The following is a 56,441-nucleotide window of genomic DNA, read 5'->3' on the forward strand; positions in this document are numbered from 1 at the left end:
CCGCACGCGCGTGGCCCTCTGGGCCCTGGTCGCGATGCCGGACGCGGACCCCGCCCACGCCTCCGCGCTGGCGGACGGCCTGCGCGAGGACGCGGAGTGGGAAGGCCTGCTGGAGCTGGCAGCCCTGTCCCACGAGCGCGACGCCGCCTTCGCCGTGGCGCTGCGCGACGAGGTCCTGCGCGCCCGTCCGGCCCCGGTGCTCGCGCGCCTGCGCGCATTGGAAGAACTGGGCGGCGAGCCCGGCCTCGGCGCGCGCCTGATGCTCCTGTTGCCGGAGCTGGGCCTGGAGCCGGAGGCCCTGGCCGAAGCGGTGCTCACCCGGGTGCGTCAGCTGCCGGAGCCCGCGCGGCTGGAGTCGCTGGCCTTCGCCGCGGACGGCTGGCCCGCGCGCCGCGAGGAGCTGTTGCGCGAGCGCTACGCCCTGGAGCGCCAGCTGGGCAACCTGGAGTCCGCGGAGCGCACGCTGTCGCTCATCGCGGAGGACACGAAGGACGCCAAGGCGCGCGCGCTGCTGCACCTGGAGCGCGGTGAGCTGCTCCAGGGCCCGCTGGCCCAGCCCGCCGAGGCGCGCGAGGCCTTCGAGGCCGCGCTCACCGACGACGCGGACAACCTCGCCGCCGTGCAGTCGCTGCTCGCGCTGGTGGACGAGGCGCGCGAGTCCACGGTGTTCCTCGCGCTGGCGGACACCCTCGCGAAGCTCGCGGGCGCCGACGCGTGGACGCCGTACCGCGAGCGCCTGGCGGACGCCTACGAAGCCCAGCAGCGCTGGGCCGAGGCGGCCACGCAGCTGGAGCAGCTCCCGGACACCGACGAGCGGCTGGCCCGCCGCGTGAAGTTCGCCGACGCGCGCGGCCTGGTGGGCGAAGCGCTGCGGCTGCGCGAGCGCCTCACGCAGGACCCTGTGGAGCTGGAGGTCATCCTGCGCGGCTACCTGGACGCGCAGCTCGTGGGCCCGGCGGTGCGCCTGGCGGAGCGGCTCGCGGACGCGCAACAGCTCACGCCCGCGCTGACGCGGTGGGTGACCGAGCGCTTCTCTCCGTCCCCGGACGGCGCGGTGCTCGCGGTGCGCTTCTGGCCCGCGCTCCTGCGTGAGAAGTGGCCGGACGTGGATGGCTGGACGCTGTACGCGGAAGCGCTGCGCGCCCTGGGCCGTCCGGAGGCGGAGCGCACGGACGGCATCGGCGCCGCGCTCGTCGGCAGCGACGCCCCCGCGCCTCGCGCGCCCGTGTCGCGGCTGGAGCCTCGCGCGCGGGACTTCCAGCACCCGGAGCCGGAGGGCCTGGTGCCGGTGACGGACGCGAGCCTCGCGCGGCTGCACGTCGCGCTGAAGCCGGTGCTCGTGTCGCTGGGCGCGGAGAACGTGCGCCTGTCCGTGGATCCGCGCGGCGGCGTGGAGGCGTACCTCACGTCGCCGGACGCGCTGGTGCTGGGCGCGGGCGCGCTCGGCTGCTTCGGCGCGGTGGAGCTGGGCTGGCTGTGCGCGCTGGCGCTGGCGCTGGGCTCCGAGGGCGTGGAGCTCACCCGTCCCGGCGCGGTGCTGGCGTGGGAGGACGCGGCGGTGGTGGCCTGGCGCGCGATGCCCGCGTCGCTGGCGGCGGGGCGCGTGCTGGCGCGGCTGGACCCGGACGTGCGCGGCGGTGACCCGGCGGGCGTGGATGTGGGCGCGGTGCTGTCCCGCAGCGAGGCCTTCCGGCAATTGGCCCTGGCCTCGCTGGACGTCTAACCTGGAGCGCCTCATGCACCTGAAGCGACTGGCACTGGCGCTCTTCCCCGCGGCGGCCCTGGCCGTGGCGGTGGGTTGTTTCTCCGACCCCGTGTACCCGGGCAACCAGGTGATGGGGACGTTCCGCTTCCAGGCGAAGCTGGACGCGGCGCGCACCACGTGCGACGCGGGCTCGCGCGACTTCGCGCAGCTGGACGACGCGGGCACCTTCACCTTCGAGGGCACCTTCTCCCGCGACACCGACGCGGGCACGGGCTTCTTCACCGTGCAGGGCTTCTCGCGCGACGCGGGCTACACCGGCCAGAGCGTGTCCTCCACCCACCGCGCCACCGCGCGCCGCGACTCGTGCGGCACTGGCTGCGAGGACTCCGAGATTGAGGAAGCGCTGAACGTCATGCTCCTGAGCGACAGCCAGTCGCGCAACGTGGCGCGCGACTGCAAGCGCCTGGACGGCGGCGTGCCGGAGGGCGACATCCCGGCCCCCACGGAGAACGGCTACGACGTGTCGCTCGCGTGCGGCACGCTCACGGACGTCTTCCTGCCGGGCAAGGGCGCGGCCTGCAAATGCAACCCGTCCACCTGCACGACCGTGTACACGGTGAGCGGCGACCGCATCGACTGAAGCACCCCGGGCCTGTCCCCGTCGTGTAACGTGCGCCGCCCCGAAGTGGAGGATGGAATGGCGAAGCGTGCGGTGGTGCTGCTGTCCGGCGGCCTGGACTCGACGACGTGCCTGGCGATGGCGAAGGCGGACGGCTTCGAGCCGGTGTGCCTGTCCATCGCCTACGGCCAGCGCCACGCGGTGGAGCTGGAGCGCGCGAAGAAGGTCGCCTCCGCCATGGGCGTGCGCGACGTGCGCGTGGTGACGGTGGACCTGCGGCAGGTGGGCGGCTCGGCCCTCACGGACGACATCCCGGTGCCCAAGGACCGCTCGGAGGACGCCATGTCCCACGACGTCCCCGTCACCTACGTGCCCGCGCGCAACGCGCTGTTCCTCTCGCTGGCGCTGGGGCTGGCGGAGGTGGTGGGCGCTACGGACCTCTACATCGGCGTCAACGCGGTGGACTACAGCGGCTACCCGGACTGCCGCCCGGAGTTCATCCGCTCCTTCGAGGCCATGGCCCAGCTGGCCACCAAGGCGGGCGTGGAGGGCGCGACCTTCAAGGTGCACGCGCCGCTGTCCGGCCTCACCAAGGCGCAGATCATCCAGGCCGGCGTGAAGCTGGGCGTGGACTACGGGATGACGCACTCCTGCTACGACCCGGACGCCCAGGGCCGCGCGTGTGGCCGCTGCGACAGCTGCCTGCTGCGCGCCAAGGGCTTCCAGGAGGCCGGTGTGCCGGACCCCACGGTGTATACGGACGGGGTGCGCTGATGCTCACGGCGACGGGACTCACGCTGACCCTGGCGTTGCTCGGAAGCGCACCGAAGGCCGCCGCACCGAAGGCGGAGCTGGTGGACGCGACCACCGTCATCCCGGACCTGGTGCTGGACCTGCGCTACGCGACGAAGGACAACTTCCTCAAGAAGCAGGTGTACCCGGACGGCGCGCGGTGTCTGTTGTTGCCGGACTCGGCGAAGCGCCTGTCGCGGGCCGCGGACGCGCTGCGCCCCCAGGGCTACCGGCTGAAGGTGTACGACTGCTACCGGCCGCGCGCGGTGCAGTACGAGATGTGGAAGATCCTCCCGAAGCCCGGCTACGTGGCGGACCCGCGCAAGGGCTCCAACCACAACCGGGGCGGGGCGGTGGACCTGACCCTGGTGACGAAGGATGGGGCGGAGGTGGAGATGCCCACCCCCTTCGACGACTTCACCCCCGCGGCGCACCACGGCTACTCCGGCGGCACCCCCGCCTCGCGCGAACACCGCGAGGTGCTGCGCAAGGCCATGGAGGGCGCCGGCTTCCAGCGCAACAAGATGGAGTGGTGGCATTACGACCTGCCCGGCGCTACGAAATTGCCGGTGCTGGACGTGCCCTTCACCCCGGCGGGGTGACGCCTGGCTGCTCGCCAGCCCAGTGGTTTCGCGCGGTTGCGTCAGGGACTGCGCGTTAGTGGGCGCGCGCACGGAGTGCCTGCTATTCCTGGCCGCGTATGAGTCAAACGCTCGCGGCCGGCCTGGAAAACACGCTCATCTCTCCGTCCTCGGGGGCGCAGCTCGCGCCCACGCTCACCCCGGGGGCATCCACGACCCAGCGCCGCAACACGGTGCTGCCGCGCGTGGAGTGGCAGGGTCAGCAACCCAGCGTGGTGCCGCTGCAGCGCGAGCGCTTCGAGGAGGTGCGCCCGCTGGGGCAGGGCGGCATGGGCGAGGTGGTGCTGATCCGCGACCACGACATCGAGCGGGAGGTCGCGCTCAAGCGGCTGCCCCCGGGCGCGGACCTGGACCGCGTGCTGCGCTTCGTGGAGGAGATCCGCACGGTGGGCATGCTGGACCACCCGAACATCGCGCCCGTGCACGACGTGGGCGTGGATGAGCAGGGCCGGTACTACTTCCTGATGAAGCACCTGAAGGGCGAGACGCTGGAGTCCATCATCGCCCGGCTGCGCAAGTCGGAGCTGGACGCGCTGGTGCGCTATCCGTTCCAGGTGCGCGTGCAGATCTTCCTGGGCGTGCTGCACGCGGTGGCGTACGCGCACGGCAAGGGCTTCATCCACCGCGACCTCAAGCCCGCGAACATCATGGTGGGCCCCTTCGGCGAGGTGACGGTGCTGGACTGGGGCCTCGCGCGCCGCGTGGGCGCGTCCGCCGCCCGGGCCATCGCGGCCGGTGAGCCGACGGACCTGCACTCGGCCCGGCCGCTGCAGACGGAGCTGGGCTCCGTGGTGGGCACGCCGCTCTACATGTCCCCGGAGCAGGCGCGCGGCGAGCACGACACGATGGACGCGCGCAGCGACGTCTACAGCCTGTCGGTGCTCTTCCACGAGCTGCTGTCGCTGTCGCACTACCTGGACGGCCTCCAGTCAGTGCCGGACATCATGACGGCGGTGCAGACGCGCACGCTGGACATGGCGTCCATGCACCTGAACAGCGCGCAGGGCCCGGTGCCCGCGGAGCTGATGTGGTTCGTGAAGAAGGGGATGAGCAAGGACCCCAAGGACCGCTTCGAGTCCGTGGACGACATGGTGGCGCAGCTGCAGGCCGCGCTGGAGGGCCGCATCCACGTGCACTGCCAGCGCACGATGCTGAAGAAGACCCTGCACAAGGGCCTGCGCCTCGCGGACCGCAACCCCATGGCCCTCACGGCGGCGGGCCTGGTGGGCGCGGGCCTGGTGGTCGCGTCCGCGGTGCACCTGGGCCTGTCGCTCTTCGGCGCGATGCTGCACTGAGGTTCTTCCAGGCGGGCGCGTAACCTTCCGGCGCGTCCGGGGTTGAAGGCATCAACATGCGCGCCCTCCCTGTCTGGCCCCTGGTGGCCGTGTGCCTGTCGTGTGCGTCCCGGTCGCAGGTCACGGCACCTGAAGCACCTGCGCCCTTCGACGAGGCGCGCGCGGTGCACGTGCTGCAACGGCTGGCGTACGGCCCGTCGGAGAAGGACCTGGCGGAGGTGAAGCGGCTGGGCGTGGACGGCTGGGTGGACGCCCAGCTCCAGCCCGCGTCCGGTGACGCGCTGCCCCCCGGGTTGGAGGCGAAGCTCCAGGCGTTCCCCACGCTGCGGATGTCGATGGAGCAGCTGGTGGAGGACTACCCCCGGCCGCCCCCGGAGATGCCGCCCGAGGAGAAGCGCGAGCGGGGCCCGGCGCGCGTCGTCTTCGAGCGTTCCTCCGCGCGGGTGCTGCGCGCGGTGGAGAGTCCGCGCCAGCTGGAGGAGGTGCTGGTGGACTTCTGGTTCAACCACTTCAACGTCTCCGAGGACAAGGGCGCGGTGAAGTGGCTGGCCACGTCCTACGAGCGCGACGCCATCCGGCCGCACGTCTTCGGCACCTTCCGGGAGCTGCTGGGCGCGACGGCGCACCACCCGGCGATGCTCTTCTACCTCGACAACTGGCGCAGCACGCGGGAGGGGCTGAGCCAGGAAGAGCTGCGCCACCCGCGCCGCTTCCGGCGCCAGGCCGCGATGATGGAGGACGCGGACGACGAGGAAGAGGCGAAGCCGAAGCTGGGCCTCAACGAGAACTACGCGCGCGAGCTGCTGGAACTGCACACGCTGGGCGTGGACGGCGGCTACACGCAGGATGACGTGCGCGAGGTGGCGCGCTGCTTCACGGGCTGGAGCATCCGCAAGCCGCGCAAGGACCCCGGCTTCGTCTTCCGCGAGGTGGCGCACGACGCGGATGCGAAGCGGGTGCTGGGGAAGGCGATTCCCGCGGGAGGAGGGGAGAAGGACGGGGAGCGGGTGTTGGATCTGCTGGCCAGCCATCCCGCGACGGCGCGCCGCGTGGCGCTGAAGCTCGCGCAACGCTTCGTCGCGGATGAACCACCGCCGGAGTTGGTGGACCGCGTGGCGAAGGTGTTCCTCGACTCGAAGGGGGACCTGCGCGCGGTGTATCGCGCGCTGTTCCAGTCGCCGGAGTTCCAGTCGCCTCGGGCGCGGGCCGCGAAGGTGAAGACGCCCTTCGAATACGTGGTGTCCGCGCTCAGGGCGACGAACGCTCAGGTGGAGGTGACGCCCCGGCTGCTGCGGCATCTGGCCTTGATGGGCGAGCCGCTCTACCGGGCCCCCGCGCCCACGGGCTTCCCGGAAGTGGCCGGGCCCTGGGTGAACAGCGGAGCGCTGGTGGCGAGGCTCAACTTCGGCCTGGACCTGGTGGGAGGCCGGATGCCCGGAGCGCGTGTGTCCTTGGATGCGTTCGCGCCGAAGCAGGCTCCGAGCGCGGTGGAGTGGGTGGACGGCCTGGGGCAGGCGCTGCTGGGCGCGAAGCCGTCGGAGGAGACGCGGGCCACCATCCTCGCGGCGCTGGCGGAGAAGCGCGAGGCCGCGAGCGCCGTGGACGAAGCGCCTCCGGTGGATGTGCCTCTCATCGCGGGGCTGCTGCTCGGCTCGCCGGAGTTCCAGAAACAATGACCGCACGTCTCTCCCGCAGGCAGCTCCTCCAGGCACTGGGCGTCACGGGCGCGGGCCTCGTGCTGGCACCGTCCTTCCTTTCCCGCGCCTGGGCCGCGACACCCGCCAGTACGCCCGCCCGTCGCGCGCTGGTGACGGTCTTCCTGCGCGGCGGCGCGGATGGTCTCTCGCTGGTGCCACCCGTGGAGGATGACGCCTACCAGCGCGCACGGCCCACACTGGCGCTCAGGCTCCAGGGCGAGCACGCGGCGCTGAAGCTCACGGGCCCCTTCGGGCTGCACCCGTCGCTCGGCGCCTTGATGCCGTTGTGGTCGGAGGGGAAGCTCGCGGTGCTCCCCGGCGTGGGGCTGCCCGTCGCGCCGCGCTCGCACTTCGACGCGCAGGACTTCCTGGAGTCCGGCACGCCCGGCCGGAAGTCGACCGCGGACGGCTGGCTCAACCGCGCGCTCGCGGACGCGAAGGGCGACGCACCCCTGCGCGCCGTGGCCCTGCAACCCACGCTGCCCCGAGCGCTCTACGGCGACGCGGGGGCTCTCGCGATGGGGCGCCTGGAGGACTTCCGGCTGCGCACCGGACGCCAGCAGGGCGACGCACGCCAGGGCTTCTCCGCGCTCTACTCCGGCGCGGTGGACCAGGCCCTGAAGGGCGCGGGCGCGGATGCCTTCGAGGCCATGTCCAGGCTGGACGGAGCGCGCCTCGCGAAGCTGCCCGTATCGCCCGGCGTGACGTACCCGACGACCCCGCTCTCCCGCCGCCTCCAGGACATCGCGCGCCTCATCAAGGGGGACGTGGGGCTCGAAGTCGCCGCGACGGAGATGGGCGGCTGGGACACCCACGTCGCGCAAGGTGTCACCCAGGGCGCGTTCGCGAAGCGCTGCGACGAGCTGGGCAAGGCACTGGCCTCGTTCGCGGCGGACCTGGGCCCGAAGCTCGACACCGTGACGGTGCTGGTGATGACGGAGTTCGGCCGCACCGTGAAGGAGAACGGCAACCAGGGCACCGACCACGGCGTGGGCGGCGTTATGCTCGCGCTGGGCGGCGGCGTGAAGGGCGGCGTGCACGGCCGCTTCGAAGCCCTCACGGTGGAGCACCTCCAGGACGGGCGGGACGTGCCCTCCTGGACCGACGTCCGCGCTCCGCTGGCCGAAGCCCTGCGTGCCTGCCGGCCCGGGGTGGACCTGTCAAAGGTCTTCCCCGGCTACCGGGAGGACCGCGCCCTGGGGATGTTCACCTGAGCTCCACTCCCGCCCCACGCGGTCCAAACTGGTCCGACAGTCGGACCAGTTCGTGCCGCGCTCGGGCTCGGAGGCCCCTCTTCTTCATCGCCCGGGTGTCGCCCCGGGAGCGCGCGGTGTGATGGACTGGCGGCGTGCAACGCCTCCGCCGCCCCCTCATGGCCTTCGTCCTCATCACCGGCATGCTGTACCTCGCGCTGTGCGCGCTCGCCTTCGCCGCGCAGCGCTCGCTCATCTACCCCGCGCCCCATGCTGAGCCCACGATGCTGCGCGACCAGCCCGGCTTCGGCGTGGTGCCGCTGGCCAGCGGCCTCGACGTGGACCGCTTCTACGTGCCCGCGCCGCCGGGGGCCCCCACGGTGGTGCACTTCCACGGCAACGGCGAGCAGCTCCTGGATCAGCGGGGCTTCGGCCAGGCGCTCGGGGACGCGGGGCTGGGCTTCCTCGCGGTGGAGTACCCGGGCTACGGCGCGTCGCCGGGCAGTGCGACGGAGGCGGGCCTGTACTCGTCCGCGGAGGCCGCGCTCCAGTTCCTGCGCGAGCAGGGCGTCAAGCCGGAGGACATCGTGCTCAGCGGGCGCAGCCTGGGCACCGGCGTCGCGGTGGAGATGGCGCGGCGCGGGTACGGCGCACGCATGGTGCTGGTGTCCCCGTACACGTCCATGGTCGCCATGGGCCAGCGCACGCTCCCCTTCCTGCCCGCGTCGCTGCTGATGCGCGACCGCTACCTGTCGTTCGACAAGGCCCCCCACATCCCCATCCCCGTCCTCATCATCCACGGCGAAGAAGACGAGGTGATCCCCGTGGACATGGGCCGCACGCTGGGACCGCGCTTCCCCCAGGCCCGGGTGGTGACCGTGCCGGGCGCCCACCACAACGACGTGCTGGAGCGGGGCGGCCAGGAGGAGTTCGCGCGGCTGGCCACGTTCGCGCTCGACGGGACCTGAGCGGGCCGGGCGGACGCATGACGTCCTGCGTCGCGTTCCCTTGCGCCTACCGGCGACCCCCGGACTATGCTCCCTGTCATCAACGCGATGTTTCATCGCGTCCTCAAGCTCCCCCGAGGGATGGATGAGCATCGACCCGGCCCCTGCCGCGACCCTGTCCGAAGCGGCCCGTGAAATCGTCGAAGTGGGCCGCTTCCTCAGCGTGCGCAACTTCGTGCCCGCCACCAGCGGCAACTTCTCCCGCAGGCTGGATGCCCGCACCGCCGCCGTCACGCGCTCCGGCGTGGACAAGGGCGAGCTGGTGGAGGCGGACATCCTGGTGGCGGACATCCACGCGCCGCCGCCCAAGGGCTCGTCCGCGGAGACGCCCCTGCACCTGCAGCTTTATAGAGACCGGCCGGAGGCGCAGGCCGTGCTGCACACGCACTCCGTGGTGGCCGCGCTCCTGTCGAACCTGCGGCTGCCGGAGGGCGAGCTGGTGCTCCAGGACTTCGAGCTGCTCAAGGCCCTGGGCGACACGCGCACGCACGAGGCGGCGGTGTCCATCCCCATCTTCCCCAACGACCAGGACATCCCCCGGCTCGCGGACAAGGTGACCGCGATGCTCACGAAGCGCACGGACCTGGTCGCGTATCTCATTGCCGGCCACGGGCTCTATACCTGGGGCCGGAGCATGGCCGAGGCGCGCCGCCACGTGGTGGCGCTGGAACACCTGCTGACGTACGAACTCGAGAAGATGAAGGTGCGGCGATGAGCAAGCTGATTGTCTACAACGACCACCAGCCGGAGGCGCCGCTGGGCGTCTACACCGAGCCCGAGGACATCCGTCGCGAGCTGAAGCCCGCGGGCGTGCGCTTCGAGCGCGTGAACGCGTCCGTGGACCTGCCGGACGGCGCGGGCCAGGAAGAGGTCCTCGCGGCCTACAAGCACATCGTGGACGCGGAGATGAAGGCCCACGGCTACAACACCGTGGACGTGGCGCGCATCAAGCCGGACGCCCCCAACGTGGAGGCCGCCCGCGCGAAGTTCCTCTCCGAGCACGCCCACACGGAGGACGAGTCGCGCATCATGGTGGAGGGCAGCGGCTGCTTCTACCTGCACGCGGGCGACAAGGTGTTCCAGGTGGAGTGCACGCGCGGCGACCTCATCAGCGTGCCGGAGGGCATGAAGCACTGGTTCGACATGGGCGCCGCGCCCCGCTTCGCCGCCATCCGCTTCTTCATCCGCCCGGACGGCTGGGTGGGCCACTTCACCGGCGAGACCATCGCCGAGCGCTTCCCGAAGTACGCACCGTGAGCGCGCCCAAGGCCATCGTCACGGACATCGAAGGCACCACCAGCTCCATCGCCTTCGTGAAGGACGTCCTCTTCCCCTTCGCCCGGAAGCACCTGGCGGAGTACGTCGCCACGCACGGGCAGTCAGCCACCGTGCGCCAGTGCCTCTCCGACGCCCGCACGCTCGCGGGTGAGCCCGGGCTGGACGAGACAGGTACCGTGGCGCTGCTCCAGCGCTGGCTCAACGTGGACCGCAAGGCCACGCCGCTCAAGACGCTCCAGGGGCTCATCTGGGAGCAAGGCTACGCGCGCGGCGAAATCAAGGGCCACGTCCACGCGGACGCGGCCCGGGCCCTGCGTGAGTGGCACGCCAGGGGCCTGCGCCTGTATGTCTATTCCTCCGGCAGCATCGCCGCGCAGAAGCTCATCTTCGGCTACAGCGTGGAGGGGGATTTGACGCCGGTGTTCTCCGGCTACTTCGACACCACCACCGGCCCCAAGGTGGAGGCCGCGTCGTATACGAAGATTGCCCAGGCGCTGGAGCTGCCGCCGGGGGACATCCTGTTCCTCTCCGACAACGTGGCGGAGCTGGACGCGGCGAAGCAGGCGGGCCTGCGCACCGCGGCCCTGGACCGGGGCGAGGTGGCCCTGCCGCCGGACCACGGGCACCCGGTGTTCCACGACTTCACGTCGCTCGATCCGTTCGCGCGCGTGTCTTGAATTGATTCTCCATCCCGGAGCGGAGTCTCCCCCATGTCGAGTTCCAACAAGCCCGTGCTGGGCATCATCGGCGGCAGCGGCCTGTACCAGATTGACGGCCTGACGGACGTCTCGTGGCGCCGGGTGTCGTCGCCCTTCGGCGAGACGTCGGACGAGTTCTGCTTCGGCCGCATCGGCGACCAGCCGGTGGTGTTCCTGCCGCGCCACGGTCGCGGTCACAGGATTCCCCCGTCGGAGCTGAACTTCCGCGCGAACATCGACGCGCTCAAGCGCAGCGGCGTCACGGACATCCTCTCCGTCTCCGCGGTGGGAAGCCTGCGGGAGGACCTGCCGCCCGGCACCTTCGTGGTGGTGGATCAGTTCGTGGACCGCACCTTCGCGCGCGTGAAGAGCTTCTTCTCGCAGGGCCTGGTGGCGCACGTGTCCATGGCGAAGCCGGTGTGCTCGCGCCTGGGCGACGCGGTGATGGCCGCGTGCGAGGGCCTGGACATCAAGATCGTCCGCGGCGGCACGTACCTGGTGATGGAGGGCCCGCAGTTCTCCACGCTGGCGGAGAGCAAGCTCTACCGGCAGTGGGGCTGCGACGTCATCGGCATGACCAACATGCCGGAGGCCAAGCTCGCCCGGGAAGCGGAGATTTGCTACGCGAGCGTGTCGATGGTCACGGACTACGACTGCTGGCATCCGGACCACGACGCGGTGACGGTGGACCAGGTGGTCGCGGTGCTGCTGGGCAACGCGGGCAAGGCGCGCGGGCTGGTGAAGAACATCGCGCCGCTCGTGAGCCAGCACACGGCCCTGTGCCGCGCCGGCTGCCAGACGGCCCTGGAGCACGCCATCATGACGTCGCCCGACGCGCGCGACCCGGCCATGGTGGAGAAGCTCTCCGCGGTGGCGGGCCGCGTCCTCAAGCGCTGAACGCGGGAACAAGGAAGACACGGCGATGAAAGTCCAAGGCGTTCCGATGCGCTCCATCTGGGTCGAGTCCGACGGCTGGAGCGTCGGCGTCATCGACCAGACGCGCCTGCCGCACGCGTTCGTGAAGGTGAAGCTGTCCACGGCGGATGAAGCCGGTCACGCCATCCGCAGCATGCTCGTGCGGGGCGCGCCGCTCATCGGCGCCACGGCCGCGTATGGCGTGTGTCTGGCCATGCGGCAGGACGCGTCCGACGGCGCGCTGGAGCAGGCGCTGACGATGCTGCGGGCCACGCGGCCCACGGCGGTGAACCTGCACTGGGCGCTGGACGGGATGCGCGCGGCGCTGACGCCCCTGAAGCCTTCCGAGCGCGTGGCGGCGGCGTACCGGCAGGCGGCGGCGCTGTGCGACGAGGACGTGGCCATCAACCGCGCCATCGGCGAGCACGCGCTCAAGCTGTTCCAGGCGGCGTGGGACAAGAAGGGCCGCAAGGGCCGGCTCAACGTGCTCACGCACTGCAACGCCGGCTGGCTGGCCACGGTGGACTGGGGCACGGCGCTGGCGCCCATGTACCTGGCGCACGACGCGGGCCTGCCCCTGCACGTCTGGGTGGATGAGACGCGCCCGCGCAACCAGGGCGCGGTGCTGACGGCGTGGGAGCTGGGACAGCACGGCGTCCCGCATACGGTCATCGCGGACAACGTCGGCGGCCACCTGATGCAGCACGGGGAAGTGGACCTGTGCATCGTCGGCACGGACCGCACGACGGCCCACGGCGACGTGGCGAACAAGATCGGCACGTACCTCAAGGCGCTGGCCGCGAAGGACAACGGCGTGCCGTTCTACGTGGCGCTGCCGTCGCCCACCATCGACTGGACCATCCACGACGGCGTGAAGGAGATCCCCATCGAGCAGCGCGACGGCGCGGAGCTCAGCGACGTGACGGGCCGGCTGCCGTCGGGGGACATCGCCACGGTGCGGATCACGCCTCCGGGCAGCCCCGCCGCGAACTACGCGTTCGACGTGACGCCCGCGCGGCTGGTGACGGCGCTCGTCACGGAGCGCGGCGTGTGCCCGGCGACGGAGGAGGGGATGCTGTCGCTCTTCCCGGAGCGGCGCGCGCAGCGGAGCGCGGCGAAGTGAGCGGGGTGGGGGGCCACCTGGCGCTGCGCGAGGCGATGGTGGCCACCGCGCGGCGGATGAACACGTCCGGGCTGAACCAGGGTACGTCCGGCAACCTGAGCCAGCGGGTGGAGGGCGGCTTCCTCCTCACGCCGTCCGGGATGAACTACGAGACGATGACGCCGGAGGACCTGGTCCTCATGCGCTTCGACGGCTCGCACGAGGGCCACCGCAAGCCGTCCACCGAGTGGCAGCTGCACCGGGACCTCCTCCAGGCGCGGCCGGAGGTGGGCGCGGTGCTGCACTCGCACAGCATGTTCAGCACCACGCTGGCGTGCCTGCGCCGGGGCATCCCCGCGTTCCACTACATGGTGTCCGCGGCGGGCGGCACGGACGTGCGGTGCGCGGAGTACGCCACCTTCGGCACCCCGGAGCTGGCGCGCAACATGATGGTGGCCCTGGAGGGCCGCAAGGCGTGCCTGCTGGCCAACCACGGGCTGGTGGCGGTGGGCGCGGATTTGCCCGGGGCCTTCAAGCTGGCGGTGGAGGTGGAGACGCTGGCGGCCATGTACTGGCGCGCTCTCCAGCTGGGCGAACCGGTGCTGCTGGACGACGCCGAGATGGAGCGCGTGTTCCAGCAATTCCGGGGGTATGGGCAGTAGGAAGTGCCTCGCGCACACGTTCCTGCATGATTCTCCGGGTCCCTGCCTCTAAGTCGGGAGGGGCGGGCCCGGGTGGGTCATCTCCGGTTCCCTGGAGGCGTCGGCATGCGGTGGGTTCTCGGGTGCATGGTGGTGATGGCACTGGGGTGTGCCTCGATCATGCCGGGGGGGCGGGAGCCCCTGGATGCGCGGCTGGCGGACGCGCTCCAGGCCTATGACCAGGCCGTGACGCTCTACGACGAGGGCCGGTACGCCGAGGCCATGGCGCCCGGAGCCAGGGCCCTGGCGCTGCGGGAGACCGTGCTCGGGGAGTCGCATCCGGACGTGGCCTACGCCCTGAACCTGCTGGGGGAGCTGTACCGGCTGCAGGGGGACTTCGCCCGGGCGGGCGTCCTCCACGAGCGCGCGCTGGCCATCCGGGAAGCGGTGGTGAACGACGACGCCGCGAGGTCCGTCACCGCGGCCGCGCTGCTCAGCTTCGCCGCCTCCCCCGCGATGGAGACGGACCGTCAGGCGGGGGGCTTCTACGACCACGGGCACGCCTTCGCCCGGCGGACGAACAACCTGTACAGCCTGGACAAGCGCCGCCGCATGGGCGCGTTCGCCAGCCAGGAAGCGACCCTCAACGAGAACCAGTCCGCCTACGCCGAGTCCCTCAACAACCTGGCCAACCTCTACCAGCAGCAGGGGCTCTACAGCCGGGCGGAGCCGCTCTACTCGCGCGCGTTGGATTTGCGGGAGAACGTGCTCGGCAAGCAGCACCTCACCGTCGCGGACTCGCTCAACAACCTGGCGCTGCTCTACCGGGAGCAGGGCCTCTACAGCCGGGCGGAGCCGCTGTACGTGCGGGCGCTCTCCCTGCGCGAGTCGGCGCTGGGCAAGAAGCATCCCCTGGTCGCGGACTCGCTGGACACCCTGGCCACGCTCTACCAGGACCAGGGCCTCTACAGCCGCGCGGAGCCGCTGGGCCTGCGCGCGCTCGCCATCCGGGAGTCGGCGCTGGGCAAGAAGGATCCCCTGGTGGCGGACTCGCTCAACAACCTGGCCAATCTCTATCAGGACCAGGGGCTGTATGACCGGGCCGAGCCGCTCTACGCGCGCGCGCTCGCCATCCGGGAGGCGGCTCCCGACAGCAGCGCTTCGGACCTGGCCGCCGCGCTCAACAACCTGGCCACGCTCTATCAAGCGCAGGGGAAGTACGCCCGGGCCGAGCCGCTCTATGCGCGCGCGCTCGGGCTCTGGGAGGCGGCGCTCGGCAGGAATCACCCGCACGTCGCCGCGTCGCTCAACAACCTGGCCACGCTCTACCGCAAGCAGGGGAAGCTCACCCAGGCGGAGCCGCTCTACGCGCGCGCGCTGGCCATCTGGGAGGAGGTGCTCGGCAAGAACCACCCGGACGTCGCCGGCTCGCTCAACAACCTGGCCAATCTCTACCGGGACCAGGGGATGTACAGCCAGGCGGAGCCGCTCTACGCGCGCGCGCTGGCCATCCGTGAGGCGGTGCTGGGCAAGAACCACCCGGACCTGGCGGCCTCGCTCAACAACCTGGCCCTCCTGCGTCTGGCGCAGCGCCGCCTGGAGGACGCCGTGCCGCTGTTCACGCGCGCCTTCGCCGTCTCCGAGCAGCGCCTGCGCCGCGAGGCCCTGGAGTTCTCCGAGGCGCGGCTGGCCAGCTTCCTCCAGCACCTGCGCGCGGACGAGGAGCAGCTCTATGCGCTCGTGCGCGCGCACCCGGACTCCGCTGGCGTCCGGCGCCTGGCCCTGAGCGCGGCGCTGCTGCTCAAGGGCCGCTCCGTCGAGGAGACGGCCGACATCTCCCGCGCGGTCTACCGGAGCCTGGGCCCGGAGGAGCGCGGCACCTTCGAGCAGCTGCGCAAGCTGCGCACCCAGCTGGCCAGCCTCTCGCTCCACGGGCCCGGCGCGCTCGCGCCGTCCGTCTACCAGGGGCAGCTCACGGCGCTGACCGCGCAGGGCGACGCGCTGGAGGCGACCCTCGCCAGCCGTTCCGCTCCGCTGCGCGCGCTGGCCGCGCTGCCGTCTCCCGAGGACATCGTCGACCGGGTCGCCGAGTCCCTGCCGAAGGATGGCGCCCTCGTGGAGTTCATCACCTACGAGGACCGGCCCCTGGTCCAGGGGACCGGCACGCCGCAGCTGCGCTGTCTGGCATTGGTGCTCCTTCCGGACGCGGACATTCACGCGCTCGACCTGGGCCCCGCGGGGCCCATCGAAGCGGCGGCCTCCAGCCTGCGGGACGCGCTGGCGCGCCGGGACGCCGCCTTCGAGGACTCCGCGCACGCGCTCTACCAGCTCGCCTTCCAGCCGCTGCTGCCGCTGCTGGGTAAGGCCCGCCGCCTCTTCCTGTCACCGGATGGCGAACTGGCCCTGGTGCCCTTCGCGGCGCTGCACGACGGCCAGCGGTACCTCGTGGACGGCTACGACTTCACCTATGTCACCTCCGGCAAGGACCTGCTGCCGCGTGCCCAGCAGCCCCAGCCCGCGTCCTCCGTGGTGGTGCTGGCGGATCCAGCGTTCAACACGGGACCCCGGACCGCCGAGCTCCCCACGGGAGGCGCGTCCCTGGTGGCGGAGCGCTCTCCCTCGACGCGGCGCGAGGACCTGGTGGCGCGGGACTGGGCCCCGGTCCCGCTGCCGGGCTCGCGCGAGGAGGCGGAGGCCATCCAGCGCCTGTTCCCGCAGGCGCAGCTGTTCCTGGGGGCGAAGGCGACGAAGGAGCGGCTGCTGCAACTGCGCACGCCCGGCATCCTCCACCTGGCCACGCACGGCTTCTTCCTGGAGGACGCCACCGCGCAGGAGAGCTCGCGGGCCGTCGCGACCTTCGGCGCGCTGGGCGAGGATCCGCAGCCCGTGCGTCCGCCGGATCCGCTGCTGCGCTCCGGCCTGCTGCTCGCGGGGGAGACAGAGCAGAAGAGCACGTCCGACAGCGCGCTGGTGACGGCGCTGGAGCTGGCGGGGCTGGATTTGTGGGGCACGCAGCTGGTGGTGCTGTCCGCCTGTGACACCGGCCGCGGCGCGGTCCGGCGCGGGCAGGGCGTCTACGGCCTGCGCCGGGCCTTCCTGGTGGCGGGCGCGGAGACGGTGGTGATGAGCCTCTGGAAGGTGGACGACGCGACGACGCGCACGTTGATGGAGACCTACTACCGCCACCTGCTGGGCGGGGAAGGGCTGGCCACGGCGCTGCGTGAGGCGATGCGGGAGCTGCGGAAGGCTCAGCCCCATCCGCACTACTGGGCGCCCTTCATCGCCATGGGGCGGGACACGCCGCTGCGGTTGCTGGACGCGGGCGGGATGGCTCAGGCCGGCGGCGGGTAGAGGTCCTCGAGGATTTCGGAGCGCTCGGGATACATCTGCTCGAACCGGGCGAGGGCCTTGGGGCCGCCATCGAGCGCCCGCATGTACTCGGACCAGGCCTCCGCGAAGTCCTCCGTGTAGACGCCGGACTTCTCGAAGCTCTCCTCCGTGTAGTCGTTGAGGTGGTTGCCGTCCGAGGCCGCGGCTTCCGCCCAGCCATCGGGGATGGGCGGGGGCTCGCCCGAGAGCCTCTCGAAGATGCCGGACAGGATGCTGTCGTTCGCGTCCTCCACCTGCCGGCCGATGAGGTGGCCGATTTCGTGGTGGAAGATGTCGGCCGTCACGTTGGCCTGGCCGTCATAGAAGGTGATGGTGCCGTCGCCCGCGCGCGCGGCGGCCCCATCCGGATCCGGGTCCTTCTTGACGACGACGTGCTCGAGCGAGCCGCGAAGGTCCTCCGGCGTCTCGCTGTACGAATCGATGACCTGGGTGAGGACGTCCGCCGCGTCCGCGTCGCTGCCCTCCTCGATGGACACGGTGAACGTGTCGTCGCCGACGCGGACGACGTAGAGGTCGCTATTGCCGAAGGGCAGGGACACGGGCGTGATGGAGACCTGCTCCGTCTTCCCGTCGGTGTTGGTGAAGGGCACCGTGTTGCCCGTCGCCAGGGCCTCTTCCACCGCGGCATGGCGGGGGTTGATGAGCTTCCCCAGGTCGCCGGGCAGCAGGGGCGGGAGCGGCGGGAGGAGGGGCTTCGTGAGCCGGGCCGGCTCGAAGCCGCTGGTGCCCTGGAACGCGCGCACCGCCGTGTTCTGGAGGCGGGGCGGGGCGGTCAGGGTGGCCGGAGTGGGGGCCTTGGGCGTCTGGAGCGCGGGGGCCGGCGAGAGGGGGCGGGACAGAAGCTTCGTGAGCATGAGGGGCTCTCCTTGCCCCCTGTACGGAATGCGTCCGCACCCGGTTACACCCGGACTCACGTGGGCCCCGGTTCACCCACTGAGGACTCAGGCGCTGCGCAGCGTGAGGAGCGTCACCTCGGGCGGGATGCCGATGCGGAAGGGGAGCCAGTGCCCCGTGCCGCCGGAGACGTAGAGGTGGCTGTCGCGGAAGCGATAGCGGCCCAGCATGTGCTTGAAGGCGAAGCCGAACAGCGGGACCCCGAGGAAGGCCACCTGTCCGCCGTGGGTGTGGCCCGCGAGCGTGAGGCGCGCGCCGCGCTCGGCGGCGTAGGGGAAGAAGTCCGGGTGGTGGGAGAGGCAGAGGACCACGTCGTCCGGGTGGCCCTCCTTGAACGCCGTCTCCGCGGAGTGCTGCCAGCGCTGGTCACGCACCGTGCGGCTGCGGCCGGACATGGGGAAGTCCACGCCCACCACGCGCAAGCGCTGGCCGCCATGCTCCAGCACGTGGGCTTCATCCACGAGCAGCCGGACCGGAGCGCCGCGCTGGGCCAGCTGCGCGTAGCCGCCCAGGACTTCGTCCAGCCCGCGCCAGTGCTCGTGGTTGCCCAGGATGGCGAGCATGCCGTGACGGGCCGTCGTGGAGGCGAGGGCGGCCATCGTCTCGTCGAGCTGGTTCACGTCGTCGATGAGGTCCCCGGTCATCACCTGGAGGTCCACGCCCGCGGTGTTCATCACCTCCACGGCGCCGCGCAGGTACTCGGGGGAGATGAAGGGGCCCACGTGGACGTCGGTGATCTGCCCGATGCGGAAGCCGTCGAGCGCGGAGGGGAGGCCGCGCAGCTTCACCTCCACCTCGCGAACGGTGAAGCCCAGGCTGCCGCCCACGACGCCCACGGCGCTGGCGCCCATGGCGAAGACGGGCATGGCCTGACCGGCCTTCACCAGGAGGTTGCGGCGCTCCAGGTCCACGCCGGGGGGCGCGGCCCGCTGGCGGCGCTCGGCGCGCAGCTTGAGGACGAGGAACGGCAGGCCCATGAGCATCACCAGCAGCGCGGTGATGCTCCACACGACGGCGAACAGCTTCACCGGCACGAGGAACGGAGGCGTGTGGTGGAGCCCGTAGCCGGTGACGGCGGGCACGGTCCAGGCCGCGAACGCGAAGCCCATGAGCCCCAGCAACACGCCATGGCGCCAGCCGCGAGTGACCGCGGGCCACAGCCTGCGCAGCACGAGGTACGCGCCCAGGTAGACGAACAGCAGGACCAGCAGCCTTCCCATGGTGTGCGCGCTCTCGGTGTCGTGAGGAGGCCCGAGGATAACGGACCCCCTGACGCCGCGCTGTCCTCCGTCACCGGGCTGCTCGCCTGGGCTCCACGGGCCTGAACGTGTAAATCGCGCGGATGAACCGCCCGAAATCAGGGATTTGGCGGCGCCTGCGACGTTCAAGTCGCTCGCACCACGGGCCCGGCGGCGTGTCACCCACGTTGCCAAGGCTAGCTGGGCCAGCCCTCGCAGACTTGCGGAGAGCGTCAGCGCAACCGCACTTGGCTCGCCGCTATCGCATACTCCAATTGATGTGCCAGCCGTAAGCGTTGGCTTGACCAGGAGTGATGCCTGGGAGGTAGACGTAGATGCGGAATCCCGTGGGCGTTGGCGCGTAAATAGATGTGGCACTGGAGCTGATCCAGTGGGTGCTGAGTCCTCCAATGGAAGTGAAGTACAGAGGTGTCTCGCTGAAAGCGCAGCTCGCCGTGTTCACATCCACGTAGATGCCCTCGTGGGTATACTGCTGCCAGGCCGTCGCGTTTTGCTGTGTCTGGCCGGTGCAGAGCGTCGGCTGGCGTAGATTGTTAGGTGTGGCCTGCCAGTTGATGTGCCAGCCGTAAGCGTTGGCTTGACCAGGAGTGATGCCTGGGAGGTAGACGTAGATGCGGAATCCCGTGGGCGTTGGCGTGTAAATGGACGTGGCACCGGAGCTGACCCAGTGGGTGCTGAGTCCTCCAATGGAAGTGAAGTACAGAGGCGTCTCGCTGAAAGCGCAGCTCGCCGTGTTCACATCCACGTAGATGCCCTCGTGGGTATACTGCTGCCAGGCCGTCGCGTTTTGCTGCGTCTGGCCGGTGCAGAGCGTCGGCTGACGTAGATTGTTGGGTGTGGCCTGCCAGTTGATGTGCCAGCCGTAAGCGTTGGCTTGGCCAGGAGTGATGCCTGGGAGGTGGACGTAGATGCGGAATCCCGTGGGCGTTGGCGTGTAAATGGACGTGGCGCCGGAGCTGACCCAGTGGGTGCTGAGTCCTCCAATGGAAGTGAAGTACAGCGGCGTCTCGCTGAAACCGCAGCTCGCCGTGTTCACATCCACGTAGATGCCCTCGTGGGTATACTGCTGCCAGGCCGTCGCGTTTTGCTGCGTCTGGCCCCGGCACACGCCATTCTGGGCCTGGGTATTCAATGCCTTTGATTCGGCGATGTCGCCTGCTTTTAAAGGCTGCAGCTGTGTTAAGACGGTCTGGGCGCTGCCCTCCTGCACTTCTGGGGTGCTGCCACAGCCTGCCAGGGCCAGCACTAGGCCCAGGGCCAGCAGTGCCAGACCGCTTCTCTTCTCACTTCTCATGGACGACTCCAGCGCGTGGGACGGGGCCTTCCGCCAGCGAGTAGGCCTGTCCGGCCGCGCATCCCGGGAGCTCCCGGCGGAGAGAGCGCGGGACTTTATGGGTAGTCTCGCCTTCCGCGCTCCTGAGTCACCCCCGCGCCGGGGAAGTCGCTAGAGACTCCCCAGTCGCGCCGCTCTTTTGGCTATCCGAAGGGGTGGAGTCGCAGTCCCTTCATGCATCTTCCCCGCGTGGACCGGGCGCCCAGCCCGCGACTGCCGGAAGCACTGCCTCTGCCCTCCGTGACTGCCACAGGCCAGGCCCAGCCCCTCTCTTCCCCTGCTCCCTTCATCCAAACATCGGCGGAAGGATTGGCCGGTTGAATGGGATAACAGGAAAATCGGAGGCTGAATGCGCGAGGGGTTGCTGTGGCTGGTGGTGTTGATGGGGTGCGCGTCCGCACCCGTGCACTCACCGGCGAAGGACTGGGAGCAGGCGGAGGCGTCGCGGGAGTGCGAGGACCGTGATGAGGACCAGTGCCTCACGCACGTCTGCGAGGACGACGTCTGCGCGCTGTTCCGGTGCGAGGACCTGGCCCCGAACCGCATCGTGCGGACGCGAGGGGCCATGCCGGTGGCGCCCATCTTCGTGGCGCCCGGCAGTGGGCCGCAGCGGACGTGGGGAAGCGCGCAGGGACTTCCGGGCGACGCGGTGCCCGTCATGGTGTTCCGCTGGCACCGGCGCGAGAAGCTGCCCAGCGAGGTGCGCCGGGAGAAGGCGCTACAGGAGTGGGCGAAGCGACCGAAGGAGCGGCACCACATCTTCCCGCAGGCGTTCAAGAAGCATTTTCAGGACAAGGGCATCGATATCCACCAGTACGTCCTGGCCATCGATGCGGAGGTGCACGCACGCATCCATCGTGGTGCGTGGGGCGGACCTTGGAATCGAGATTGGGATACCTTCATCGGGCTGCAGGGGGCCGAGGCCGACATTCCGGATCACTTCGAGCACGCCGCATGGATGATTCGAAAGTATGAGCTCTTGGGTCTGCCGATGACGTATTGGCAGCAAGTGGACCTGACGCCCGTGCCCTTCGAGGACTGATCAATGCGCTACTTCGAGGTTCGTGGCCCGCCTGACGGCGTAGAACCGCAATGGAGTGGTGATTACCGCGCCGAGCATCGATGGCACCTGTCCGGCGTTGACTGTCCCAGGTTCGGCCCCTGGGCGTGGATGGATGCCTTCCCATCCGTGGACCTTTCCGCGGTGGCGGAGCCGGTGCTGGCCGAGCCCAAGGGACCCATGTCCGTCGCGGAATACAACCGGCTGGTGGCCCTCATTCGCCCCTTTGTTCCTCCCGAGCTTCCTGTGAGAGCAGGGGGCTCGTTCGGGCCCATGATCGGAACGGTGCGAGGCAGGTTTGGCCCGATCACCTGTTGGCCCTCATGGCGGGTGCTCCTCCGCGAGGACGCGGTGGAACTGCTCAAGGCCGAGGGACTGAAAGGTGTCATCGCGGTCCGGATGGAGCTCAGGTCCCGCCGGAGCACCATGCCCGCGCTCTACGAATTGGAGGCCCGGCCTCTGGCCCGCCTGCATCCGGACTGCATCGGCGAATGGAAGACGCCTGCGTGCGACCTCTGCGGCAAGCCGGAGTCGTTCTCCCTGCCGCCGAAGCGCTGGCTGCTGCGCTCCTCCATCCCGGAAGGGCTCGACGTCTTCGGCATTGATGGGGCCAACCCGCGCGTCGTCAGCGAACGCTTCGTGGAAACCGTGCAGCGCCTGGGCCCCAGCGATGTGCACTACCAGGAGATCGACGCGCGGTAGTTCGCGTCACATCCCCCCGCCCGGGCTCGCGAGCCGCAGGTGCGAGTGCAGCGTCTCCGCTCGCAGGTACAGGAACTGCGCATCCCCGAAGGCCAGCGCGTCCCCGTCCGTGAGCAGCCGCACCTCGCCCTCGCCCAGCTCCGCGGCGTTCAGCCAGGTGCCGTTCATGGACCCCAGGTCCTTCACGGAGCACGTCCCCTGCGCCGCGTGCCAGCGCAGCACCGCGTGCTGCTTCGACACCGACGGGTCGTGCACCATCAGCGTGCACCCCTCCAGCCGCCCCACCTTCATCTCCTGCCCGTCCTGCTCCGGCCCCAGGAAGTGGACCTCCAGCGAGTCGAACGCCTGGAGCATCACCAGCAGCCGGTCCACCAGGCGCGAGCGGTGCGCCATCCCCACCGTGCGCGCCTCCGCCAGCCGCAACGCCACCTGCTGGAACACCGGCTCTGGCGGCTGCTGGATGAGCACCACCGGCCCGGAGGCTTGCAGGAACGCCTGCACGGGCGCGTAGGCGAACGGGCGGAGCTGTTGGACGGAAGGCATCACGCCCCCACGTTACCCCCAGCCCCGCCCCGGCGCGAGCCGCCGGCCCCCAGTGTCAGGTGCCCGGCGGTCCTTCCACCCACTTCAGGACGCCGCGGACGCCTTCATCAGGTGGTCCCCGTAGTCCTCCCGCAGCTTCATCTTCAGGAACTTCCCCGTCGACGTGCGCGGAATCTGGGTCACGAAGAGGATGTCATCCGGCAGCCACCACTTCGCGAACTGCTTCTCCAGGTGCGCCGTCAGCTCCGCCTTCGTCGCCTGCTGTCCCGGCTTGAACACCACCGCCGCCAGCGGCCGCTCGTCCCACTTCGGATGCCGCCCCGCGAACACCGCCGCCTCCAGCACGGACGGGTGCGCCATCAGCGCGTTCTCCAGCGCCACGGAGCTGATCCACTCGCCGCCGGACTTGATGACGTCCTTGCTGCGGTCGGTGATGTGCAGGTAGCCCGCCGGGTCGATGGTCACCACGTCGCCCGTCTTGAACCACCCGTCCTGCGTGAACCGGTCCTTGCCCTCGTCGCCGTAGTACGACGCCGCCACCATGGGCCCGCGCACCTCCAATTCGCCCATGGCCTTGCCGTCCCAGGGCAAGATCTCCCCCCTGTCGCTCACGTGCCGCGTCTCCACGAACGGCACCGAGTAGCCCTGCGACGCGTACGCCTCGAGCTGCGCCTCCGGCGACGCCGTGCGCAGGTCCCCCTTGAGCCGCGCGAGCGTGCCCACCGGGTTCATCTCCGTCATGCCCCACGCGTGCAGCACGTTCTGCCCGTGGCGCTTGCGGAACCCGTCAATCAGCGCCGGCGGCGCCGCGGAGCCGCCAATCACCATGTGCCGCATGGCGCTCAGGTCCCACTTGCCCGGCTCGCGGTCCAGCTGCGCCAGGATGCCCAGCCAGATGGTGGGCACGCCGCCGGCCACCGTGACCTTCTCGTTCTGCATCAGCTCCAGCAGCGACTGGGGGTCGAGGTGCGGCCCGGGCAGCACCTGCTTCGCGCCCGTGAGCAGCGCGTCGAACGGCAGGCCCCACGCCGCCGCGTGGAACATGGGCACCACCGCCAGCACCGTGTCGGACTCCTTCAGCCCCAGCACCTCCGGCAGGCAGCACACCAGCGTGTGCAGCACGATGGAGCGGTGGCTGAAGAGCACGCCCTTCGGGTTGCCCGTCGTGCCGGACGTGTAGCAGAGCATCGCCGCGCTGTTCTCATCCAGGCGCGGAAAGTCGAACGTGGGCGCCTCCGCCGCGAGCAGCTGCTCGTAGTCCAGCCGCCCCTCGGGCACCGGGCCGTCGTCCGGGATGACGATGACGTGCTTGATGTGGCCGGCGGCCTTCTCGAACTTCTCCACCAGCGGCAACAGCGAGCGGTCCACCACCACCACCGTGTCCTCCGCGTGGCGCGCGATGTAGCCCAGGTCGTTGGGGTGCAGCCGCAGGTTGAGCGTGTGCATCACCGCGCCCATCGCCGGCACGCCGAAATACACTTCCAGGTGCTGGTGGTGGTTCCAGCTCAGCGACGCCACGCGGTCCCCGGGCTTCACCCCCAGCCGGGTGAGCGCGTTCGCCAATTGGCAGACACGCTGGTGGAAGTCCCCGTACGTGTAGCGGTGCAGGGACTTGTCCGGCCTGCGGCTGACGATCTCCTGCGCGGCGTAATAGGAGCGCGCCCGCTCCAGGAAGTGCGTCAGGGTGAGCGGGAAGTCCATCATGCGACCGGTGAGCATCGACACCATCCCTTCGGGAGAGGGGGAAGGGCCGGATGCTACCGGATGCGCGGCGCCATGCCCGCCACTCCCCGTGGGAGCAGGCATGGCGCAACACGTCAATGTCAGCCGAAGAAAACCTGCGCGACCTCGAAGAACTCCTTGGGCACGCGCTTGAGCTCCCGGGTGGCCTCCGCCAGGTTCTCACTGACGATGTCGTTGCCGCGCAGGGCGGCCATCCTGCCGAACTCGCCGCGGGCCACCATGTCGCACGCATGCACGCCGAACCGGGTGGCGAGCACCCGGTCGTGCGCCGTGGGGGCGCCGCCGCGCTGGATGTGGCCCAGCACGGAGACGCGCGTCTCGAAGCCGGTGCGCCGCTCAATCTCCGCGGCGACGATGTTGCCCACGCCGCCCAGGCGCGGCCGGCCCGCTTCGTCCAGGGCGCCCGTGGTGACCAGTTGCTCGTTCTGCTCCGCGGACAGCTTGATGCGCGTGCCCTCCGCCACCACGACGATGGAGAAGGTGCGCCCGCCCGCGTTGCGGCGCACCAGGTGCTGCGCGACGGCCTCCAGGTCCGCGGGGATCTCCGGGACGAGGATGACGTCCGCGCCGCCGGCGATGCCCGCGTAGGTGGCAATCCAGCCGACGTGCCGGCCCATCACCTCGCAGACGATGACGCGCTTGTGGGACTCCGCGGTGGAGTGCAGCCGGTCCACCGCCTCCGTGGCGATGGAGACCGCGGTGTCGAAGCCGAAGGTGAAGTCGGTGCCGTTGAGGTCGTTGTCGATGGTCTTCGGCACGCCGACGATGCGCAGGCCCTCCTGCGACATGCGCGTGGCGGCGGACAGCGTGCCCTCGCCGCCGATGGCGATGACGGCGTGGATGCCGTTGCGCTCGATGGCGCGCTTCACGCGCTCCAGGCCGTTCTCCACCTTGAACGGGTTGACGCGCGAGGTCCCCAGGATGGTGCCACCCCGGTGGAGGATGCCGGAGGTGGTCTCCCGCGTGAGGCGGAAGTGGTTGTCGTCCAGCAGGCCCTTCCATCCATCCCGCAGGCCCATCATCTCGAAGCCGTGCTCGCTGGCACGGCGGACGATGGCTCGGATGACCGCATTGAGGCCGGGGCAATCACCCCCGCCGGTGAGCACGGCGACTTTCATGTGGCAGGTTCTAGCGCGACCCGGCCTCCGCGCGTGAGGACGGATTGCACGGGGCGCCCGTGGGCAACGCTTCCCGGTTCCCCGGGCGTGCGGGGGACCTGGCCTTGTTAATCGCCAGCGGAGTTCCTCTGTCATTCCCGGAGGCGTGGGGCCTTGCCGCGCGGCGCCACGCACCGGGCGGCTGGGGGGCCAGGGGAGGACGGCGTATGCTGGCCGGCTCATGAACCCAAGGGTGTTCCAGACGGAGCAGGAGGCGGCCAGCGCCTGCGCGGCGCGCATCGCCGAGGCGGTGCGGCACACGCCGGAGCTGGTGCTGGGGCTCGTCACGGGGCGCTCGCCGCTCAACGTGTACCGGAACCTGGTGGACCTGGCGGCCCGGGGGGCGCTGGACCTGTCGCGGGCCACGACGTTCAACGTGGACGAGTTCCTGGGCCTGCCGCCGGAGGACGCGGGCAGCTTCCGCGCGTACATGGACCGGCACCTGTTCCGGCATGTGAATCTGTCAACGGAGCGGATCCACTTCCTCGACGGGTGCGCGCCGGACGCGGAGGCGGAGTGCGCGCGCTATGACGCGGCGCTCGCGGCGGCCGGGGGGCTGGACCTGCTGCTGCTGGGCGTGGGGCCCAACGGGCACATCGCGTTCAACGAACCCGGCGAGGTGCTGACGGCGAGGAGCCACCGCGCGCGCCTGTCGCGGGAGACGCGGCTGTCGCACGTGATGGCCTTCGGGGATGATCCGTCCAAGGTGCCCATGGCGGCGCTGACGCTGGGCATGGCGGCGGTGCTCCAGGCGCGCAAGGTGGTGGTGCTGGCGTTCGGCGTGAACAAGGCCGCGGCGGTGACGGCGATGGTGCACGGGCCGCTCACGCCCCGGTGGCCCGCGTCGTTCCTCCAGCTCCACCGCGACGTGGAGCTGTGGCTGGACGCCGGCGCGGCCAGCGGCCTGCACGGGCAAGGGATGCAGGACGCCCGGCCCCGCGACGGCGGCGCCTGACGGCGGCTCAGCGCGACGCGGCGGGCTTGCGCGCGGAGGCGAGCACGGGCTTCTTCCCCGGCGCGGCGACCTTGGGAGCCACGGGAGGCTTCACGTTCAGGGCGGGCGCGGGGGCCTTGCGCGCGACGGGGGCCTTCGCGGCGGTCGCCTTCGCCGGAGCCTCGGAGGCGGCCGGGCGCTTCGCCAGGACCGGCGCCTTCACCGGGGCCTCGGAGGCGGCCGGGCGCTTCGCCAGGACCGGCGCCTTCGGCCGGGTGTGCTCATAGGCCGCGAGCACCTTGGCCACGTAGAACTCCGTCTCCCCGTTGTGTGGCACGTGTCCGTTCACCGACCCCGGGCCCGCGTTGTACGCGGCCACCGCCAGCCGCACGTCGCGGAACCTGCGCAGCTGCTCGGCCAGGTAGCGCCCGCTCGCGTCGACGGACGGCGCCGGGTCGAAGGGGTCCTCCACCCGCATCTGCGCCGCCGTGTCCGGCATCAGCTGCCCGGGCCCCATGGCCCCCGCGGGAGAGATGCGGTGCACCCGCGTCTCCGACTCCACCTGGATGAGCGCCCTCAGGAGCCCCGGCGGAATCCCGTGGCGGCGCTCCGCGTCCGCGATGAGCGGCTCCAGCGGCGGGTGGTCATCCAGCACGCACGCGGGCCGGTGCGCCACGTAGGCCCCCAGGGCGCGCGCCTTCGTCTGGAGGAAGGAGAGGGACAGCGGCGACACCTGCGTCCCGCCCAGCCAGGCCACGCCCACGTTGAGCAGCACCACGGGCACCAGCGCGCACGGCACCAGCCACGCCCATCCCGGAATCTCGATGCCGCCCACGGCCCGCTTGCGTCCCACCCTCCCCACTTAAGGGCCCCGCGCGTCCCCGTCCAACTTCCGGCCCGCGCCAGTGGACACCGGGCCCGGCCGCCCCGGCGCGCGTGGCCGGGGCGGGGGCTCCTGCGCGCCTAGAACAGCAGGCCGAAGTAGTTGGCGCTCGCCTTGGCGCCGACGCAGACCTCGACGTCCGCGGTCCACGACTGCGTGGGGGGCGACCCCGTGGCCTGGAAGAGGAACTCCAGCTGCTCCTGCTTCGCCAGGTCCAGCACGTCCACCGGGCCGCTGCTGGTGAGCTGGAGCGTGTTGGTGGCGCCGGTGGTGCCCGTGCGCCGGAACTCGCCCAGCAGCACGTACTCCGCGGAGCCCGGCTTGCGCACGGAGAGGCTCGCGCGCTCGATGCCGCTGATGTCCGTGCTGGCGGTGGCGTCGAAGAGCTTCAGCCGCAGCTCCGTCTCCACGTCGGCGTCCTCGGGCAGCGCGCTGGCGAAGTCGCCCAGCGGAATCTCGAAGGACTGCTCCACGGAGCCGCTGATGGGCGGGGCGGCGGGGAAGGACAGGTCGTTCTCGGTCTTGCAGATGCGCTCGGCCTCCACCTCGAGGGTGAAGAGCGAATCACAGCCCGTGCCCAGCAGGGTCACGGCGCTGGCGAGCAGGAGGGTGCGGAAGGATGGCGTTCGCATGGTGGGAGGTCTCCTGGCTCAGAAGAAGTAGACGATGAAGCCCAGCTTCACCGACGGGATGGTGGCGCGCACGTGCAGCGGCCCGGACGTGACGCTGTCGTCGTTCGCCGCGTCCTGGATGAGCGGCGTGGGGTCCGGCACGGTGAGCGCCACGTAGCTCAGGCCCACGTTGAGGAAGAAGTTGAAGCGGCTCTTCGTGCCCACCTCCAGGCCCAGGCTGCCCGTCACGTAGTTGTACGTGACGTCGCGGATGGCCTGCGACGTGGCGCTCGGCTCACGGCCCAGCCAGTCCAGCACCTCGCTGTACTCCGAACCGAAGTAGTGCCCGACCTCCGCGTTGATGGACGGCGCGATGAAGGTGTCCATCGGAAGGATGCTCACCCCGCCGCGCACGCCGATGCTGAGCGTGTTGGTGGTGGGGCCCGCCTGCAGCCGCAGCCAGTTCGTGGGGCGCACCACCGCGGACAGGCCGATGCCGTGCGGGGCGCCCGCGTCCAGCAGCAGGCCCACCCTGCGGGGCGAGTCGTCGTCCTGTGCCAGCGCGGGCGTGGCGGTGCCCAACACCGCCAGGCACCCCAGGGCGATGCCGGAGGAGAGAAGGGAAGGGTGTCGTCGTCTCAAGGAAGAGGAGTCCATCGTCATGACGAAAGTTCCACGGTGAATGCCGGCCCAGCGGCCATTCTTCGCGGAAGGCGAGCGGGAAATGAAGCGGGACGCGTGAATCCCGTACGGGCTTTCCGGGATGGCAGGACACGCGGTGGGTGGACTGCCCGGTTCCCGACACGCGGAGTCGTCCGAAGAGACCCGGAAATGCGTGCAATGCCTGTCAAATCACCGACGTCCTGTTCAATCCCACGGGTGATGTCCAGACATGCCGCGCGATGCGAGCGTATGATGAAAGGACACGGTGGCGTGACGTTCAGGGCCGGGAACCGGGGGGCCAAGGATGATCGACGAAGTCGATCTGCGCATGAAGGCGTGGGTGGGACGCATTGCCACGGAAGCGCCTGTCTATCTGGGCGTGCCCGACCGTGAGTCCCTGGACCGGGGTGTCTGTCTTTACCTCCTGGAGCTGGGGCCGGCGCCCCTGACGCGGGCGGGGAAGCGGGGCGGCCTGCAGTTCACCGTCTGTTATCTGGTGACGGTGGGCGCGGAGACGCCCGAGCGCGCGCACCGGCTGCTGGGCGACCTGGTCTTCGCGGCCATGAGCGACAAGGAGCTGGAGGTGGACCTGAGCCCGGTGCCGGCGGCGCTGTGGGCGGGCCTGCGCTCCGTGCCGCGTCCCGCCTTCCGCCTGCGGGTGCAGGTGCGCAAGGAGCGACCCCTGGCGGAGGTGCGATGTCTGTCATTGGTGGACGGGGCGTCCACGCCGGCCCCCCTGCTGGGTCGGGTGGTGGGGCCCGGTGACGTGCCCATCCGCGGCGCGTGGGTGGCGCTGCCGGAGCTGCAGCTGAGCACGCGCACGGACGCGCAGGGACAGTTCCACTTCCCCCGCCTGCCGCCGGTGGAGTCGCTGGGCCGGCTGGAGGTGCGCGCGGAGGGCGAGATGCTGGCGGTGGAGTCGGAGGTGCTCGCCACGGGGACTGCGCCGTTGATCATCCGGATGCTGGTGAAGGAGGAGTGACGATGGCCGCGGGACCGCCAGCCGAGGCCGTGGGGACGCTGCCCCGCGCGCGGCGGCACCTGGCATGGGTGCTGGTCCTGGCGCGGTGGTTGAAGGCCTGGGCGGAGCGGGTGCTGGCGGAGCACGCCGCCGCGCTGGCGAAGGCGGCGGCGGGGCTGGGAGGCGCGCGGGTGCGCTCGCTGCCCCTGCGCGAGCCGGCGGTGGCGCTGCCGGCGCCCGTGCCGCTGTGGCCTCCCCGGATGGAGCCGCTGCCTCCAGGGCTCCTGGATGCGGCGTCCCCGGTGACGTACCCGGAAGCGCCCACGCCGCGCCTGAACTCGCTGCGGTGCATCCCGATGGAGGCGGGGGACGCGCCGGAGGAGGTGGAGCGCGAGGACGTGCCCCTGGGCGTGGCGCCCCGGGTGCCCTTCGGGTTCGACCCGGATGATCTGCTGCCCGCGGAGCCCGTGGCGGTGGTGGCGCCTTCGCCCGCGCTGCTGCTCCAGGCCGCCGCGCTGGAGGAGACGCCGGAGCTCCCGCCCGCCGCGCCGCTGTCCTCGCGGGCGGTGGGCTCGTTTCCCCGGGACCCCGCGAGGGACCTCATCCTGCTGCTGAAGGAGTCGCTGGGAACGCCGGCCCCGCCGTCCGTGCCCTGGTCCGAGGCGGCGCCCTCCGCGCCGGGCGAACCCGCCGACGCGGCGGAGATGCTGCGCCAGTGTGAGCGCCTGGAGCTGGAGCCCCCGGTCGAGTAGCCCCGGTCCGCTGCCGCTATGATGCGCGGCGCGATGTCCGAGCGGTCACGTCCCAGCGCCAGCGTTCCGGGCCTCACCGTGGCCGACGTCGAGCGTCAGCTGGAGGGCCGCGCGGAGGTCCTCGCGGCGGCGCGGCGTCCGCACGCGGAGCTGGAGAAGGTGCTGTCCGGCCGGCGATGGCGGCGCGCGCTGACGCGGCGTCCGGAGCTGGTGCCCGCGCTCGTGGCCGAGGCGCGGGCGGTGGAGGAGGCGCTGGAGCGCGTCCACCGCCGCGCGGCGCTGGAGTCCTGGCCGGACGCCACGCCCGTCCTGCGCGAGGCCCGGGCGCTGTCGGCGCGGCGGGAGCGGCTGACGCGGCTGGCCCGGCGCAGGCTGGACGTGCTGACGGTGGCGCCGGAGGACGTGTCGCTGGAGGAGGCGCTGACGCGGCTGGATGCGCTGGTGCGCCAGCCCGCGCGCTGGGCGCTGAAGCCGGGCGAGGTGCTCGTCTTCGAGGATGACACCTGGCGAAGCTCGGGCCCGAGCCTCGTGCCCATGTCCCTGCGGCTGGAAGTGTCACCGCGCCTGGTGCTCGCCTGGGGCGCGCTGGCCGCGCTGGGCTTCCTGCTGTTGCTCGTCCTCCCCAGGTCGATGGATGTCCCGGTGGTGGCCGGCCTGGTGGCGGCCACCCTGGGTCTCCTGGCATCACAGTCCCTGCGCGCGGGCAGGCTGAGGCTCACCAGTGAGCGGCTCATCTGGGCGCCGGTGCTCGGTGAGCCGCAGGAGGTGCGGCTGGGCACCATCCCCCCTGACGGCTTCCGGCTGGAACAGGGCGTGGACCTCGAGGTGGAAGGAGACCGGCGGCTCCATGCGCGCTCCGTGCGCGGAGCCTCGGCGGTCGCTTTGCTCGTGGAATTGCACCGGCAGCCCCCGCTGCGCGGCGCGGCCCGGGCGGGGGTGCGCCTGGACAGCGTGGCGGTGTTTCCCGCGAAGCTCGGCAGGCGCCAGGGGTTCTGCGTGCTGGGCCCCCAGGGCCTCTCCTTCATCCCGGAGGGAAAGGGCCCCCAGGCCTTGAGCGCCGTCACCGGCCGGCCTTCGCCGCTGCGCGACTTCGAGTCCGACCAGGTGCTGGACGCGCTGCGCTGGCTGCCGGAGGCGGAGTTCGACGCCTGCGTGATGCGCATGGTGGAGGCCACCGGCGGCGCGGCCTGGGCCCGCGCGGACGCGCGCTACGTCCCGGGCGCCCCGGTGTGGCGGAGGATCGTCATCGAGCACGGGCGCCTGACGCTGACCGGCCGCGTGCAGTGGGACCAGCAGGACGCCACCGAACGGCTCCTGCGGGACTGGCCCCGGTAGCGCCGGTCCGACCAGGGAACGCCCTTCGCTGCGTACTGAGAAAGGGTCGTTGCGCCGCGCAACGACTCCGCCCGGTCCGGTTTCATCCGTTCCCCCATGTCGGACGCCACCTCTACTGTGAAGCCGGGGTCCCCACCCCTTCCCCGAGAGACATCATGAAAGCCAGACACCCGGTGGTGCGCCGAGTCTTCCAGCGCACCGCGTCCGCGGCGATGCTGCTGTTGGGCCTTGCCTACGGCCGCACGTCGCACGCGCAGCACTTCACCGTCTTCGAGAGTGGCCAGGTCCGCCCCCTGGCCCTGTCGCCCAACGGCCAGTGGCTCTACGCCGTCAACACGCCTGACAACCGGTTGGAGATCTTCCAGGTCGCCGCCAGCGGCCTGACCCACAAGGGCTCCGTGCCCGTGGGCCTGGAGCCCGTGGCCGTCGCCGCGCGCACCAACGACGAGGTCTGGGTGGTCAACCACCTGTCCGACAGCGTCAGCATCGTGCGCGTGGACGCGAACGGGCAGGGTGGCAGCGTGACGCGGACGCTGCTCGTGGGTGACGAGCCCCGCGACATCGTCTTCGCCGGCACCGGCAAGAAGCGCGCGTTCATCACCGCCGCGCACCGCGGACAGAACACCGGGTTCGACCCGCAGCTCACCACGCCGGGCATCGGCCGCGCGGACGTCTGGGTGTTCGACTCGGAGAACCTGGGGACGACGCTGGGCGGCACGCCGCTCACCCGCCTGAGCCTCTTTGGCGACACGCCGCGCGCGCTCGCGGCCACGCCGGACGGCAGCCGCGTCTACGCGGCGGCGTTCCACTCCGGCAACCGCACCTCCGTGGTCCACGAGAGCCTGGTGCCCAACGGCGGCGAGTCCGTGGGCGGCGTCCCCGGCCCCAACGTCAACCACCAGGGCATCGCCGCCCCGGAGGTCTCCGTCATCGTGAAGTACAACGGCCAGGACTGGTTGGACATCCTCAATCGGCCGTGGACGGACTCCCTGCGCTTCACCCTGCCGGACAAGGACGTGTTCGCCATCTCCGCCACCGCCAACCCGCCCGTGCAGGTGTCCGGCGCCGCGGGCACCTACGCGGGCGTGGGCACCATCCTGTTCAACATGGCCGTCAACCCGGTGAGCGGGAAGGTCTACGTGAGCAACACCGAAGCGCGCAACGACCTGCGCTTCGAGGGCCCCGGCACGCTGACGGGGAGCAGCCTGCGCGGCCACCTGCACGAGAGCCGCATCACCGTGCTGGGCAACGCCAGCGCGCCCACCGTCACGCCCCGCCACCTCAACACGCACATCAACTACGCGGCCTGCTGCGCGCCCACGCCCAACGCGGAGAGCGAGAAGAGCCTCGCGCAGCCCACGGGCATGGCGGTGACGTCCGATGGCGCCACGCTCTATGTCGCCGCGTTCGGCTCGTCGAAGCTCGGCGTGTACGCGACGTCGCAGCTGGAGGCCGGCACCTTCACGCCCTCCACCGCGAACCAGGTCTCGCTGAGCGGCGGCGGCCCCACCGGCCTGGTGCTGGACGAGGCCCGGGGGCGACTGTACGTGCTCACCCGCTTCGACAACGCGCTCTCCGTCGTCGACACCGCGACGAAGACGGAGGTGGCGCACCTGCCCATGTTCAACCCGGAGCCCGCGAGCGTGGTGCAGGGCCGCCCGTTCCTCTACGACGCGCGCACCAGCTCCAGCCACGGCGACTCGTCCTGCGGCAGCTGCCACATCTTCGGTGACTTCGACAGCACCACCTGGGACCTGGGCAACCCGGATGGCGACGTGAGGACGAGCTACAACCCCGTCGTGCCGGTGCTGCCGGAGTTCGGCACGGACCCCACCTTCGGCCAGGACACGGCGTTCCACCCGATGAAGGGCCCCCTGTCCACGCAGAGCCTGCGCGGCATGGCCAACCAGGGCCCCATGCACTGGCGAGGGGACCGCACCGGCGGCGACAGCGCGCCCAGCGTGCAGCCCAACAGCGGCACCTTCGACGAGGTCGCGGCCTTCAAGCAGTTCAACCCCGCGTTCAAGGACCTGCTGGGCCGCAGCTCCCAGCTCTCCGAGACGGAGATGCGGAAGTTCTCCGACTTCATCCTCCAGGTCGTCTACCCGCCCAACCCCATCCGCAAGCTGGACAACTCGCTCACGGCTTCGCAGCAGGCGGGCAAGGACTTCTTCACGAACACCACCAGCTTCTTCCAGGGCTCGTGCGAGGCCTGCCACCGCGTGGACGTGAACGCGAACCCGGGGGAAGGCCCCTTCAAGGGCTTCTTCGGCACGGACGGCCGCAGCTCCTTCGACGCGGAGCCGCTGTTCCCCAAGGTCCCGCACCTGCGGAACATGTACCAGAAGGTCGGCATGTTCGGCGCCGGCTTCCCCTTCGGCAACACGCCTGTGGATCCGTTCCTGGGAGACCAGGTGCGCGGCACGGGCTTCAACAGCGACGGCGCCATCCCCACGCTGTTCCTCTTCAACAGCGGCTTCGACTTCCACCCCGTCTTCAACCAGGTGGGCATCCCGGACACGCCCTCGGGCTTCCAGGCGAAGAAGGACATGGAGCAGTACATGTTCGCCTTCGAGACCAACCTGGCGCCCATCGTCGGACAGCAGGTGACGCTCACCGCGACCAACGCGGCGGTGGTCGGCTCGCGCATCGACCTGTTGATGGCGCGCGCGGACGCGGGCGAGTGCGACCTCGTGGCCAAGGGCCGCGCGGGCACGTCCGAGATGGGCTTCCGCTACCTGGGCGGCGGGCAGTTCAAGGCGGACCGCGCGGCGCTCCCGCTGGTGCCGTCCGCGTCGCTGCGCTCGGGCGTCGCCACGAACCACGGCGTGCTGACGTACACCTGCGCGCCGCCGGGCTCCGGCCAGCGCGTGGGCATCGACCGCGACCTGGACGGCTTCCTCGACGGGGACGAGCGCGCCGCGGGCACCCACCCCGCGAACCCGGCCAGCCACCCGTAGCGGCGGCTGTCGCGGTCAGCGGCTGAAGAACCCTGGCGGCCCGGGCCCCCCTGCCCGGGCCGTTTTTGAGATGTTTTGAGATGTAATGAAGACGCACGGGCCAGGGCCTGGACGGAAGGCGTCATTGAGACTGAGCGCCAGGACCGCAGGCCGTGGGCTGCCAGCCCCCAGGGCAGTGTGCGCTCCGGGCCTGGATGCGCACCGTCGCGCCATGACGAACGAAACCCAGACGGGCTCCCCTCGCACGGGACGGATTTCCGGCAGCTTCCTCACCACGCGGGACGGCACGCAGCTCTACTTCAAGGACTGGGGTCCCAGGCAGGGGCAGCCGGTGGTCTTCTCCCACGGCTGGCCGCTCACGTCCGACGCCTTCGAGGACCAGATGCTGTTCCTGTCCGAGCGCGGGTATCGGACCATCGCCCATGACCGGCGGGGGCACGGGCGCTCGTCACAGCCGTGGGACGGCCACGACATGGACACGTATGCGGATGACCTCGCGGAGCTGACGTCCGCGCTGGACCTGCGCAAGGCCGTCCACGTCGGCCACTCCACGGGCGGGGGGGAAGTGGCGCGCTACATCGGGCGTCATGGCACCGGGCGCGTGGCGAAGGCGGTGCTCATCAGCGCCGTGCCGCCCATCATGCTCAAGACGGACTGGCACCCCAACGGCCTGCCCATGAAGGTCTTCGATGACATTCGCGCGGGCGTGCGCGGGGACCGCTCCAGCTTCTTCAAGGAGCTGAGCATGGCCTTCTATGGCTTCAACCGGCCGGGCGCGCAGGTGTCAGAGGGGCTGCGCGAGAGCTTCCGCCTCCAGGGCGTGATGGGGAGCCTGAAGGCCGAGTACGACTGCGTGAAGGCCTTCTCCGAGACGGACTTCCGCGCGGACCTGGCCCGCTTCGACGTGCCCACGCTGGTGATGCACGGAGACGACGATCAGATCGTCCCCATCGACGGCGCGGCGCGCATCACGGTGACCCTCGCGAAGGGCGCGAAGCTCCAGGTCTACCCGGGCTTCAGTCACGGCATGTGCTCGGTGAACAAGGACGTCATCAACAAGGACCTGCTGGCGTTCCTCCAGGGCTGAGCGTCCAGCCCCCCGGGCGGGACACCTCCCGCCCGAAGCGGTTCTCCCAAACGGGTCCGACAGTCGGACCGGTTTCCGCTGCCGGGTGGAGCGAGGACCCCCGCTGCCTTGGTGGTCCCAACTGGTCCGACAGTCGGACCGGTTTCCGCTGCCGGGAGGAGCGAAGGCCTCCTCTGCCTTGGTGGTCCCAACTGGTCCGACAGTCGGACCAGTTCGCGGTGCGCCGCTGAGGGGGCGCGAGGCCCGGCCTCGGTGGTCCCAACTGGTCCGACTGTCGGACCAGTTCGCGGTGCGCCGCTGAGGGGGAGCGAGGCCCGGCCTCGGTGGTCCCAACTGGTCCGACTGTCGGACCAGTTCGCGCGATGCGCCGCGGACGGGGAGGCCCCGCAGGGCTCTCACCTTCTCATCGCTGGGGACGGCATTCCTGTCCGACGGCTCGGGGGCTCACAGGTCCAGGATGAGGCTCAGCTCCTCCTCCGCGGTCTCATCCGTCTGGACGGCGGCGTTCCCGTCATCCGCGTCGTCGCCGTACCTCGACCACCCGGCGGGCACCTCCGGGCCCAGGCACGTCATCTGCCGGGGCGTGGCCCCGACGCCGTCGCCGTCCTGGTCGCGGTAGAAGTAGGCCCACTCGTGGCGGTCCACGTCCGCGTCGTCGCAGTCGTTGCCCACGGCCTTGGAGGCGTAGGGCGCGGGCAGCGTCTTCCCCGTGCAGAAGGTCTGGGCGGGGATGGGCGCGGTGAAGCCGTCCCCGTCGCGGTCCACCTGGTCGGCGGACAGGTTCTGCCAGCGCGTCGCGTCCTGCGCGTCGCAGTCCGTGCCGCTGGCGGACCAGGGGCTGGGGAGCTGACCGTTGGTGCAGAGGACCGTCGACGCTCCCGCGCCCACGCCGTCCCCGTCCGTGTCCGCCCAGGCCGTCATGCTCCGGAAGGCGGCGGCGTTCGTGTCGTCGCAGTCCTCGCCCGACAGCCGCTGGGTGGAGTAGCCCGCGGGCAGGGCGACGCCCCCGCACAACGCGCCGTTCTGGGCCACGGTGTACGTGTCGCCGTCGGCGTCGCGGTAGTAGAAGCCCAGCAGCCGCCACCGGGAGGCGTCCTGGGGCGCGCAGTCCGTGGCTTGCATGGAGTAGCCCGTGGGGACGGTCGCCGCGCCACAGATGGAGGTCGCCTCTCCCAAGCCCACGCCGTCCCCATCCGCGTCCGCGTAAACGCTCCAGGCGCGGAACAGCGCACTGTTCCCGTCGTCGCAGTCGTCATTCCGCACCTCCTGGGAGTAACCCTGAGGCAGCCAGAAGCCGCTGCACACCTGACCCGTGGCCGGAGACAGGCGGCCGTCACCGTCGCCGTCCCGCGAGGCGTAGTACAGATTCTGCCAACGGGTCCCATCGCCCGGCGCGCAGTCCCCGCCCCGGAACGTCTCTCCTGGCGCGGACTCCCCCGGGCCCGCGCATCGCTGCACCGATGCGCCGTCGCCGTAGCCGTCTCCATCCGGATCCAACCAGCGCTCGACCCGGACCGTGCGATTCGCGTTGCTGTCATCGCAGTCCTGCGGGTCGGAAACGGTGTCGTAGCCGGCGGGCAGGTGCTCGCCCGCGCACACCGTGCCTCGCTGTTCCACGGCGAAGCCGTCCCCGTCCGCGTCCCGATGCGTGAAGGGCAGCTGTTGCCAGGAGCGGGTGTCCCCCGGCGCGCAGTCACCCGAGGTGAGCACGTACCCCTTGGGAGGCGAGCGTCCCCGGCTGGGGCACCACGCGATGGCCGCTCCCGCACCCACGCCGTCCCCGTCCGTGTCCGCCCACGCTTCCGACAGGGCCGACACCGCCGCGTCCCCGTCATCGCAGTCCGGCGCCGCCGGCTGCTCCCGGTAGCCCGCGAGCGTGTCCCCCACGCAGCCCGTCACCGGGCCCTTGCCCGTGGCCCCATCTCCGTCCGCGTCCGGATACAGGCCGGACACAGAGCGCCAGCGCGTGGCGTCCAGGGGCGCGCAGTCGCCTCCCTGCGACGTCCGGCCCTTCGTCGTGCTTCCCACGCAGGCGACGGAGGGGGTCCCCTCACCGAAACCGTCCCCGTCCGTGTCCTCGTAGCCCGTGACGGACCGCCACACCGTGGGGTTCGCGTCATCGCAGTCCAGCTCCGCCGGATGGCCGTCGCCGTCCAGGTCCCGGGAGCCCAGGCCGCCGCCCACACCGCAGCCGAGCTGGAGTCCCAGGGCAAGCCACACCCCTGCCCGCATCAATCGCACCCGCGTGTCCATGGAGGCGGCCGGGAGCTACTGACGGGTCAGCGTGCAGGTCGGGTAGTAGCCGCCGTATTCCTTGAACCAACTGAACTGGAAGCGTCCGGGCCGGGTCATGGCGAGCAGGGCCAGCCGGTCACACCGGGTCGCCTCCGAGGCGTCGTACGCAGGGGCGTCGAAGGAGATGGTGCGGGGCGTGCTCTCCCCCTGAAGGACTCCGGTGATGACGAAGTGGCCATAGCCGGTGGTGTAGGCATCCACGGTCGTGAAGACGTAGTTCACCCCCGGAACGGATTCCTCCGGCGCCGCCAGGGCCGAAGCCGGGGCAAGGGACAGGGTGGCCAGCAGGGCGAGTGCGCGGAGCGACGACATGGGGTGTTCCTCGGAGGGGCAGGGGCGCGGTGGGAGCGCGGCGTCGAGCCGTATACGGAGCGTGCTCGGTTTCTTGGCTCGCCAGGCCCCGGGATGGCCGTCCGCTCCCTCCCCGGCCCGGCCCGGAGGTCGTCGGGGGCCGTGCCCCCGGGTACCACCGGGCTTGTCATGCCCCAGGGGGTGCAATACGCCTTGGACCCATGTCCACCCCCGCGCTGCCCGCTGACTTCCTCCGCGCCATCGCCGAGTCGTTCCCCGACGACTTCCTCACCCGGGAGCCCGCGGAGCTCCAGGAGTACGGCCGCGACTGGACGCGCGTGTACGCCCCGGCGCCGGGCGCGGTGGCCTTCCCCCGCACCACGGACGAGGTCGCCCGCTTCATGGCGCTCTGCCACCAGCACCGCGTCGCGGTGGTGCCCTCCGGCGGACGCACGGGCCTGGCGGGCGGGGCGGTGGCCATGCACGGCGAGGTGGTGCTGTCGCTCAAGCGGATGACTCGCATGGAGCCCGTGGACCTGCTGGGCAACACGGTGCGCGTGCAGGCGGGCGCGGTGACGGAAGGCGTGCACCAGCACTGCGCGCCGCACGGGCTCACGTGGCCGGTGGACTTCGCCTCCAAGGGCAGCAGCACGGTGGGCGGCAACATCGCCACCAACGCGGGCGGCGTGAAGGTCATCCGCTACGGCCTCACCCGGCAGTGGGTGCTGGGCCTGCAGGTGGTGACGGCCCAGGGGCAGGTGCTGGAGCTCAACGGCGCGCTGGAGAAGAACAACACCGGCGCGGACCTGCGCCAGCTCTTCATCGGCAGCGAGGGCACGCTGGGCATCATCACGGAGGCCACGCTCAAGCTGACGCGGCTGCCGGGCAAGCAGGACGTCTTCCTCTTCGCGGTGCCGGACGTGGCCGCCGTGCTGCGGCTGTTCCGCGACGCGCGCCAGGCGCCGCTGGTGCTGTCCGCCTACGAGTTCTTCACCGACAAGTGCCTGGCCCGCGTGCAGCGCCACCGCAAGCTGCGCTCGCCCTTCGAAGCGCCCAGCGGCTGCTACGTCCTCTTGGAGTCCGAGGGCGGCGACCCGGCGGCGGTGGAGGCGTGGCTGGGCTCACTCTTCGAGCGCGGGCTCGTCACCGACGGCACCCAGGCGCAGGGCGCGGCGCAGGCGCAGGAGCTGTGGTCTCTGCGCGAGTCCATCAGCGAGAGCCTCTCCGCCACGGGCGTGCTGCACAAGAACGACATCTCCCTGCCGGTGGCGAACCTGGAGGCGTTCTGCGCGGAGCTGGACGCCGTGTTCGCCAGCCGTTATCCGGGCTGGGAGATCTGCCTCTTCGGCCACATCGGCGACGGCAACCTGCACGTCAACGTGATGAAGCCGGACGCGGTGGAGAAGGCGGACTTCTTCGCCCACGCCAAGCAGTCCGACCACGCCATGTTCGACCTCGTGCGCAAGCACGGCGGCAGCATCTCCGCCGAGCACGGCATCGGCCTGCTCAAGAAGGACTACCTGGACTACACGCGCGCGCCCGGGGAGCTGGAGCTCTTGCGCACCCTCAAGCGTGCGCTGGATCCGGCCGGCATCCTGAACCCCGGCAAGATCCTGGACGCCTGAGCACGCGCCTCAGGACACGATGCGCGTCTTGATGTCCGTCTCCAGCCCGGCGATGGCCTCGCACACCTGGCGGGACACGTCCTGGTCCAGGTCCATCACCAGGTAGCCCACGTTGGCGTCCGTGCTCAGCACCTGCGCGTGGATGTTGGCGTTGAGGTCGGACACGATGCGGTTGATGTCGCGGAGCACGCCCGGCGTGTTGCGGTGCACGTTGATGATGCGGTGGGTGCCCGGGTTGATGGGCGCCTCCACGTTGGGGAAGTTCACCGCGCCCGTCGTCGCGCCGCCCTTCACGAACTTGAGCAGCGACGTGGCCACCTCCTTGCCGATGGACGCCTGCGCCTCCTCCGTGGAGCCGCCGATGTGCGGCGTGAGCACCACGTTGGGCAGCCCCTGCAGCTCCGTCACGAAGCCGTCCGAGTTGCCCTCCGGCTCCTCCGGGTACACGTCCACCGCCGCGCCGCCCAGGTGCTTGGAGCGCAGCGCCTGCGCCAGCGCCGGGATGTCCACCACCGTGCCGCGGCTGGCGTTGATGAGGCACGCGCCCGGCTTCATCGCCGCCAGCTGCTCCGGGCCCATCATCAAGTGGGTGGACGCCAGCGCCGGCACGTGCAGCGTCACGAAGTCAGACTCCGCCAGCAGCCCGTTCAGCGTGGACACCGACCGCGAGTTGCCCAAGGGCAGCTTCGTCATCACGTCGTAGTAGAGGACGCGCATGCCCAGCGCCTCCGCCAGCACGCCTAGCTGCGAGCCGATGTGCCCGTAGCCGATGATGCCCAGCGTCTTGCCGCGCACCTCGTGGCTGCCCGTGGCCACCTTGCGCCACTGCCCCGCGTGCACCTCCCGGCTGCGGTCGAAGAGCTGGCGCGTCAGCACCACCACCTCCGCCAGCACCATCTCCGCCACGCTGCGCGTGTTGCTGAACGGCGCGTTGAACACCGGCACGCCGTGCACGCTGGAGGCGAGCAGATCAATCTGGTTGGTGCCGATGCAGAAGGCGCCAATCGCCAGCAGGTCGTCCGCGTACTTCAGCGCCTCCTCCGGCACCGTCGTCTTGCTGCGGATGCCCAAGAGGTGCACGCCCTTGAGTCGCTCCGCCAGCTCCTCCGGCTTGAGCGCCGCGGACAGCCGCTCCACCTCGAAGCCCTCCGCCTTCAGCATCTCCTGGGCCGAGGCGTGGATGTTCTCCAGCAGCATGACTCGCAGCGGGCCCTGGGTGCTCACGGGGCGGCGGGGCGACGGCGGGAAGCGGGGTGTGCTCATGGCGCCTTGCGTTAGACCTCGCCCTCCATGGTGTCAAGCCTCCGGTGGGGCGAGGTGCCCCGGAGGAGGGGCGAGCTGAGGGCGGGAAGACACCGGGCCCGCCACTCCCCACGGACGTGGTGGGGAGGGACGGGCCCGGAAGGACAGCAGGGGAGCCGTGGGGCTTCGGGGCTACTGGAGGGTCCAGGCCAGCGTGCCGCTGCACGCGCTGCTGCCGAAGCAGCCCACGCGGATCTGGTACGTGCCGCCCGCGCCCGTGGGCGCGGTGTAGGCCGCGTGCGACAGCGAGCCGCAGGCGTCGTCGTTGAACGTCACCTGCTGGCCGGCCGCGTTGAACAGGCGCACCATCGTGTCACCCGTGCCGGACGCGCCCGCCACGCCGCAGCTGCCGAAGGACAGCGACTGGCCGGCCTGCAGCGTCACGTCGCCGTTCGCCGTGCCCGTGGTGGCGTTGGCGGTGTTGCTGACGTTGAAGTTGAAGGAGCCCTGGGTGGCCGCGCCGCCCTGTGCAACCTCCCAGGACACCGTGCCGCCGCAGCTGCCGTTCTGGTAGCAGCCGGCGCGGACCTCATAGGTGCCCGCGACGGTGGCCGTGTAGGTGATCTTCGAACCGACGCCGCTGGCGCACCCGTCGTCGTTGGAGGCGACCTCCGCGCCGGACGGGCCGCGCAGGCGCAGCCAGGAGTCGCCGCTGGTGAGGGCGGCGCCGGTGACGCCGCAGGTGCCCACGGTGAGCTTCTGGCCGGCCGCGAGCGTCACCGTGCCGTTGACGGTGTTGCGCGAGGCGCTGGCGGTGTTGGTCGCGGTGAAGTCGTACTTCGTCGCCGGGGGCGGCGTGGTGTTGCACAGCCGCTGGTTGGTGGTGCGCGCGCACAGCTCCTGGATGGCGTGGTGCACGTAGATGACGCCCTCGCCGCCGCAGCCCGTCTCCTTGCACACGTTGACCACGTTGCAGGCCTGCTTCGGGTCCGGGTTCGGCACGTAGTCATCGTCACCGAACACCAGGATGCCCGCGACGGTGTGGGTGGCCGTCTCGTACACGCCGGAGCCGGAGTTGCCCCCGAAGGTGTCCGTGGTGGCGACGAAGTAGTCCATGTACTCGGCGTTGTTCTCACGCACGGAGCCGCCCGAGTCGATCTTGAACGGGATGCCGCTGCCGCTGCCGATGACGGCCACGTTCTGGCCCACCGTCAGCGGGGCGCTGCCCGCGCGCACCGGCGCCGGGGTGAAGCGCGGCGCGGCGGAGCGGTCCAGCTTGATGATGGCGAAGTCCACGTAGGTGGGCTCCGTGTCATCGCTCAGGTGCCGGGCGATGATGCTCTTGCAGGAGAAGACGTCCTGGCTGGTGATGGTGTGCAGCTGGCCTTCCGCCGTCTTGTAGAAGTTGAAGACGAAGCGCGTGTTCTCGCACTCCACGGCGTCCTCCGCCGCGGGCCCCACGCAGTGGCCCGCGGTCAGCACCAGGTCATCGTCGATGAGCGTGCCGGAGCAGAAGGCCGGGTTCGGGTCGTCGCGGAAGCGCTGGTCCGTGCAGAGGTTCTCCCATTCGCCCAGCGTCAGCGGGTCCACCTTGACGTTGTTCGGATCCGACATGTCGAGGAAGTCCGGCGTCAGCAGCGCCACCGTGGACTTCTGCGCCCGGTCCCGCAGGACCGCGCTGGGGTGCGCGTAGACATCCTGGCGGTCGTCGGTGCCGTAGACGACCGGCGCGCTGGACTCGTTCAGCGACGGCTGCTGCTCGGGCGTGCCCGACTCGGGGGCCGGCCCGCAGGCCAGGGCGGTGAGGGTGCAGAACAGGGTACCGAGCAGCTTCGCTCGGAGGTTGGGGGCGGACACGGACATGCGGGCGACTCCTGACGGGTACTGCGACAGACACAGCGAAGAAAGGGGGTGTCACTGGAAGACGGAGGCGGACCCCGGCGGTCGCAGGGAAGGACCGTGCCGGGGGGATGTCGGGGGTCTGCTTTCAGTCCGCGTCGGGCGCTTCGAGCCAGCTGAGCGCCTCGGCGCGCGACTCGAAGGTCTTCGCCGGGATGGTGAGGCCGGCGTTCTTGGTCATGCGCCAGGCCTGCAGGCCGCTGCCGGGGTCCTGCACCACGCGCGCGGAGCGCTTCATGCCGCGCTGCTGGGCATAGGCGTTCAGCCGCGCCATCTCCCCCACCACGGAGGCGGGCATCACCCGCAGCTTGGACTGGTCCACCAGCGCGGACCACTCCGCGCCCCCACGGGCGGTGATGTCCTTCTTCAGTTGCTCGACGTACTCGGTCACGTCCTTCGGCGTCACTTCCGAGGGATAGATGATCTCGATGATGTCGTGGGGCAGGTGGGCGATTTCAATCTTCATGCGCGGCTTGCGGCTCTCTTCCAGGCGGGGCGCGCCATCCTAGCCGCAGTGCCTGTCGCCGGATACCGCACCCCCGCATTCCGCCACCCCACGTCGCTCTCCGCCGCAGGGGTTGTCAGACCTTGCGGGTAGAACCCTGCCTTGCCCAGTCCCGCCGGACCCGGGGCGTCACGCCGCGCGCGGTGGGTGCGGGACGGGCGGTGCGCGGGGCCCTGGCTGGCCGGCTGGAGCAGGGCCTGCCGAAGGGCGCGGGCGCGGGAAGTGGATGACCTCCGCTCCCAGGTTGTCAGGATGATGCCTATGCGCCAGCCCTTCTTTTCGGTCCACGGCGCGGCTCTGCCGGTCGCGCCTGAACCCAACCACCTCATCCTGGTGAACGGCCCCAGGGAGGAAGTGCCCACCTCCGAGGAGGCGTTCCTGGAAGCGCGGGAGTGGTTGGACGCACTGCACTCCCGGATGATGCAGGGCCCGGACGACATGCTGCACCAGGGCATGACGGACCTGCACGGGGGCCTCATCGAGCGGCGGCGCCAGTGGAGCCCGGAGCTGTGGAAGCGCTTCTGCCTGGAGCTGGCGCGCAAGCACCCGATGCGCCCCTTCCTGCACCAGTGCCCCTTCACCCGGCACGCCTTCGAGCGGCCGCGCGGCTACGCGGGCGACGCGGCCCTCATCGACTACCTCTACATGGACCACGCGGCGGACGAGCTGCACGCGGGCCGCGAAATCTACCGGTACATGCACGGGCAGCCCTCCGCGCGGAGCGTGCGCGAGCGCCGGGAGCTGCTCGCGCGGATGATGGACGAGACGGCCGAGCGGCGGCCCGACGGGCGGGTGCTGTCGGTGGCGTGCGGGCACCTGCGGGAGGCGGAGTCGTCGCGCGCGGTGGCGGAGCGGCGGCTGGAGGAGCTCATCGCGTTCGACCAGGACCCGGTGAGCCTGGCCGAAATCTCCCGCCTGCACCCGGGCGGCATCGTGCGGCCGGTGTGCGGCTCGGTCCGCTCGCTGCTCGCGGGCAAGGCGGTGTTCACGGACCTGGACTTCGCGTACTCCGCCGGGCTGTACGACTACCTGTCGGACTCCGTGGCGGCCCGCCTCACCGCGCTGCTCTTCCACATGCTGCGCCCGGGCGGACGCCTGCTGGTGGCCAACTTCGCGGTGCACCCGCCGGAGACGGGCTACATGGAGGCCTTCATGGACTGGTGGCTCACCTACCGGGACGAGGACGGCATGCGCGGCCTCCTGTCGGAGACGCCGCTGGAGCAGGTGGCCAACGTGCGGCTGTTCCGCGACTCGCAGGACAACGTCATCTACCTGGAGGCGACGCGCCAGTAGCGCCGGCCCTCCAGGCTCGCCCCTTCAGTGCACGGGCGAGCCGGAGCGGGGCAGGGTCACCGTGAAGGTGGAGCCCTGCTCCGGGGCGCTGGCGACTTCTATGTTGCCGCCCAGCGCCTGCACGATTTCGCGGACGATCCACAGCCCCAGCCCGAAGCCGCCGTAGTGGCGCACGGACACCGCGCGCTCGAAGCGCTCGAAGATGCGCGCCCGGTCCTCCTCCGCGATGCCGATGCCGTGGTCGCGCACCTCCAGCCGCACGCGCGTCGCGTCCCCGTCCAGGGTGACCTCCACGGGCTTGCCCGCGCCGTACTTCATGGCGTTGGTCAGGAGGTTGCCCACCACCTGCTCCAGCCGGAGCGCGTCCCAGTGGCCCACGAGGCGCGGCTCGCTGGCGTGGAAGCGCACCTCGCACTCGGCGCGCACCAGGGCCTCGCGGCTGCGCTCCAATTGGCCGCGCACCAGCGTCACCAGGTCCACGTCCTCGCGCTTGATGTGCAGCTGGCCCTGCGCGATGCGGGAGATGTCCAGCAGGTCGTTGACCAGCTTCCCCAGCCGCTGCGTCTGCGAGTAGGCGGACTCCAGCTTCGCGGTCAGCTTCTCCGGCGCCATGGGCGCGCCCTTCGCCTTCGCCTGGAGCCCCTGGATGTGCAACTGGAGCGACGTGAGCGGCGTCTTCAGTTCGTGCGCGGCGATGGACAGGAAGTCGTCGCGACGGCGCACGGCCTCCTGCTCCTCGCGGTAGAGGCGGCCCTGCTCCTCGGAGAGGGCGGCGACGCGCTCGAAGTTCTCCGCGTTCTCCAGCGCCGCGCCGGAGAGCACCGCCACGAAGGACGCCAGGCGCTCCTCGTCCTCGCCGAACAGCGCGCCCACCTTGCGGTGGCTGGCCACCACGCACGCCACCGTCTTGCCGCGCACCTGGAGCGGCGCGCACAGGAGCGAGCGCACGCCGAGCAGCTCCATGCTCTCACTGATGCCGCCGGGCAGCCCCTGGCCCAGCACGGTGATGCGGCCGGTCTCCAGCGCGCGGGCCAGCGCGGTGCGGCTGAGGCCCTGGTTCTTCGCGTCCTCTTCCGACACCACCGCGCGGGGGTCCACCACGGCGCAGCGCTCCGCGCGCAGCAGCTCCTGCATGGACTGGCGGGCCGTTTCGAAGACGGCGTCGCGCGACAGGGCGGAGGCGAGCCTGCGCCCCACCTCCAGCACACGCGGGAAGCGGTCCACCAGCGACAGCGTCTCCACGCCGGCCGTGGCCTGCTCCGCCTCCTTGTGCAGGCCGTCCTCCATGGCCTCCAGCTCGCGGGCGGCCGTCTCCAGGTCGCGCGCGGCGCCGGGCCAGCCCTGCACGCGGCCCACCTCGCCGCGGGCCTGGAGCGTCAGCGCGCGCTCCTGGCGCATCCCCAGCGCTTCGGCCACGCGCAGGGCTTCGTCCAGGTGCTTGCGCGACCGCGCGGGACGGCCGCGCAGCGCGCACATCAGGCCGCGCTCGCGCAGCGCATGCGGCAGGTTGTTGCGGTAGGTGCGCGCGATGTCGTGGGCGCGCTTCGCCACGCTGTCGGCCTCCTTCATGAGCCGGTCGCGCTGCCGGGGGTTCAAGGGGCTCGCCTGCTGCGCCAGGCGCCTGCGCGCGGTGGCGAGCCACGGGGTGATGGGGGCCACGTACTCCTGGCGCAGGTGCGCGTCCTCCACCACGCGCTCGGCGCGCTCCAGCACCTCCGCGGCGCGCGCGGGTTCGTTCTCCCGCAAGAGGCGCAGCCCTTCTGCCTGGAGCACGCCCGCGAAGGACTGCGGGTCGGTGGCGGTGGGCGCCGCCAGCTCCGTCTCCAGCAGCGCCGCGGGGATGCGGCCGCCGGTGGACTTGGCCCACGCCTCCAGGCCCAGGCGCAGCGAGTACCGGTCCCCCAGCGCCAGCGCCGCCGCGTGCAGCTTCTGGCTCACCGCCGCGGCCTCCCTCAGGCGGCCCAGGCGGTAGAGCGACATGGCGATCTGGAAGGTGGCGTTGTTCACCTCCCACGGGTCGCCGGTGCGCTCCAAGAGGCGCACCGCCTCGCGGCACTTCTCGATGCAGTCCTTGAAGCGCGACGAGGCGTAGAGCGCCAGGCCGTAGAAGTGCAGCGACTGTCCCTGGCCCCACACGTCGCCCAGCTGCTGGCGCAGGGCCAGCGACTTCTCCGCGTAGGCATACGCGCGCTGGAACCAGGGCAGGGTGGTGAGCGCGGGCGAGTGCGCGGAGTAGGCCTGCGCCAGCTCCGGCGTGGGCGGGTAGCGCTCCGCCAGGTTCATGTCGCGCAGGTGCGCCCACAGCACCGCGGCGCGGCCCCGCTGGTACCAGTAGCCGTACGCGAGCCGGCTGTAGAGGTTGACCGCGAGCAGGTCCTCCTCCCCCTGGGCCAGGGACTTGCGGGCCAGCCACAGGCGCGGCGCCACGGTGTGCGCGGCCTGCGTGAGGATTTCCCACGCGGCGCTCGCGCCGGTGGCCAGCGTGCCGGGCGGCACGTAGCGGCCCAAAAGCTTCAGGCCCTGCTCCAGGTAGGCGTTGGCCTGCACCGTCTGGCCGCGCTTGAAGGCGAGCTCGCCCAGGTGCCCCAGCGTGCGGCCCTGCTCCAGCCGGTCGTGCGCCAGCGCCTGCGCGGCCTCCAGCTGCCGCTGCGCCTCGTCGTAGCGGCCGCGCATCATCAGCGCGGTGCCCAGCCCGGACGCGATGCGGTAGCGGGTGTGCGCGTCCGCCCCTTCCGCGCCGCGCTCGGCGATGCGGTAGTTCACCTCCGCGGTGTCCAGGGAGAAGCGCTGGCGCGCCTGCTCCGCGGCCACCAGCGCGTAGGGCAGGGCCTGCGCGCTCTCCCCCGCCGCGTCGAAGTGGTAGGCCAGCTCGAAGGGGTCGTTGGGCACGGCCTGCTGCGCGGCCCGCGCGGCCAGCCGGTGCAGCTCCCGGCGCTCCTCCGGGGAGAGCAGGTCCAGCAGCACCTCGCGCAGCTTGTCGTGCACGAAGGTGGAGCGCGTGCCCTCCGTCCACAGCATGTGCCGGCGGCGCGGCGGCTCCAGCGCGGTGGTGACGGCCTCCAGCGGCGTGCCGGACAGGGCCGCCACCGCCCTCGCGTCGAAGGACTTGCCCAGCACGGCGCCCACGCTGAGCACGTGCAGGGACTCCGGCGGCAACAGGCGCAGGCGCCGCACCAGGAAGGTGGCCGCCTGACGCGACGAGCGCGCGTGCGCCATCGCCTCCGGCTGCACCAGCCAGCCGTCCGGGCCGGGCATGAGGACGCCGTCCTCCACCAGCCCGTGCAGCACCGCGGAGGCCATGAACGGGTTGCCCTCCGCCAGCCGCGTCACCAGCTCCACGGCCTCCGGCGGCAGCACGCCGGCCATGGACTCCGCCAGCAGCGCCACCTCCGCCGCGCCGAAGGCGGACAGCTTCAGGTGCGCGCCCGGCGCCAGCCGCCGCAGCACGTGGCCCGCGTGGATGTCCTCGCTGCGGAAGGACACGATGAGCAACAGCCGCCCGTCCCCCGCGCGGCGGCCCTGCGACCACGCCTCCAGCGCGCGCAGCGTGAGCGTGTCCGCCCACTGGCAATCCTCCAGCACCACCACCGCGGGCGCGTCCGGCGTGCCCAGCGCGCCCAGGAGCGCGGTGAGGCTCCACACGCTGCGGCTCTCGCTCAGGGACTCCGGCCCCAGGCCCTGGGACTGGGGCGCCCGCGCGTCGGGGAAGAACACCTCCGAGAGCGTGGGCAGCACCGTGCACAGGCCGGCCTCCTGGCCCGCGAGCCGCTCGCGCAAGAGCGCGCCCAGCGCGGGCTCCTCGCGCACCTGGGCGGCGATGCCCTCCGCCACGCCCGCGAAGAGCTGGAAGGGGCGCTGCGCGGCCTGGTCCTGCGCCTGGCCATGCAGCACCCACGCGCGCTGGCCCACGGCGCGGGCGGAGAACTCCTCCAAGAGGCGGCTCTTGCCGCCGCCGGACTCGCCCTCCACCACCACGGCGCGCGAGCCGTCCTCGCACGCGTGCTCCAGCTCGCGCTCCAGCGTCATCAGCTCCTCGCGGCGGCCCACGAAGGACGGCTCGGTGAGGCTCTGGCGGTGGTCGTGCGCGCCGGTGACGAGCGCGGGCTCCGCCTCACCCCGCGACAGCGCGGCCTCCAGCGCGTTCAGGTCCGCGAGCGCGGCGTCCGCGGACTGGTAGCGGTCGCGCGGGTCGGTCTGGCTCAGGCGGGAGATGAGCTCCTCCATCGCCAGCGGCACCTCCACGCCCACGGGCCTCAGGCGCGGGTGCGCGGTGAGGTGCAGGCGCAAGACTTCGCCCACCGTCGCGCCCTCCAGCGCGGGGCGGCCGGACAGCGCCTCGAAGAGCACCAGGCCCACCGAGTACAGGTCCGACGGCGCCTCCACCGGCCGGTTGATGAGCCCCGCCTGCTCCGGCGACAGGTAGCGCGCGGTGCCCACGGGCAAATCCCGCAGGGACGGGTCCAGCCGCTCGCTGCGCGACAGGCCGAAGTCGGTGAGCCACGCGGTCGACAGCGGGTGGTCACGCACCAGGATGTTGGTGGGCTTCACGTCGCGGTGCAGGACGCCCTCGCGGTGCGCCTCCGCGAGCGCCCTCAGCAGGCGCTGGCCCAGGACGATGGCCTCCGGCAGGGACAGGGGGCCGCGCTGCAGGCGCGCCTCCAGCGTCTCGCCGTCCACCCAGGGCGTGACCAGGTAGAGCAGGTCGTCGAACGTGCCCAGGTCCCGCACGGGCACGAGCGCGGGGTCGTGCAGCCGCGCCAGCACCTGCGCCTCGTGCTCCAGCCGGTGGCGGGCCGTGGGGACGAAGGCGGACAGGGGGGTGACCTTCACGAGCACGCGCTCGTGCGTGAGGAGGTCCACCCCCTGCCAACTGGAGATGCCCCGGCCGGCCTTCACCCGCTGGCGCAACTCGTAGCGGTTGCCCAGCCGCTGGCCCGGGTGTGGCTCCCCAGGGGTGTCGCCGGCCTGTTGGAAGCCTTGCGCCATTCAGTACCCTCGCGAGCCCCTCCACCGCGTTGCCCCGGCGGCGCGGTCGGCCGGACGTCCCTCTTCCACAAGCTGGGTTGCCGCCCGGGTCCCTGCCAGGGGGGAGCAACCCACGCCCCGCGTGCGCTGCTCGGGATTTGAACAGTCGGCACGCTCCTGCTTCCCGCGCCCGTCCCCCGGTGCCCCCTGGCCGTTCGTGGGGCAGGCAGCCCGCCAGCACCCCGCTCCCCGCGCCCCTACTGGTTTCCGCCAGGCTCGTGGGTTTCCACCAGGAGACGTGGGGCGGGCCGCGTGGCGTCCGTCATCCGACAGCCACGCGAATGCGTGCGGCCAGCAGCGTTGCTGGAGGGAGGAAGGATGCCGCGCCGCGTTCAACGGGTGTGCTTGACTCCCCTGGTGGCCCGGCGGAAAAGCCCGTCGGGTCAGGCGGCCTCCCCCTTCCTTCCCCGCAGGCCGCCGAGGGAGCGCGGAATTGAAGCTCGCGACGCTCAGGGACGGAACCCGCGACGGGCGGCTCATCGTCGTCAAGCGGGACAACTCCGCCTACGCGCTGGCCACCAACGTGGCCCTCACGCTGCAAGCGGCCCTGGATGACTGGGACCAGAAGGAGCCGCTGCTGCGCGCGCTGGCGCAGCAGCTGGAAGCCGGCGCGGTGCAGAGCCGCCCGCTGGACGTGAAGGCGCTGCACGCGCCCCTGCCGCGCGCCTACGAATGGGTGGACGGCAGCGCGTACATCAACCACGTGGTGCTGGTGCGCAAGGCGCGCAACGCGGAGCCGCCCGCCACGTTGCGCACGGACCCGCTGGTGTACCAGGGCGGCTCCGGCGACTTCCTGGGGCCCACGCAGGACATCCCCCTGCGCGACGAGGCCTGGGGCCTGGACTTCGAGAGCGAGGTCTGCGTCGTGCTGGGCGACACGCCCATGGGCACGAAGGCCGAGGACGCGGACAAGCACATCAAGCTGGTGATGATCGCCAACGACGTGTCGCTGCGGAACCTCATCCCGGAGGAGCTGGCCAAGGGCTTCGGCTTCTTCCAGAGCAAGCCCGCCACCGCGTTCGGCCCCTTCGCGCTGACGCCGGACGAGCTGGGCGCCGCGTGGCAGGACGGCCGGGTGCACCTGCGCATGCGCAGCACGCTCAACGGCCAGCTCGTGGGCGACGCGGACGCGGGCCCGGAGATGCACTTCTCCTTCCGCGACCTCATCCAGCACCTGACGCGCACGCGCGCCTTCACCGCGGGCACCATCCTGGGCAGCGGCACGGTGTCCAACGCGGACCGCACGCGCGGCATCTCCTGCCTCGCCGAGCGCCGGATGATTGAAACCATCGACGAGGGGAAGGCGAAGACGCCCTTCATGAAGCCCGGCGACACCATCGAGATCGAGATGCTGGACGGGGAGGGGCACTGCCTCTTCGGCCGCATCTCCCAGACGGTGGTGAAGGCGCCATGAGGAACCTGCGGCTCTCCAGCTACTGGCGCAGTTCCGCGTCCTGGCGCGTGCGCATCGCGCTCAACTGGAAGGGGCTCCCCTTCGAGTACCTGGCGGTGCACCTGCTCCAGGACGGCGGCCAGCAGTTCACGGATGCCTACCGGGCCAAGAACCCCATGGCCCGCGTGCCCACGCTGGAGTGGACGGAAGCAGACGGGCAGGCGCGCAAGCTGTCCGAGTCCATGGCCATCCTGGAGTACCTGGAGGAGCGCGTGCCCTCGCCCGCCCTCCTGCCCGGCGACGCGTACCTCCGGGCGAAGGCGCGCATGCTGGCGGAGATGGTGAACGCCGGCATGCAGCCCCTGCAGAACACGTCGGTGACGCTGCGCATCAAGAACGAGCTGAAGGCGGACGAGAAGGCCTGGGCGGCGCACTGGAACGCGCACGGGCTGAGGGCGCTGGAGGCGGCGGTGCAGGAGACGGCCGGCCGTTACTGTGTGGGAGACGCAGTGTCGTTCGCGGACGTCCTGCTCGTTCCCCAGCTCTACGGGGCCCGCCGGTTCGGTGTAGACCTGAAGCCCCATCCCACGCTCTTGCGGATTGAAGCGGCGTGCAACGAACTTCCCGCCTTCCAGGCGGCGCAGCCGGACCGGCAGCCCGACGCGCAGCCGGCGTAATCACGAACCATCTTCTTCATCACGAGGAGTCAGCGACATGGCCAAGCAGGAATCGCTGGGCATCAAGGCCCTGGAGAGCATCCACTGGTACGTGCATGACCTGGAGCGCAGCCGCCAGTTCTACACGAAGGGGTTGGACTTCGCGGAGGTGGCGGTGTCCGGGCCGGAGCTGGAGGCGCACGGCAAGCAGAAGTCCGCGCTGTTCCAGGCGGGGGAGATTGCGCTGGTGGTGAGCCAGCCCGTGGGCGAGGGCGGCCGCGCGTGGCGCTACCTGCGCAAGCACCCGGACGGCGTGGGCACGCTGAACTTCGTAGTGGAGGACGTGGAGAAGGCGTTCAAGCTGCTGGACTCGCGCGGCGCCACGTTCATCACGGACATCCAGCGCTTCACGGACGACGCGGGCGGCAAGCTGGCGTTCTTCTCCATCACGACGCCGTTTGGTGACACCACGTTCCGCTTCCTGCAGCGGGACAACTACAAGTCCATCTACCCGGGCTTCCAGGTGCACGCGCAGCCCAAGGGTGGCCAGAACAAGTACGGCTTCGACAAGCTGGACCACGTCACGTCGAACTTCCAGACGATGAAGCCCATGCTCCTGTGGATGGAGCACGTGATGGGCTTCGAGAAGTTCTGGCACATCGAGTTCCACACCGACGACGTGGCGTCGCAGCAGAAGCGCGACCACGGCAGCGGCCTGAAGTCCGAGGTGATGTGGGATCCGAAGAGCGGCGTGAAGTTCGCGAACAACGAGCCCAAGTTCCCGTTCTTCAAGGCCAGCCAGATCAACATCTTCAACGAGGACCACCGCGGTGACGGCGTGCAGCACCTGGCCATCACGGTGAAGGACATCCTCACGTCCGTGAAGGACATGCGGCACAACGCGGGCATCCAGTTCATGCCCACGCCGGGCTCGTACTACGACGCGCTGCCGGACCGCATCCAGCGCATGGGCATCAAGAAGATCGACGAGGACATCAACGTCCTGCGCGACCTGGAGGTGCTCATCGACGGGGACAAGGAGCGCAGCTACATGCTCCAGATCTTCATGAAGGACGCGGCGAGCCTCTACAAGCAGGCGGACGCGGGCCCGTTCTTCTACGAAATCATCCAGCGCAAGGGCGACCAGGGCTTCGGCGGCGGCAACTTCCGCGCCCTGTTCGAGAGCATCGAGCGCGCGCAGAAGGCCGAAGGGCGCGTCTAGCCTTTCCCGCTGCGTTCGCGGAATGAAGACCCCACCCCTCGCTCCCTTCCGGGCAGCGAGCGGTGGGGTTTCTTCATCCGGGGCATGGCCCATGTTTTCCCCATGCGAAGGCTCATGCGGCTGTGGCTGCTGCGGCGGGGTGGAGCTGTAGCCGCGGTGGCTGTCCTCGGCCCGGCCGGGGGCTCCTCCACGGAAGCCCCGAGCCGCTTCAGCGACTGTGCGGCGTGGCGGAGGCGGCGCGGGGCGCGGGCTCACTGCCCCCCTGTGCCAGCGCTTCCCGGTTCTTGAACATGATGAAGGCGCCCATCACGACGAGGAAGGCGGAGAAGGCCCGCTTGAGGGCCGCCTGCGAGACGAAGTGGGAGGCCCAGGTGCCCAGCAGGATGCCCACCACGGCGATGGCCGTGAAGATGCCGAGGTAGAGCCAGGGCACCTCGACGTGGCCCAGGTAGCCGGCGAAGCCCACGAAGGAGTTGAGGGCGATGACGAGCAGGCTCGTCCCCACCGCCTGCTTCATCGGGAGGCCCACCAGGAGCACCAGCGCCGGGACGATGAGGAAACCGCCGCCCACCCCGACGAGCCCCGTGAGCCCGCCCACGCCGAGCGCGGCCAGGGCCATGACCGGGAAGGACGCCTTGCGGGGCTCGGGCACGGGCGCGGACTGCTTGCGCGCGGCGAGGGCGGCCTCCTTGCGGCCGTTGCGGAACATGAAGAAGGCGGCCACCAGCATCACCGTGGCGAAGAGCAGCAGCTGCAATGCGCCCGAGACAAAGGCCGACAGGCGCGCGCCCGCGTAGGTGCCCGCCATGGCCACGCCACCGAAGACCAGGGCCGCCCGGAGCTGGACGTTGCCCCGGCGCCAGTGGCTCGCCGCGCCGAAGAGGCTGGTGACGCCCACCACGGCCAGCCCCATGGCGATGGACTGCTTGGCCCCGAAGCCCAGGACGTACACGAGGATGGGGACGGTGATGATGGAGCCGCCGCCGCCGAGCAGGCCGAGCGACAGGCCAATCAGTGCCGCGAGTGAGAAGCCGAGGATGGGCATGGGGTCTGTTTCCGAGGCGGCGCGCGCCTCAACGTTGGGGCGCGTGCGGCTCGCGCACGGCGAGCATCCCGCCCGCTAGGTTGTAGAGGTGTTGGAAGCCGCCGCGGGCGAGCGCCTGGGCCGCCTTCGCGGAGCGGCCACCCGAGCGGCAGATGAGCAGCAGTGGCTGCTCCCGCGGCCACGACGCGGCCGCCGCCTCCAGCGTGCCCAGCGGGACGAGCTCCGCGCCGGGAAGGTGGCCCAGGGGGCCCGTGAACTCGTCCGGCTCGCGCACGTCGATGCGCCGCACGTCGGGGCCCAGCGTGTCGAGCTGCGAGGGGGTGAGGTCCTGATAGGGGTGGGGTGTCATGGCTCGCTCCGGGTGGCAGGGGCAGGGGGCCTTCAGGCCCCCTGCGGGGAAGGCGCCGTGTGTCCACAGGCGCGGTTGGCGGGGACGGCGAGGTCGATCTTCTTCGGCTTGGGCAGGTGGAGGTTCTCCATGATGGCGATGAACTCCTCCCGGCTCTTGCCGGCGACGCGCGGGTTGTGCCGCTTCTCCTCGCCGATGCTCGTCACCAGGTGGCCGTGGTAGTCGTGCGCGGGGTAGACGAGCGTTTCATCCGGCAGGCGGAAGAGGACGCGGGTGAGGCTGTCGTAGAGCTGGCTCGCGTTCCCGTTCTGGAAGTCGGTGCGGCCGTTGCCGCGCACGAGCAGCGCGTCCCCGGTGAAGACGCGGTCGCCCAGCAGGTAGCTGACGCTGTCGTCCGTGTGCCCCGGCGTGGCCAGCACCTGGAAGACGAGCTGTCCGACGCGCACCTCGTCCCCGTGGCCCACCTGGACGTTGGCGCAAGCGGCGCCTCCCCTGCCCCCCACCACCGTGGCCCGCGTGCGCTCGCGCAGCACGCCGGACGCGGTGACGTGGTCCGCGTGCACGTGGGTGTCGAAGACATGGGTGAGGGTGAGCCCCAGCTCGCCCACCAGCCGCAGGTCCCGGTCGACCTGCTCCAGCACGGGGTCGATGAGGACGGCCTGCCGCGTGGCCTCGTCACCAAGGAGATAGGTGTACGTCGAGGACTCGGAATCGAAAAGCTGGCGGAAAATCATGTCGTAGCCTCCTGTCAGTGAGAGCCAGGGGGCGGGCTGGAGGATTCAGGGCCTCCCCCCGGCGGAATCCTTTCCCCCCTGAATCTGGCTCTCACGGGACATGATCTCCTCCCTCCTTGCTCCCCTCCTGGGTGGGGCGCTCATTGGCCTGAGCGCCTCCCTGCTCCTGCTGGCCAATGGCCGGGTGGCCGGCATCAGCGGCATCGTGGGCTCGCTGCTGGCGCCCGTCCGGGGCGACATCGCCTGGCGCGTGCTCTTCTTCGGCGGGCTGCTCACCGGGGGCCTGCTGCTGGCGTGGCTGCGCCCCGGCTCCTTCGCGCCCCCGGCATCTCTGAGCGCGGGCGGCGCCGGACTCCTGGTGGCGGCGGGCCTGCTGGTGGGCTTCGGCTCGCGGCTGGGCAACGGCTGCACCAGCGGGCACGGCGTCTGCGGCATCAGCCGCGGCTCGGCCCGCTCCATCGCGGCCACGCTCACCTTCATGGCCACCGGCGTCCTCACCGTCTTCCTGGTCCGCCACGTCCTCTAGAGAGAGCTCTCCATGCGTTCAAACATCAGTGCGTTCCTCAGCGGTCTGCTCTTCGCCATCGGCCTGGGGGTCGGCGGCATGACGGACCCGGCGAACGTCCTGGGCTTCCTCGACGTCGCCGGGAACTGGGACTTCCGGCTCATGTTCGTGATGGGCGGCGCCATCGCCGTGCACGCGGCGCTGCGGCCCCTCATCCACAAGCGCGAGGAGCCCCTGTTCGCCGCGAAGTTCCCCAGCTTCTCCGCCAGCAGGCTGGACGCGAAGCTCCTCGTGGGCGCGGCCCTCTTCGGCGTGGGCTGGGGGCTCGGCGGTTACTGCCCCGGCCCCGCGCTCACCTCGCTCGCCACCGGAGCGTCGCGGTTGCTCGTCTTCGTGCCCGCGATGTTCGCCGGCATGTTCCTCGCGCAGGTGCTCCAGGTGCGGCGCGTCCGGGGCAAGACGGGCTGGAGGTGCTCATCGACGGGGACAAGGAGCTCGGCTTCCTGCTCCAG

48 protein-coding genes (2 of these 48 cut by a window edge) are annotated in these 56,441 nt (G+C 71.2%); 30 read left to right on the forward strand and 18 right to left on the reverse strand.

Annotation, left to right across the window (positions count from 1 at the left end):
* From AABA78_RS12310 to AABA78_RS12380, 15 genes are all read left to right on the forward strand, one after another.
* On the forward strand, positions 1–1,723 hold the 3' portion of the coding sequence (locus AABA78_RS12310; RefSeq protein ID WP_338263161.1) for a flagellar hook-length control protein FliK. Its footprint begins 7,817 nt before the window's first position; only the last 1,723 of its 9,540 coding nucleotides appear in the window; its start codon lies beyond the left edge, outside the window; the stop codon is at positions 1,721–1,723.
* Positions 1,724–1,736: 13 nt separating this feature from the next.
* On the forward strand, positions 1,737–2,345 hold the full coding sequence (locus tag AABA78_RS12315) for a hypothetical protein (RefSeq protein ID WP_338263163.1): 609 nt from the start codon (positions 1,737–1,739) through the stop codon (positions 2,343–2,345).
* A gap of 57 nt (positions 2,346–2,402) precedes the next feature.
* On the forward strand, positions 2,403–3,098 hold the full coding sequence (gene queC, locus AABA78_RS12320; RefSeq protein ID WP_171412009.1) for a 7-cyano-7-deazaguanine synthase QueC: 696 nt from the start codon (positions 2,403–2,405) through the stop codon (positions 3,096–3,098).
* Entirely contained in the window at positions 3,098–3,718 is a 621-nt protein-coding gene (gene ddpX, locus AABA78_RS12325; RefSeq protein ID WP_338263164.1) for a D-alanyl-D-alanine dipeptidase, read from the forward strand. Before queC ends, ddpX begins: the two co-directional genes overlap by 1 nt.
* Before the next feature lie 98 nt (positions 3,719–3,816).
* A complete protein-coding gene (locus tag AABA78_RS12330; protein WP_338263165.1) occupies positions 3,817–5,052 on the forward strand; it encodes a serine/threonine-protein kinase in 1,236 nt (411 codons plus the stop codon).
* Positions 5,053–5,108: 56 nt separating this feature from the next.
* The gene (locus AABA78_RS12335) at positions 5,109–6,728 is read left to right on the forward strand and encodes a DUF1800 domain-containing protein (protein WP_338263166.1); all 1,620 of its coding nucleotides are present in this window, start codon (positions 5,109–5,111) and stop codon (positions 6,726–6,728) included.
* Positions 6,725–7,963 carry a DUF1501 domain-containing protein gene (locus AABA78_RS12340; RefSeq protein ID WP_338263167.1) on the forward strand — a complete coding sequence of 413 codons (1,239 nt, stop codon included), beginning with the start codon at positions 6,725–6,727 and terminating at the stop codon, positions 7,961–7,963. The genes AABA78_RS12335 and AABA78_RS12340 overlap by 4 nt, the downstream gene beginning before the upstream one ends.
* A 134-nt stretch (positions 7,964–8,097) precedes the next feature.
* Positions 8,098–8,910 carry an alpha/beta hydrolase gene (locus AABA78_RS12345; protein WP_338263168.1) on the forward strand — a complete coding sequence of 271 codons (813 nt, stop codon included), beginning with the start codon at positions 8,098–8,100 and terminating at the stop codon, positions 8,908–8,910.
* A gap of 124 nt (positions 8,911–9,034) precedes the next feature.
* A complete protein-coding gene (locus AABA78_RS12350) occupies positions 9,035–9,664 on the forward strand; it encodes a methylthioribulose 1-phosphate dehydratase (protein ID WP_338263169.1) in 630 nt (209 codons plus the stop codon).
* Positions 9,661–10,206 (forward strand): 1,2-dihydroxy-3-keto-5-methylthiopentene dioxygenase, encoded by a 546-nt coding sequence (locus AABA78_RS12355; protein ID WP_120524442.1) that lies wholly within the window; start codon positions 9,661–9,663, stop codon positions 10,204–10,206. Before AABA78_RS12350 ends, AABA78_RS12355 begins: the two co-directional genes overlap by 4 nt.
* A complete protein-coding gene (gene mtnC / locus AABA78_RS12360) occupies positions 10,203–10,904 on the forward strand; it encodes an acireductone synthase (protein WP_338263170.1) in 702 nt (233 codons plus the stop codon). Before AABA78_RS12355 ends, mtnC begins: the two co-directional genes overlap by 4 nt.
* A gap of 33 nt (positions 10,905–10,937) precedes the next feature.
* Positions 10,938–11,822: an S-methyl-5'-thioadenosine phosphorylase gene (locus AABA78_RS12365; protein WP_338263171.1), complete on the forward strand. Its 885-nt coding sequence runs from the start codon at positions 10,938–10,940 to the stop codon at positions 11,820–11,822.
* 25 nt (positions 11,823–11,847) lie between these two features.
* Positions 11,848–12,963 (forward strand): S-methyl-5-thioribose-1-phosphate isomerase, encoded by a 1,116-nt coding sequence (mtnA, locus tag AABA78_RS12370; RefSeq protein ID WP_338263172.1) that lies wholly within the window; start codon positions 11,848–11,850, stop codon positions 12,961–12,963.
* On the forward strand, positions 12,960–13,604 hold the full coding sequence (locus AABA78_RS12375; RefSeq protein WP_338263173.1) for a class II aldolase/adducin family protein: 645 nt from the start codon (positions 12,960–12,962) through the stop codon (positions 13,602–13,604). Before mtnA ends, AABA78_RS12375 begins: the two co-directional genes overlap by 4 nt.
* Positions 13,605–13,709: 105 nt before the next feature.
* Positions 13,710–16,934 carry a CHAT domain-containing tetratricopeptide repeat protein gene (locus AABA78_RS12380; protein ID WP_338263174.1) on the forward strand — a complete coding sequence of 1,075 codons (3,225 nt, stop codon included), beginning with the start codon at positions 13,710–13,712 and terminating at the stop codon, positions 16,932–16,934.
* Here AABA78_RS12380 and AABA78_RS12385 read toward each other — a convergent pair.
* The 3 genes from AABA78_RS12385 to AABA78_RS12395 form a co-directional block, all read right to left on the reverse strand.
* Positions 16,916–17,827 (reverse strand): hypothetical protein, encoded by a 912-nt coding sequence (locus AABA78_RS12385; RefSeq protein WP_338263175.1) that lies wholly within the window; start codon positions 17,825–17,827, stop codon positions 16,916–16,918. The genes AABA78_RS12380 and AABA78_RS12385 overlap by 19 nt on opposite strands.
* A gap of 87 nt (positions 17,828–17,914) precedes the next feature.
* Positions 17,915–19,087, reverse strand: a complete 1,173-nt coding sequence (locus AABA78_RS12390) for a metallophosphoesterase (RefSeq protein WP_338263176.1) — start codon at positions 19,085–19,087, stop codon at positions 17,915–17,917.
* A 277-nt stretch (positions 19,088–19,364) separates the two neighbouring features.
* On the reverse strand, positions 19,365–20,420 hold the full coding sequence (locus AABA78_RS12395) for a hypothetical protein (protein WP_338263177.1): 1,056 nt from the start codon (positions 20,418–20,420) through the stop codon (positions 19,365–19,367).
* 388 nt (positions 20,421–20,808) lie between these two features.
* Here AABA78_RS12395 and sitA6 point away from each other — a divergent pair, with 388 nt between their 5' ends.
* The gene (gene sitA6, locus AABA78_RS12400; protein ID WP_338263178.1) at positions 20,809–21,501 is read left to right on the forward strand and encodes a SitA6 family polymorphic toxin lipoprotein; all 693 of its coding nucleotides are present in this window, start codon (positions 20,809–20,811) and stop codon (positions 21,499–21,501) included.
* 3 nt (positions 21,502–21,504) lie between these two features.
* Positions 21,505–22,221, forward strand: a complete 717-nt coding sequence (gene sitI6, locus AABA78_RS12405) for a SitI6 family double-CXXCG motif immunity protein (RefSeq protein WP_338263179.1) — start codon at positions 21,505–21,507, stop codon at positions 22,219–22,221.
* Between the two features lie 6 nt (positions 22,222–22,227).
* Here sitI6 and AABA78_RS12410 read toward each other — a convergent pair whose 3' ends face one another.
* The 3 genes from AABA78_RS12410 to AABA78_RS12420 form a co-directional block, all read right to left on the reverse strand.
* Positions 22,228–22,764: an FHA domain-containing protein gene (locus AABA78_RS12410; RefSeq protein WP_338263180.1), complete on the reverse strand. Its 537-nt coding sequence runs from the start codon at positions 22,762–22,764 to the stop codon at positions 22,228–22,230.
* 84 nt (positions 22,765–22,848) lie between these two features.
* Positions 22,849–24,483 (reverse strand): long-chain fatty acid--CoA ligase, encoded by a 1,635-nt coding sequence (locus AABA78_RS12415; RefSeq protein ID WP_338263181.1) that lies wholly within the window; start codon positions 24,481–24,483, stop codon positions 22,849–22,851.
* A 104-nt stretch (positions 24,484–24,587) separates the two neighbouring features.
* Positions 24,588–25,625, reverse strand: a complete 1,038-nt coding sequence (locus tag AABA78_RS12420; protein ID WP_338263182.1) for a 6-phosphofructokinase — start codon at positions 25,623–25,625, stop codon at positions 24,588–24,590.
* Positions 25,626–25,845: 220 nt separating this feature from the next.
* Between AABA78_RS12420 and AABA78_RS12425 the strand changes: the two genes are divergently transcribed.
* On the forward strand, positions 25,846–26,619 hold the full coding sequence (locus AABA78_RS12425; RefSeq protein ID WP_338263183.1) for a glucosamine-6-phosphate deaminase: 774 nt from the start codon (positions 25,846–25,848) through the stop codon (positions 26,617–26,619).
* A 7-nt stretch (positions 26,620–26,626) separates the two neighbouring features.
* Here the strand turns inward: AABA78_RS12425 and AABA78_RS12430 are convergent, their stop codons facing one another.
* The 3 genes from AABA78_RS12430 to AABA78_RS12440 all read right to left on the reverse strand — a co-directional run bounded on the left by AABA78_RS12430 (position 26,627) and on the right by AABA78_RS12440 (position 28,734).
* Positions 26,627–27,451: a lytic transglycosylase domain-containing protein gene (locus AABA78_RS12430; RefSeq protein WP_338263184.1), complete on the reverse strand. Its 825-nt coding sequence runs from the start codon at positions 27,449–27,451 to the stop codon at positions 26,627–26,629.
* Positions 27,452–27,561: 110 nt separating this feature from the next.
* A complete protein-coding gene (locus AABA78_RS12435) occupies positions 27,562–28,113 on the reverse strand; it encodes a hypothetical protein (RefSeq protein WP_171421373.1) in 552 nt (183 codons plus the stop codon).
* Between the two features lie 18 nt (positions 28,114–28,131).
* Positions 28,132–28,734, reverse strand: coding sequence for a hypothetical protein (locus AABA78_RS12440; protein ID WP_338263185.1), 603 nt, complete (start codon positions 28,732–28,734; stop codon positions 28,132–28,134).
* Positions 28,735–29,059: 325 nt separating this feature from the next.
* On the opposite strand from AABA78_RS12440, the gene AABA78_RS12445 reads away from it, so the two are divergent.
* The 5 genes from AABA78_RS12445 to AABA78_RS12465 all read left to right on the forward strand — a co-directional run bounded on the left by AABA78_RS12445 (position 29,060) and on the right by AABA78_RS12465 (position 35,850).
* Positions 29,060–29,737 (forward strand): carboxypeptidase-like regulatory domain-containing protein, encoded by a 678-nt coding sequence (locus AABA78_RS12445; RefSeq protein WP_338263186.1) that lies wholly within the window; start codon positions 29,060–29,062, stop codon positions 29,735–29,737.
* Positions 29,738–29,739: 2 nt separating this feature from the next.
* On the forward strand, positions 29,740–30,468 hold the full coding sequence (locus tag AABA78_RS12450; protein WP_338263187.1) for a hypothetical protein: 729 nt from the start codon (positions 29,740–29,742) through the stop codon (positions 30,466–30,468).
* Between the two features lie 33 nt (positions 30,469–30,501).
* Positions 30,502–31,803 (forward strand): hypothetical protein, encoded by a 1,302-nt coding sequence (locus AABA78_RS12455; protein ID WP_338263188.1) that lies wholly within the window; start codon positions 30,502–30,504, stop codon positions 31,801–31,803.
* Positions 31,804–31,958: 155 nt separating this feature from the next.
* Positions 31,959–34,763: a YncE family protein gene (locus AABA78_RS12460; protein ID WP_338263189.1), complete on the forward strand. Its 2,805-nt coding sequence runs from the start codon at positions 31,959–31,961 to the stop codon at positions 34,761–34,763.
* A gap of 211 nt (positions 34,764–34,974) precedes the next feature.
* Positions 34,975–35,850, forward strand: a complete 876-nt coding sequence (locus tag AABA78_RS12465) for an alpha/beta fold hydrolase (RefSeq protein ID WP_338263190.1) — start codon at positions 34,975–34,977, stop codon at positions 35,848–35,850.
* 444 nt (positions 35,851–36,294) lie between these two features.
* On the opposite strand, the gene AABA78_RS12470 is transcribed toward AABA78_RS12465, so the two are convergent.
* Together AABA78_RS12470 and AABA78_RS12475 are read right to left on the reverse strand one after the other, a co-directional pair.
* On the reverse strand, positions 36,295–38,091 hold the full coding sequence (locus tag AABA78_RS12470; protein WP_338263191.1) for a hypothetical protein: 1,797 nt from the start codon (positions 38,089–38,091) through the stop codon (positions 36,295–36,297).
* A gap of 27 nt (positions 38,092–38,118) precedes the next feature.
* Entirely contained in the window at positions 38,119–38,457 is a 339-nt protein-coding gene (locus tag AABA78_RS12475; RefSeq protein WP_338263192.1) for a hypothetical protein, read from the reverse strand.
* 200 nt (positions 38,458–38,657) lie between these two features.
* On the opposite strand from AABA78_RS12475, the gene AABA78_RS12480 reads away from it, so the two are divergent.
* A complete protein-coding gene (locus AABA78_RS12480; RefSeq protein ID WP_338263193.1) occupies positions 38,658–40,061 on the forward strand; it encodes an FAD-binding oxidoreductase in 1,404 nt (467 codons plus the stop codon).
* A gap of 9 nt (positions 40,062–40,070) precedes the next feature.
* On the opposite strand, the gene serA is transcribed toward AABA78_RS12480, so the two are convergent.
* The 3 genes from serA to AABA78_RS12495 all read right to left on the reverse strand — a co-directional run bounded on the left by serA (position 40,071) and on the right by AABA78_RS12495 (position 43,668).
* On the reverse strand, positions 40,071–41,324 hold the full coding sequence (serA, locus tag AABA78_RS12485) for a phosphoglycerate dehydrogenase (protein WP_338263194.1): 1,254 nt from the start codon (positions 41,322–41,324) through the stop codon (positions 40,071–40,073).
* Positions 41,325–41,495: 171 nt separating this feature from the next.
* Entirely contained in the window at positions 41,496–43,166 is a 1,671-nt protein-coding gene (locus AABA78_RS12490) for a trypsin-like peptidase domain-containing protein (protein ID WP_338263195.1), read from the reverse strand.
* A 124-nt stretch (positions 43,167–43,290) separates the two neighbouring features.
* Positions 43,291–43,668: a SpoIIAA family protein gene (locus tag AABA78_RS12495; protein WP_171418225.1), complete on the reverse strand. Its 378-nt coding sequence runs from the start codon at positions 43,666–43,668 to the stop codon at positions 43,291–43,293.
* 300 nt (positions 43,669–43,968) lie between these two features.
* On the opposite strand from AABA78_RS12495, the gene AABA78_RS12500 reads away from it, so the two are divergent.
* Positions 43,969–45,000 (forward strand): class I SAM-dependent methyltransferase, encoded by a 1,032-nt coding sequence (locus AABA78_RS12500; RefSeq protein ID WP_338263197.1) that lies wholly within the window; start codon positions 43,969–43,971, stop codon positions 44,998–45,000.
* A gap of 24 nt (positions 45,001–45,024) precedes the next feature.
* On the opposite strand, the gene AABA78_RS12505 is transcribed toward AABA78_RS12500, so the two are convergent.
* Positions 45,025–49,986, reverse strand: coding sequence for a GAF domain-containing sensor histidine kinase (locus AABA78_RS12505; RefSeq protein WP_338263199.1), 4,962 nt, complete (start codon positions 49,984–49,986; stop codon positions 45,025–45,027).
* Between the two features lie 472 nt (positions 49,987–50,458).
* Between AABA78_RS12505 and AABA78_RS12510 the strand changes: the two genes are divergently transcribed.
* Genes AABA78_RS12510 through hppD form a run of 3 tightly spaced genes read left to right on the forward strand, consistent with a single transcriptional unit; the run spans position 50,459 to position 53,296 of the window.
* The gene (locus tag AABA78_RS12510; RefSeq protein ID WP_338263200.1) at positions 50,459–51,439 is read left to right on the forward strand and encodes a fumarylacetoacetate hydrolase family protein; all 981 of its coding nucleotides are present in this window, start codon (positions 50,459–50,461) and stop codon (positions 51,437–51,439) included.
* On the forward strand, positions 51,436–52,095 hold the full coding sequence (maiA, locus tag AABA78_RS12515; protein WP_338263202.1) for a maleylacetoacetate isomerase: 660 nt from the start codon (positions 51,436–51,438) through the stop codon (positions 52,093–52,095). Before AABA78_RS12510 ends, maiA begins: the two co-directional genes overlap by 4 nt.
* Positions 52,096–52,132: 37 nt before the next feature.
* Complete coding sequence (gene hppD, locus AABA78_RS12520; protein ID WP_338263203.1) at positions 52,133–53,296, forward strand: 4-hydroxyphenylpyruvate dioxygenase; 1,164 nt, start codon at positions 52,133–52,135, stop codon at positions 53,294–53,296.
* A gap of 208 nt (positions 53,297–53,504) precedes the next feature.
* Here hppD and AABA78_RS12525 read toward each other — a convergent pair whose 3' ends face one another.
* From AABA78_RS12525 to AABA78_RS12535, 3 genes are read right to left on the reverse strand one after another with little or no spacing between them, the layout of a single operon-like run.
* Complete coding sequence (locus tag AABA78_RS12525) at positions 53,505–54,341, reverse strand: sulfite exporter TauE/SafE family protein (RefSeq protein WP_338263204.1); 837 nt, start codon at positions 54,339–54,341, stop codon at positions 53,505–53,507.
* 28 nt (positions 54,342–54,369) lie between these two features.
* Complete coding sequence (locus AABA78_RS12530) at positions 54,370–54,690, reverse strand: rhodanese-like domain-containing protein (protein WP_171418208.1); 321 nt, start codon at positions 54,688–54,690, stop codon at positions 54,370–54,372.
* A 32-nt stretch (positions 54,691–54,722) separates the two neighbouring features.
* Complete coding sequence (locus AABA78_RS12535; RefSeq protein WP_338263205.1) at positions 54,723–55,424, reverse strand: MBL fold metallo-hydrolase; 702 nt, start codon at positions 55,422–55,424, stop codon at positions 54,723–54,725.
* 100 nt (positions 55,425–55,524) lie between these two features.
* On the opposite strand from AABA78_RS12535, the gene AABA78_RS12540 reads away from it, so the two are divergent.
* The gene (locus tag AABA78_RS12540) at positions 55,525–55,950 is read left to right on the forward strand and encodes a YeeE/YedE family protein (protein WP_338263206.1); all 426 of its coding nucleotides are present in this window, start codon (positions 55,525–55,527) and stop codon (positions 55,948–55,950) included.
* A gap of 12 nt (positions 55,951–55,962) precedes the next feature.
* On the forward strand, positions 55,963–56,441 hold the 5' portion of the coding sequence (locus AABA78_RS12545; protein WP_338263207.1) for a DUF6691 family protein. The gene runs 7 nt beyond the window's last position; the window shows 479 of its 486 coding nt (coding positions 1–479); it begins with the start codon at positions 55,963–55,965; the stop codon falls past the right edge of the window.

Origin of the sequence: Corallococcus caeni, assembly GCF_036245865.1 — a bacterium.
Lineage (GTDB): Bacteria > Myxococcota > Myxococcia > Myxococcales > Myxococcaceae > Corallococcus > Corallococcus caeni.

What these genes read in the sequence shown, in the direction of transcription:
- AABA78_RS12465 (WP_338263190.1), top strand. Translation starts at nt 34,975, where the DNA reads ATGACGAACGAAACCCAGACGGGCTCCCCTCGCACGGGACGGATTTCC.
- AABA78_RS12330 (WP_338263165.1), top strand. Translation starts at nt 3,817, where the DNA reads ATGAGTCAAACGCTCGCGGCCGGCCTGGAAAACACGCTCATCTCTCCG.
- AABA78_RS12420 (WP_338263182.1), bottom strand. Translation starts at nt 25,625, where the DNA reads ATGAAAGTCGCCGTGCTCACCGGCGGGGGTGATTGCCCCGGCCTCAAT.
- AABA78_RS12355 (WP_120524442.1), top strand. Translation starts at nt 9,661, where the DNA reads ATGAGCAAGCTGATTGTCTACAACGACCACCAGCCGGAGGCGCCGCTG.
- AABA78_RS12475 (WP_338263192.1), bottom strand. Translation starts at nt 38,457, where the DNA reads ATGTCGTCGCTCCGCGCACTCGCCCTGCTGGCCACCCTGTCCCTTGCC.
- AABA78_RS12410 (WP_338263180.1), bottom strand. Translation starts at nt 22,764, where the DNA reads ATGCCTTCCGTCCAACAGCTCCGCCCGTTCGCCTACGCGCCCGTGCAG.
- queC (WP_171412009.1), top strand. Translation starts at nt 2,403, where the DNA reads ATGGCGAAGCGTGCGGTGGTGCTGCTGTCCGGCGGCCTGGACTCGACG.
- AABA78_RS12505 (WP_338263199.1), bottom strand. Translation starts at nt 49,986, where the DNA reads ATGGCGCAAGGCTTCCAACAGGCCGGCGACACCCCTGGGGAGCCACAC.
- sitA6 (WP_338263178.1), top strand. Translation starts at nt 20,809, where the DNA reads ATGCGCGAGGGGTTGCTGTGGCTGGTGGTGTTGATGGGGTGCGCGTCC.
- AABA78_RS12415 (WP_338263181.1), bottom strand. Translation starts at nt 24,483, where the DNA reads ATGCTCACCGGTCGCATGATGGACTTCCCGCTCACCCTGACGCACTTC.
- AABA78_RS12315 (WP_338263163.1), top strand. Translation starts at nt 1,737, where the DNA reads ATGCACCTGAAGCGACTGGCACTGGCGCTCTTCCCCGCGGCGGCCCTG.
- AABA78_RS12385 (WP_338263175.1), bottom strand. Translation starts at nt 17,827, where the DNA reads ATGCTCACGAAGCTTCTGTCCCGCCCCCTCTCGCCGGCCCCCGCGCTC.
- AABA78_RS12425 (WP_338263183.1), top strand. Translation starts at nt 25,846, where the DNA reads ATGAACCCAAGGGTGTTCCAGACGGAGCAGGAGGCGGCCAGCGCCTGC.
- AABA78_RS12380 (WP_338263174.1), top strand. Translation starts at nt 13,710, where the DNA reads ATGCGGTGGGTTCTCGGGTGCATGGTGGTGATGGCACTGGGGTGTGCC.
- AABA78_RS12490 (WP_338263195.1), bottom strand. Translation starts at nt 43,166, where the DNA reads ATGTCCGTGTCCGCCCCCAACCTCCGAGCGAAGCTGCTCGGTACCCTG.
- ddpX (WP_338263164.1), top strand. Translation starts at nt 3,098, where the DNA reads ATGCTCACGGCGACGGGACTCACGCTGACCCTGGCGTTGCTCGGAAGC.
- AABA78_RS12480 (WP_338263193.1), top strand. Translation starts at nt 38,658, where the DNA reads ATGTCCACCCCCGCGCTGCCCGCTGACTTCCTCCGCGCCATCGCCGAG.
- AABA78_RS12530 (WP_171418208.1), bottom strand. Translation starts at nt 54,690, where the DNA reads ATGACACCCCACCCCTATCAGGACCTCACCCCCTCGCAGCTCGACACG.
- hppD (WP_338263203.1), top strand. Translation starts at nt 52,133, where the DNA reads ATGGCCAAGCAGGAATCGCTGGGCATCAAGGCCCTGGAGAGCATCCAC.
- AABA78_RS12495 (WP_171418225.1), bottom strand. Translation starts at nt 43,668, where the DNA reads ATGAAGATTGAAATCGCCCACCTGCCCCACGACATCATCGAGATCATC.
- AABA78_RS12435 (WP_171421373.1), bottom strand. Translation starts at nt 28,113, where the DNA reads ATGCGAACGCCATCCTTCCGCACCCTCCTGCTCGCCAGCGCCGTGACC.
- AABA78_RS12365 (WP_338263171.1), top strand. Translation starts at nt 10,938, where the DNA reads ATGTCGAGTTCCAACAAGCCCGTGCTGGGCATCATCGGCGGCAGCGGC.
- AABA78_RS12350 (WP_338263169.1), top strand. Translation starts at nt 9,035, where the DNA reads ATGAGCATCGACCCGGCCCCTGCCGCGACCCTGTCCGAAGCGGCCCGT.
- AABA78_RS12540 (WP_338263206.1), top strand. Translation starts at nt 55,525, where the DNA reads ATGATCTCCTCCCTCCTTGCTCCCCTCCTGGGTGGGGCGCTCATTGGC.
- serA (WP_338263194.1), bottom strand. Translation starts at nt 41,324, where the DNA reads ATGAGCACACCCCGCTTCCCGCCGTCGCCCCGCCGCCCCGTGAGCACC.
- AABA78_RS12340 (WP_338263167.1), top strand. Translation starts at nt 6,725, where the DNA reads ATGACCGCACGTCTCTCCCGCAGGCAGCTCCTCCAGGCACTGGGCGTC.
- maiA (WP_338263202.1), top strand. Translation starts at nt 51,436, where the DNA reads ATGAGGAACCTGCGGCTCTCCAGCTACTGGCGCAGTTCCGCGTCCTGG.
- AABA78_RS12535 (WP_338263205.1), bottom strand. Translation starts at nt 55,424, where the DNA reads ATGATTTTCCGCCAGCTTTTCGATTCCGAGTCCTCGACGTACACCTAT.
- AABA78_RS12455 (WP_338263188.1), top strand. Translation starts at nt 30,502, where the DNA reads ATGTCCGAGCGGTCACGTCCCAGCGCCAGCGTTCCGGGCCTCACCGTG.
- AABA78_RS12450 (WP_338263187.1), top strand. Translation starts at nt 29,740, where the DNA reads ATGGCCGCGGGACCGCCAGCCGAGGCCGTGGGGACGCTGCCCCGCGCG.
- AABA78_RS12390 (WP_338263176.1), bottom strand. Translation starts at nt 19,087, where the DNA reads ATGGGAAGGCTGCTGGTCCTGCTGTTCGTCTACCTGGGCGCGTACCTC.
- AABA78_RS12445 (WP_338263186.1), top strand. Translation starts at nt 29,060, where the DNA reads ATGATCGACGAAGTCGATCTGCGCATGAAGGCGTGGGTGGGACGCATT.
- AABA78_RS12500 (WP_338263197.1), top strand. Translation starts at nt 43,969, where the DNA reads ATGCGCCAGCCCTTCTTTTCGGTCCACGGCGCGGCTCTGCCGGTCGCG.
- AABA78_RS12460 (WP_338263189.1), top strand. Translation starts at nt 31,959, where the DNA reads ATGAAAGCCAGACACCCGGTGGTGCGCCGAGTCTTCCAGCGCACCGCG.
- AABA78_RS12525 (WP_338263204.1), bottom strand. Translation starts at nt 54,341, where the DNA reads ATGCCCATCCTCGGCTTCTCACTCGCGGCACTGATTGGCCTGTCGCTC.
- AABA78_RS12395 (WP_338263177.1), bottom strand. Translation starts at nt 20,420, where the DNA reads ATGAGAAGTGAGAAGAGAAGCGGTCTGGCACTGCTGGCCCTGGGCCTA.
- mtnA (WP_338263172.1), top strand. Translation starts at nt 11,848, where the DNA reads ATGAAAGTCCAAGGCGTTCCGATGCGCTCCATCTGGGTCGAGTCCGAC.
- sitI6 (WP_338263179.1), top strand. Translation starts at nt 21,505, where the DNA reads ATGCGCTACTTCGAGGTTCGTGGCCCGCCTGACGGCGTAGAACCGCAA.
- AABA78_RS12335 (WP_338263166.1), top strand. Translation starts at nt 5,109, where the DNA reads ATGCGCGCCCTCCCTGTCTGGCCCCTGGTGGCCGTGTGCCTGTCGTGT.